Origin of the sequence: Nocardiopsis mangrovi (genome assembly GCF_042653925.1) — a bacterium.
GTDB classification, from domain to species: domain Bacteria; phylum Actinomycetota; class Actinomycetes; order Streptosporangiales; family Streptosporangiaceae; genus Nocardiopsis_B; species Nocardiopsis_B mangrovi.
This window is the reverse complement of record NZ_JBHSFQ010000014.1, coordinates 112,959-160,547: the sequence shown is the minus strand read 5'-3', so window position 1 is coordinate 160,547 and position 47,589 is coordinate 112,959. Positions and strand designations below refer to the sequence as shown.

41 protein-coding genes and 1 riboswitch are annotated in these 47,589 nt (G+C 74.5%); of the genes, 13 read left to right on the top strand and 28 right to left on the bottom strand.

Annotated features, from left to right (window positions below; all coding sequences use genetic code 11):
- Window positions 1–265: 265 nt before the first annotated feature.
- From ACFO4E_RS16015 to ACFO4E_RS15995, 5 genes are all read right to left on the bottom strand, one after another.
- On the bottom strand, window positions 266–853 hold the full coding sequence (locus ACFO4E_RS16015) for a DUF7144 family membrane protein (RefSeq protein ID WP_378575534.1): 588 nt from the start codon (window positions 851–853) through the stop codon (window positions 266–268).
- 187 nt (window positions 854–1,040) lie between these two features.
- Entirely contained in the window at window positions 1,041–1,727 is a 687-nt protein-coding gene (locus tag ACFO4E_RS16010; RefSeq protein WP_378575531.1) for a GAP family protein, read from the bottom strand.
- A 307-nt stretch (window positions 1,728–2,034) separates the two neighbouring features.
- Complete coding sequence (locus tag ACFO4E_RS16005) at window positions 2,035–2,310, bottom strand: DUF397 domain-containing protein (protein ID WP_378575528.1); 276 nt, start codon at window positions 2,308–2,310, stop codon at window positions 2,035–2,037.
- Window positions 2,307–3,191, bottom strand: a complete 885-nt coding sequence (locus tag ACFO4E_RS16000) for a helix-turn-helix domain-containing protein (RefSeq protein WP_378575525.1) — start codon at window positions 3,189–3,191, stop codon at window positions 2,307–2,309. Before ACFO4E_RS16000 ends, ACFO4E_RS16005 begins: the two co-directional genes overlap by 4 nt.
- 182 nt (window positions 3,192–3,373) lie before the next feature.
- Window positions 3,374–4,387 (bottom strand): SMP-30/gluconolactonase/LRE family protein, encoded by a 1,014-nt coding sequence (locus ACFO4E_RS15995; protein ID WP_378575522.1) that lies wholly within the window; start codon window positions 4,385–4,387, stop codon window positions 3,374–3,376.
- A gap of 220 nt (window positions 4,388–4,607) precedes the next feature.
- Here ACFO4E_RS15995 and ACFO4E_RS15990 point away from each other — a divergent pair, with 220 nt between their 5' ends.
- Both ACFO4E_RS15990 and ACFO4E_RS15985 read left to right on the top strand, forming a co-directional pair.
- Window positions 4,608–4,937 carry a hypothetical protein gene (locus ACFO4E_RS15990; protein WP_378575554.1) on the top strand — a complete coding sequence of 110 codons (330 nt, stop codon included), beginning with the start codon at window positions 4,608–4,610 and terminating at the stop codon, window positions 4,935–4,937.
- Window positions 4,938–5,065: 128 nt separating this feature from the next.
- Window positions 5,066–5,278: a helix-turn-helix domain-containing protein gene (locus ACFO4E_RS15985; protein ID WP_378575519.1), complete on the top strand. Its 213-nt coding sequence runs from the start codon at window positions 5,066–5,068 to the stop codon at window positions 5,276–5,278.
- A 60-nt stretch (window positions 5,279–5,338) separates the two neighbouring features.
- On the opposite strand, the gene ACFO4E_RS15980 is transcribed toward ACFO4E_RS15985, so the two are convergent.
- A complete protein-coding gene (locus ACFO4E_RS15980) occupies window positions 5,339–6,667 on the bottom strand; it encodes an MFS transporter (protein WP_378575516.1) in 1,329 nt (442 codons plus the stop codon).
- A 771-nt stretch (window positions 6,668–7,438) separates the two neighbouring features.
- Between ACFO4E_RS15980 and ACFO4E_RS15975 the strand changes: the two genes are divergently transcribed.
- A complete protein-coding gene (locus ACFO4E_RS15975) occupies window positions 7,439–8,038 on the top strand; it encodes a P-loop nucleotide/nucleoside kinase family protein (RefSeq protein ID WP_378575513.1) in 600 nt (199 codons plus the stop codon).
- Between the two features lie 584 nt (window positions 8,039–8,622).
- Here the strand turns inward: ACFO4E_RS15975 and ACFO4E_RS15970 are convergent.
- Both ACFO4E_RS15970 and ACFO4E_RS15965 read right to left on the bottom strand, forming a co-directional pair.
- Window positions 8,623–9,228 carry a hypothetical protein gene (locus ACFO4E_RS15970; protein ID WP_378575551.1) on the bottom strand — a complete coding sequence of 202 codons (606 nt, stop codon included), beginning with the start codon at window positions 9,226–9,228 and terminating at the stop codon, window positions 8,623–8,625.
- A gap of 25 nt (window positions 9,229–9,253) precedes the next feature.
- The gene (locus ACFO4E_RS15965) at window positions 9,254–10,501 is read right to left on the bottom strand and encodes a VLRF1 family aeRF1-type release factor (protein ID WP_378575510.1); all 1,248 of its coding nucleotides are present in this window, start codon (window positions 10,499–10,501) and stop codon (window positions 9,254–9,256) included.
- 181 nt (window positions 10,502–10,682) lie between these two features.
- Here ACFO4E_RS15965 and ACFO4E_RS15960 point away from each other — a divergent pair, with 181 nt between their 5' ends.
- Window positions 10,683–13,082, top strand: a complete 2,400-nt coding sequence (locus ACFO4E_RS15960) for a Tex family protein (RefSeq protein WP_378575507.1) — start codon at window positions 10,683–10,685, stop codon at window positions 13,080–13,082.
- A 168-nt stretch (window positions 13,083–13,250) separates the two neighbouring features.
- On the top strand, window positions 13,251–14,444 hold the full coding sequence (locus tag ACFO4E_RS15955; protein WP_378575504.1) for a DUF2157 domain-containing protein: 1,194 nt from the start codon (window positions 13,251–13,253) through the stop codon (window positions 14,442–14,444).
- Window positions 14,445–14,505: 61 nt separating this feature from the next.
- Here ACFO4E_RS15955 and ACFO4E_RS15950 read toward each other — a convergent pair whose 3' ends face one another.
- From ACFO4E_RS15950 to ACFO4E_RS15900, 11 genes are all read right to left on the bottom strand, one after another.
- Entirely contained in the window at window positions 14,506–15,462 is a 957-nt protein-coding gene (locus tag ACFO4E_RS15950) for a fatty acid desaturase family protein (protein WP_378575548.1), read from the bottom strand.
- 408 nt (window positions 15,463–15,870) lie between these two features.
- Window positions 15,871–16,893, bottom strand: a complete 1,023-nt coding sequence (gene pdxA / locus ACFO4E_RS15945) for a 4-hydroxythreonine-4-phosphate dehydrogenase PdxA (protein ID WP_378575501.1) — start codon at window positions 16,891–16,893, stop codon at window positions 15,871–15,873.
- An 83-nt stretch (window positions 16,894–16,976) separates the two neighbouring features.
- Window positions 16,977–18,332 (bottom strand): four-carbon acid sugar kinase family protein, encoded by a 1,356-nt coding sequence (locus ACFO4E_RS15940; protein ID WP_378575498.1) that lies wholly within the window; start codon window positions 18,330–18,332, stop codon window positions 16,977–16,979.
- 9 nt (window positions 18,333–18,341) lie between these two features.
- Entirely contained in the window at window positions 18,342–19,781 is a 1,440-nt protein-coding gene (locus ACFO4E_RS15935; protein ID WP_378575495.1) for a GntP family permease, read from the bottom strand.
- Window positions 19,772–20,587, bottom strand: a complete 816-nt coding sequence (locus ACFO4E_RS15930; protein WP_378575492.1) for a DeoR/GlpR family DNA-binding transcription regulator — start codon at window positions 20,585–20,587, stop codon at window positions 19,772–19,774. The genes ACFO4E_RS15935 and ACFO4E_RS15930 overlap by 10 nt, the downstream gene beginning before the upstream one ends.
- Before the next feature lie 661 nt (window positions 20,588–21,248).
- The gene (locus tag ACFO4E_RS15925; RefSeq protein ID WP_378575489.1) at window positions 21,249–23,162 is read right to left on the bottom strand and encodes a glycoside hydrolase family 3 protein; all 1,914 of its coding nucleotides are present in this window, start codon (window positions 23,160–23,162) and stop codon (window positions 21,249–21,251) included.
- 122 nt (window positions 23,163–23,284) lie between these two features.
- Window positions 23,285–25,114 (bottom strand): 1-deoxy-D-xylulose-5-phosphate synthase, encoded by a 1,830-nt coding sequence (locus tag ACFO4E_RS15920; RefSeq protein WP_378575486.1) that lies wholly within the window; start codon window positions 25,112–25,114, stop codon window positions 23,285–23,287.
- A 225-nt stretch (window positions 25,115–25,339) separates the two neighbouring features.
- The gene (locus ACFO4E_RS15915) at window positions 25,340–26,380 is read right to left on the bottom strand and encodes a family 2 encapsulin nanocompartment cargo protein polyprenyl transferase (protein WP_378575483.1); all 1,041 of its coding nucleotides are present in this window, start codon (window positions 26,378–26,380) and stop codon (window positions 25,340–25,342) included.
- Between the two features lie 29 nt (window positions 26,381–26,409).
- Window positions 26,410–27,804, bottom strand: a complete 1,395-nt coding sequence (locus tag ACFO4E_RS15910) for a family 2B encapsulin nanocompartment shell protein (RefSeq protein ID WP_378575480.1) — start codon at window positions 27,802–27,804, stop codon at window positions 26,410–26,412.
- A 122-nt stretch (window positions 27,805–27,926) separates the two neighbouring features.
- A complete protein-coding gene (locus ACFO4E_RS15905; protein ID WP_378575476.1) occupies window positions 27,927–29,342 on the bottom strand; it encodes a family 2B encapsulin nanocompartment shell protein in 1,416 nt (471 codons plus the stop codon).
- 536 nt (window positions 29,343–29,878) lie between these two features.
- Complete coding sequence (locus tag ACFO4E_RS15900; RefSeq protein ID WP_378575473.1) at window positions 29,879–31,774, bottom strand: ABC transporter ATP-binding protein; 1,896 nt, start codon at window positions 31,772–31,774, stop codon at window positions 29,879–29,881.
- A gap of 165 nt (window positions 31,775–31,939) precedes the next feature.
- Here ACFO4E_RS15900 and ACFO4E_RS15895 point away from each other — a divergent pair, with 165 nt between their 5' ends.
- Both ACFO4E_RS15895 and ACFO4E_RS15890 read left to right on the top strand, forming a co-directional pair.
- Entirely contained in the window at window positions 31,940–32,116 is a 177-nt protein-coding gene (locus ACFO4E_RS15895) for a hypothetical protein (protein WP_378575470.1), read from the top strand.
- The gene (locus tag ACFO4E_RS15890) at window positions 32,100–32,231 is read left to right on the top strand and encodes a hypothetical protein (RefSeq protein ID WP_378575467.1); all 132 of its coding nucleotides are present in this window, start codon (window positions 32,100–32,102) and stop codon (window positions 32,229–32,231) included. Before ACFO4E_RS15895 ends, ACFO4E_RS15890 begins: the two co-directional genes overlap by 17 nt.
- Before the next feature lie 46 nt (window positions 32,232–32,277).
- On the opposite strand, the gene ACFO4E_RS15885 is transcribed toward ACFO4E_RS15890, so the two are convergent.
- The 5 genes from ACFO4E_RS15885 to ACFO4E_RS15865 all read right to left on the bottom strand — a co-directional run bounded on the left by ACFO4E_RS15885 (window position 32,278) and on the right by ACFO4E_RS15865 (window position 35,178).
- Window positions 32,278–32,535, bottom strand: a complete 258-nt coding sequence (locus tag ACFO4E_RS15885) for a hypothetical protein (RefSeq protein ID WP_378575464.1) — start codon at window positions 32,533–32,535, stop codon at window positions 32,278–32,280.
- Between the two features lie 153 nt (window positions 32,536–32,688).
- Entirely contained in the window at window positions 32,689–33,438 is a 750-nt protein-coding gene (locus tag ACFO4E_RS15880; protein WP_378575462.1) for a class I SAM-dependent methyltransferase, read from the bottom strand.
- 157 nt (window positions 33,439–33,595) lie between these two features.
- On the bottom strand, window positions 33,596–33,991 hold the full coding sequence (locus ACFO4E_RS15875) for an ANTAR domain-containing protein (RefSeq protein ID WP_378575459.1): 396 nt from the start codon (window positions 33,989–33,991) through the stop codon (window positions 33,596–33,598).
- Between the two features lie 254 nt (window positions 33,992–34,245).
- Window positions 34,246–34,527, bottom strand: coding sequence for a DUF2277 domain-containing protein (locus ACFO4E_RS15870; protein ID WP_378575456.1), 282 nt, complete (start codon window positions 34,525–34,527; stop codon window positions 34,246–34,248).
- Window positions 34,528–34,605: 78 nt separating this feature from the next.
- The gene (locus ACFO4E_RS15865) at window positions 34,606–35,178 is read right to left on the bottom strand and encodes a MarR family winged helix-turn-helix transcriptional regulator (protein ID WP_378575453.1); all 573 of its coding nucleotides are present in this window, start codon (window positions 35,176–35,178) and stop codon (window positions 34,606–34,608) included.
- Window positions 35,179–35,264: 86 nt separating this feature from the next.
- Here ACFO4E_RS15865 and ACFO4E_RS15860 point away from each other — a divergent pair, with 86 nt between their 5' ends.
- Entirely contained in the window at window positions 35,265–36,866 is a 1,602-nt protein-coding gene (locus tag ACFO4E_RS15860; protein WP_378575450.1) for an LLM class flavin-dependent oxidoreductase, read from the top strand.
- A gap of 181 nt (window positions 36,867–37,047) precedes the next feature.
- Entirely contained in the window at window positions 37,048–39,486 is a 2,439-nt protein-coding gene (locus ACFO4E_RS15855) for a glycoside hydrolase family 3 protein (RefSeq protein WP_378575447.1), read from the top strand.
- A gap of 118 nt (window positions 39,487–39,604) precedes the next feature.
- Here the strand turns inward: ACFO4E_RS15855 and ACFO4E_RS15850 are convergent, their stop codons facing one another.
- The 3 genes from ACFO4E_RS15850 to ACFO4E_RS15840 form a co-directional block, all read right to left on the bottom strand.
- The gene (locus tag ACFO4E_RS15850) at window positions 39,605–40,471 is read right to left on the bottom strand and encodes an NAD(P)H-binding protein (RefSeq protein WP_378575444.1); all 867 of its coding nucleotides are present in this window, start codon (window positions 40,469–40,471) and stop codon (window positions 39,605–39,607) included.
- Between the two features lie 396 nt (window positions 40,472–40,867).
- A complete protein-coding gene (locus ACFO4E_RS15845) occupies window positions 40,868–41,815 on the bottom strand; it encodes an alpha/beta fold hydrolase (protein ID WP_378575441.1) in 948 nt (315 codons plus the stop codon).
- A 219-nt stretch (window positions 41,816–42,034) separates the two neighbouring features.
- Window positions 42,035–42,541 carry a hypothetical protein gene (locus tag ACFO4E_RS15840; protein ID WP_378575438.1) on the bottom strand — a complete coding sequence of 169 codons (507 nt, stop codon included), beginning with the start codon at window positions 42,539–42,541 and terminating at the stop codon, window positions 42,035–42,037.
- Window positions 42,542–42,640: 99 nt separating this feature from the next.
- Between ACFO4E_RS15840 and ACFO4E_RS15835 the strand changes: the two genes are divergently transcribed.
- The 4 genes from ACFO4E_RS15835 (at window position 42,641) to ACFO4E_RS15820 (ending at window position 46,397) form a co-directional block, all read left to right on the top strand.
- Entirely contained in the window at window positions 42,641–43,132 is a 492-nt protein-coding gene (locus ACFO4E_RS15835; RefSeq protein ID WP_378575436.1) for an NUDIX domain-containing protein, read from the top strand.
- Between the two features lie 102 nt (window positions 43,133–43,234).
- A riboswitch (cobalamin riboswitch) is annotated at window positions 43,235–43,416 on the top strand.
- A gap of 68 nt (window positions 43,417–43,484) precedes the next feature.
- Complete coding sequence (locus ACFO4E_RS15830) at window positions 43,485–44,525, top strand: ABC transporter substrate-binding protein (RefSeq protein WP_378575433.1); 1,041 nt, start codon at window positions 43,485–43,487, stop codon at window positions 44,523–44,525.
- Window positions 44,526–44,533: 8 nt separating this feature from the next.
- Window positions 44,534–45,577 (top strand): FecCD family ABC transporter permease, encoded by a 1,044-nt coding sequence (locus tag ACFO4E_RS15825; RefSeq protein ID WP_378575430.1) that lies wholly within the window; start codon window positions 44,534–44,536, stop codon window positions 45,575–45,577.
- Between the two features lie 22 nt (window positions 45,578–45,599).
- Window positions 45,600–46,397 carry an ABC transporter ATP-binding protein gene (locus ACFO4E_RS15820; RefSeq protein WP_378575427.1) on the top strand — a complete coding sequence of 266 codons (798 nt, stop codon included), beginning with the start codon at window positions 45,600–45,602 and terminating at the stop codon, window positions 46,395–46,397.
- Here the strand turns inward: ACFO4E_RS15820 and ACFO4E_RS15815 are convergent.
- Complete coding sequence (locus tag ACFO4E_RS15815; RefSeq protein WP_378575423.1) at window positions 46,385–47,491, bottom strand: glycoside hydrolase family 43 protein; 1,107 nt, start codon at window positions 47,489–47,491, stop codon at window positions 46,385–46,387. The genes ACFO4E_RS15820 and ACFO4E_RS15815 overlap by 13 nt on opposite strands.
- Between the last annotated feature and the right edge of the window lie 98 nt (window positions 47,492–47,589).

Below are 47,589 nucleotides of genomic sequence, written 5' to 3'. Positions count from 1 at the left end.
GGGATCAACCGGTTGAAGCGCAACCGGGCGGTCGCGACCCGCTACGACAAGCTCGCCTCAAGCTACGAGGCCACCGTCCTGATCGCGGTCATCAACGAATGGCTCTGACTTCCCAGACACGGCCTAGCCCGGTCCGCCGCCGCGAGGGGCGGGGCGGCACGAGGGGGCGGCCGTCGCCGGCCGCCCCCCGTTGCGCGCCGTCGGCGAGCCTGCCGGGACACGCGGTGTCCCGGTCCGGCGGCCGCCGCGCGTCCGTGTTCCGGGCTCAGCTCGCGGGCCCCTCGTGGCGGCCGCGCCCCTCCGAGGACTCCGGCGGCCGCTCGCCCGACGTGGGACCGGCGTAGGCCGACTCCCCGCCGGCCCGGCCGGAGCCGCCGCTCTCGGGCGACCCGCTGCCGGACGGCACCTCGCCCCCGCGACCCGCCGGGGTCCGGGCCGCGTCGGTGCGGCCGGCGTCGTAGGCCCCCATCTGGGCGCGGTGGTGCTGCCAACCCACGGTCATGCCGTAGATGATCACGATGTCAAGGGCGATCGCCACGACCGACCACACCGGGTGCAGCGCGAGGAACGCCAGTTGCAGGACGGCGTTGATCGCCGCGATCACAACGGCGAAGACGCGCGCCCACATCTGGCCGGACAGCAGGGCGAAGCCGGCGATGGCGAGGATGATGCCCCAGATCACCAGGAGCGCTCCCCACAGCGGGAAGTTCATGGTCATCATCTGGCCGTTGGGCGCGACGAAGAATTCGGGCCGGAACATCGCGACGATGCCCTGCACGATGTTGATGGCACCGACGATGAAGAGAATCGTGGCGCCGAAGATTCCCCAGGGGTTCGCCTTCGAGCTTTTCATTGCGCATTCCTCTCGGGACGACCGAGACCGTCCCTTTCCGTCGGTTCCGTCTGCGGTCCGATTCGACCGCACCTCATTGCCACGAAATCCGTTGAGGCCGACGAAAGAAACAAGAACCCGGCAAAGTCCCGTAAAATCCCGCGGATCCCGCGGCCGCCCGGGATCCGCACGCGGCGGCGGGGACGCCTCAGAACAGCGCGGCCAGCGCCAGGGACAGGAACACGCCGCCGAAAACGAACACGGCGGTCAGGACGATCACGTCGTTGTGCGCGACCAGCCACGCGCGGGCGCTCTGGAGCCGGCTTTCGGCCTTTTCCTCGGGGGCGGCCACGGCCATCGCCAACGGAACCACGAGGCCGATGGAGCCGAGCAGCCCGAGGATGACGGCGTGCCCGATGACCGAGCCGAACGCGGGCCCGAAGGCGCCGATGGCCGTGCCGCCGCCGATGGCCATCGCGAGGTTCTTGGGGTTCGCGGCCGTCAGCAGGGCGCCCAACGAGGCGGCCCGGGAGACCGCGGTGTCCTCGATTTCGGCGAGCCAGTCCGGGGGCGCCGGGTCGGAGGCGTCCCCCGCGGCCAACCGCCGGCCCAGCATCCGTACGGCCAGCACGATCAGCGCCACGCCGATGATGAGCTGGATGACGCCGACCCACCCCGGCGACGTCCCGACCTCGTAGCGGCCCACGCCGATCGACGACACCATGGCCACCACCAGCGCGATGACCACCACGGTGACGAACCAGGTGCCCACGAACGCCGCGGCCTTGACCTGGCCGCCGGCGGACACCAGCAGCCGGCTGACCGCGACGATCGGCAATGGGGACGCGATCAGGCCGAAGACGAACGGCAGCATCATGGCTATGGCATTGGACACGGCGACTCCTCGATCGGGAAACCCGGCGTCGATCCACCGGGCCCGTCCGGCATTTCGCGACTATGGGACATCATCACCGCATTTCTTTCTGAAACGCGGTCCGATGACCGGGAATTGGCGTCCCGAAGCGTATTCTTTGCGCACCGGTGACGATCCGGCGCTCCGGAAGGGAATCGCGCCCGTCGGCGCGGCCGGGCGGACCGGAGTCCCGAGGACGGCCGTGGCGGGGCGGCGGGGCCGGGCGGGAGCGGGTCGGGGACGGGGTGGCCGGGAGCGGGGCGGGCGGCTCCGGCTGACGGGCCCGCTCTCAGCCGCCGCTCCGGGGCCCGCCGGCGGGCCCCGGAGCGTGGACGAGTTCGACCAGGAACGCCCGCCATTCCGCATCAGGGAAGGCGAGGTCGCCGAGATCCGGGTGTTCGGAGTCACGGATCACCGCGCCGGCCACGGCCGCGTCGCAGGTGGGTCCGCACCCCCCGGGTCTCGCGCGGCCGGGTGCCGCGGCGGCCCGGATCCGGGCGACCTCCACGCAGTTGATCCCCTGCCCGCTGTGGCTGCTCTTGCGGAACTCCGTGCGCAGTGTCACCGCAGGCGCCCCACCGCGTACAGCGCGCCCTCGATGAGCGCGTCCGACCTCGCCTCGTCGGCCGCCGCGCGCTCGACGACGTCGAACGTCGCGGTGTAGGGGCGGACGTCCTCTTCGGAGTCCAGGTAGAGCGCTTCGTTCAGGGTCTCCACGCACACGATCGTCGGGTCGGCCGGATGCGGGAAGCCCAGGATCATGAACGGGGCCGTCAGTGCCGCGTGCGCTCCCACGTCGTAGGTCAGCACCCGCACCTCCACGTTGGGGGTGCGCGCCATGTTCAGCAGGTGGGTGAGCTGGGCGGCCATCACCCGCGGCCCGCCTACGTGGCGGTGCAGCACCGACTCGTCGATGACGGCCTTCAGCCGCACCGGCGTGAAGCGGGTGAGGATCTCGCGGCGCGCCATCCGCGCCTCCACCCGGCGGCGGATGCGGTGGGGGTCGGTCTGGAGCCCGCCGAGGAAGATCGCCTCGGCGTAGGCGGGGGTCTGCAGCAGGCCGGGCACGACCTGCGACTCGAACGACCGCAGCTCCGCGGCCTCGGCTTCGAGGTCGGGCAGGACCTCGTTCTTGAAGACGTCGCGGTACTTCGCCCACCAGCCGCGTTCCCGGGCGTCGCGGGCGAGCGCGTGCAGGGCCTCGCGGGTCGCGGGGTCGCCGATCCCGTAGAGGTCGAAGAGGCCGTCGAGGTCGTCGGGTTTGATCCGCTTGGACTCGGTGGTCTCCATCTTGCTGACCTTGCCCACGCTCCACCGCATGGCGGCGGCGACCTGGGGGGTGGTGAGGCCGGCCGCCGCGCGCGCACGGCGCAGGTGGCAGGCGAGCCTGCGCAGCCGGAGCGACGGGCTGTGGGCGGCCGAAATGACGGCGCTGTCGTGGATCATCCGGTCGTCTTCTCGCGAGCGCGGTGCACGCGTGCTTCTGGGGGGATGCACCGCCGACAACCGCGTGGTCACTGGGGTTTCGAGTGATCACGCTACTTCGCGCGCGCTGTCCTGTCCTCTGAACTGCGATTTTCCCGGCCCGCCGGAAGAGGCGCGCACACGCCCCCCGGCGGGCCGTGTGGTCACCCGGCGGCGTCCGGGAGGTCGACCCGCGCGATCGCGCCCGCGACGAGGCTGCCGAGGTAGAGGCCGCCGTCGTGCTCGCGGACACCGGTGACCATGCGGTACGTGTCGCCGGGCCGCTGGAGGTCGGCGACGGTGTCGCCCGCGGCGTCGACCGCCATGACCCACGCGGTGGACCCCATCTTGGGTCGCACCGATTCGGGCAGGCTCCACACGAGCTTGCGCAGCACCGGCGCGCGCGGCAGCGCCCACTCCAGGTAGCGGTTGCGCGGGGCGGGCAGCGCGATCCAGATCCGGCCGCCGGTGCCCGTGCTCAGGTTGTCGGGCATACCGGGCAGGTTCTCGGCGAGGAGGTCGGACTCGCCCGCGCGCGGACCGGTCAGCCAGTAGCGGCGCAGCCGGTAGGCGGTGGTCTCGGCGACCGCCACGAACGATCCGTCGGGCGCCAGGGCGACCCCGTTGGCGAAGTGCAGGCCGTCCAGGAGCACGGTCACCTCGCCGTCGGGTGTGCGGCGCAGCAGGCGGCCGGTGCCCGAGCCCTCGTACACGTCGCCCATGAAGTGGCTGAGGGGGAAGCGGCGCGAGGAGTCGCTGAAGTAGACGGTGCCGTCGCGGGCGATGGCGGAGTTGTTGCACAGCGCCAGCGTCGTACCGTCGGCGGCCACCAGCACCTCGGTCTCGGCACCGTCGGGGGTGATCCGCAGCAGCCCGCGTTCGGCGTCGCAGACCACCAGCCGGCCGTCATCGGCGACCTCGACGCCCAGCGGGCGTCCGCCGGTCGTGGTCACGGTCTCGGGCGGGGCGCCGTCGGGGCGCAGCCGCAGGATGCGCCCGTCCCCCACCCCGGTGAGGACCGATCCGTCGGCTTCCACGGCGATGTCCTCGGGGCCGGCCGCGCCGGCCAGGTCCACCAGTGATACCGGGGGCAGCGGCGGGTCGCTCTGGGGCCGCCACGCCCGTGCGGGAGCGGGCGGCGGGGTCCAGACGACGGGGTCGATGGGCGGGCGGGGCATGGGGGTCCTCCCGTGCGCTTCGGTACGTCCCTGACCGGGGGAGCGGCAGCCCGTCCCCCGGGGCGCCGCGGCGCGTCCGGGCTTCGGATCGCCGGCGGGTCCGCGGTTCGGTGTACCCGGTCCGGCCGAAAAATCCGCGCGGAATCACGGCCCGGGGCGGCTCGGAGCCACGGATGTGGGCCACAATGAGAACGACCGGCAATGGAGGGCGGTGCATGACATGGACCCGGTGAGCCTGGTTCTCGGGGCTGCCGTCGCGCTCGGCGGCGTGCTGATCGGCCGGATGCTGCCCAAGCGCGGTCCCAAGCCGCCCCCGCGCCCGCCGTCGATCCCCTCCTCGCCCCGGACCCCCCAGCCCATCTGCGGCTGCGGCCACCACCTGGTCTTCCACGACCAGCAGTCCAAGCTGTGCCAGGCACAGGTGGTCATCCCGGGCCGCTGGACCGGGCAGACCGCCGGGAGCTATCGCCAGTGCATGTGCCAGGGCTATCGCGGCCCGGTCCCGGTCGACGAGTACTACGCCCCCGACCTGCTCAACGGCGATAACTGAGACGCACCGCGCGACGGCGCCGGATCCCCGGGGATCCGGCGTTGCCCGCGTGAGTCCGCCGGAGCGCTCAGGCGGGCGTGTGCGCCAGGCCATGGCCCGAGCCACGCCGATCTATCGATCATCGATACATGGATCGATCCTTCGCCTTCGCCCTCCGCGCCGCCGCCATGGCGATCCTCAAGAACGGCCGCGCCAAGGCCGTGCGGTTCACCACCCTCGACGCGATCTACCGCACGCTGGACTGCCGGCCCGGCGACGTCCTGCGCCGGGTGCCCGACGACGAGGAGGACGCCGCCCCGGAGGCCGCGGGCCGGCCCCCGCGCGGCGGCCCCCCGACCTGATAGGGAGCCCTCGGCGCACGCCCCCTCCGGGGGCCGGGAACGTGATCCCCGCGATGCGCATCAGGCGGGCGGCTCTGCGTGCCCCATACCCGGACGGTCCCCGACGAGGCGGACGGCCGCGCCGATCGTCCGCCAGCACACGGCCACCGTGAGAGCGAACACCAGCCCGCTCACGGCGAAGGGCAGGGCCAGGTCGATCCGCCCGAGCATGCCGCCGGCGAGCGCCCCCAGAGGGCTCAGCCCCCATCCGACCATCCGCCGGACCCCCGATGCCCGGCCCCGGAGCTCATCGGGCACGATCACCTGGAGCACACCGGCGAACAGGACGTTCATGACGGCGAGGGCCGTTCCGAGCAGGCCCCACACCAATGCGCCGGTGAGGGGGCCGGGGGCGAGGGCGAGCCCGAAGGCCAGGGCGGCCATCACGACGAGGGACGTCCGCAGCACCCGGGCACGCCCGAACCTCGCGGCGGCCCGGGCGGCCACCGCGGAGCCCAGCAGGGCTCCCACCGCCGACGACACCATGAACGCGCCGTACAGAGCGGGCGGCACCCCGAGCCGCTCCACGACGAACAGCACGAGCACCGCGGCGCCCATCTGGAGGCCCATCATGGTGCCCGTGTGGAGGAGCACCATGCGGCGCATGATCGGCACCCCGAAGACGTAGCGGAACCCCTCCACGACGTCCCGCCCGATGCTCCCGCCCGAACCGCCGCCGACCGGGCCGCCGCCGGCGGGATCTCCGCCGGCCGGGCCGCCGGGCCTCCGGGGCCGCCGGGCCGTCACGGGGATGGCGACCAGCAGCAGGGCGGCGAGCGCGTAGGTCCCCGCCGCCGATGCGACGGGCAGGACCGCGGCGACCGCGAACAGCAGCCCGGCCATCGGTGCCCCGGCGAAGTCCTCGGCCGCGACCCGGCCGCCCTCCAGGCGGCCGTTCGCGCGGTCCAGGTGCGAGCGGCCGACCAGCGCGGGCAGCATGGCGCGGGAGGCGGTGTCGACAACGGTCTCGCACGTCATCACGGTGAACATGACGACATAGAGCGTCCAGATGCTCGCCTGGCCGCCGGCGATCAGCACCGCGAGCAGCGCCAGCACAGCGGAGCGCACCAGGTTCGCGGTGATCATCGCGCGGGCGCGGTCGATCCGGTCCACGACCGCCCCGGACACGGCGCCGAACAGCAGCCACGGCAGGAACCGCGCGGCCGTCAGGCCGGAGACGGCCAGCGGATCGGTGGTCAGCAGGGCGGCGATGAGCGGAATCGCCGTGCCCAGCATGCCATCGGTGAGACCAACGGTGACGTCGGACCCCCAGTAACGGTGGAACGCCGCACCGAGCCGCGCGGGGGGCCGCATGGCGGACCGCGCGACGGGGCCCATGGCGGACCGCACGGAGAACCGCCTAGAGGGCCGCGCACCGGGATCCGGCCGGTCCGTCGAATCCGGCGGCTCCGTCGGCTCAGCGGCTCTCACTCGGGGATGTGCCGCGGCCGGCCGACGGCCCGACGGGTCGCGCCGAGGGGCCCGCCGCCGGAGCGGGCGCAGGTGCGGGGAATACCGGGGCGGCCCCCGGTGTCGGTCACCATACCGCGACCCTAAGTCGCGGCCTCCGGCCGGGCAACCGGATTTCCCCTCCCCGAACACCGCCGCGCCGCCCCGCGCACGGCACCGGTTCCAGGCCCACCGCGCTGCCCCCTGCCCCCGCACGTCGGCGTGCGGAGGCGGGCCGATGATCTTCCCCCTCCCCGGTGAGAGCCCGCCAAGGGGCGGAACCCGGACTCCTGATCTCCCGGGGCGGCTCCGGCCATCACGCCGTTGCGGGGATCGCCGGCTCCTTTCCGGCACCGCTCCACACCAGCGAGCCGACCGTTCCGAGCGTCCGTCCCGGCGGCGCCGCCCCGTGAGTCGTGTCCGACCGCTCGATGTCCCTCCCTGAGATCGAGGCACCCGCTGCCGCGGGCGGGATCCGTCGCCTGCGGGGGGATCCGGGCGCCGGAGGCGGACGAGTGGCGCCCGTGGCCGCGCCCGGGCTTCGCCGGCCCCGCAGCGGGGTCATTGGCCGCGGTCGCGACGGGTGCGGCATGGTGGGGTCGTCACGTCGGGAGGTCGGGGGCACGCCGCCCCCTGGCCGCAGCCCGGGATTCTCATGCGAGGAGCCGTCGGATGAACGAGATCCCCCGTCCGCCGGACGGCCGGGTACGGGTGGTCGCCGGGGCGCCCGGATCAGGGAAGTCGACGGTCGCCGCGCTGCTGCTGGGACGGCTGCGCCCGGTGCCCGCTCTACTGGACAAGGACACCCTCTACAGCGGCTTCGTCGCGGAAGTCCTCGCCGCGCACGGGCGCGACTACGGCGAGCGCGAGGGCCCGTGGTACGACGACCACGTCAAGGTGCACGAATACGGCGGGATGACGGCCGCGGCCCGCCAGATCCGCGCCCCCGGGTGCCCGGTCATGCTGGTCGCCCCGTTCACCGGGCAGATCCGCGACCCCGCCCGCTGGCGTTCCTGGGTGGCGGAACTGGGCGGGGAGCCGGTCGAGCTGGTGTGGGTGCGCAGCGACGCCGACACGCTCAGGGCCCGGATCGGTGCCCGCGGGCGCGGGCGCGACGCCGGAAAGCTCGCCGGGTTCGACGCGTTCGTCGACCGCGTCCGGGCCGATGAGCCGCCGCCGGTCCGGCACGCCGAGATCGACAACCGGCTCGGCGCGCCCCCGCTCGCCGACCAGGTGGCGGCGCTGGCCGAGATCCCGCCCGGTGCGATGTGACTCCGCGGGCCGCGCGGGTAGTCGCACGGCATGGGACTCGGACTGACGGGCATCCTCATCGTCATCCTTCTGGCGGTGGGGATCCCGGCCATCTTCTGGGTGGTCGCCGTGCTGATGCGCCGCGCCTACCGGCGCTCCTACCGGCGCTGACCGCCCACGGCCCCGCCGAAGGGGCACCGCCGCGCGGTGTCCCCTGTACGCCTGTGCCCCGGCGACGCTCGGCCGGCGTGCGGCCGACGAACACCGATGGCCGCGCTGTCGGTCGGGGCCGGCCCCGGGCCCATGAGAGCGTCCGGCCGCGCGTCGCCGGCGCTCGGCCGGGCCACGCCCGAACCGGCGCACGGCGCACGGCGCACGGCGCACGGGAACCGTGATCGCACTCCCGGTCAGGCCGCAGGAACCGAAGCGGACCAGAACCGCCCGAACCGGCCTCGGACGCACGCACGGAAGCGGTCGAGCACGGCCCGGAAACGGGCCTCAGGCGTGCGGAAGGGCGCCCCCCGATCGGCGTCGCGTCCGGCCGGGACGGCCCGCGGACCCGCCCCGGCGGAGTCGGGCCCGTGCGGGCGGGACGAGCGGGTCGGTCAAGGGGTGTCGGACGGGGTGACCTGCTGGAGCAGGCCCCAGGTGAAGTCGGCGATGTGGCGGCGGGGCGGCCCGTCGGGAGCGCCCTCGGGGGCGTCGAAGGCCAGCCGCCAGCGCGAGGGCGCGGTCCCCTCCAGCGGGCGGGCCGGCGCGAAGGCCCGCGCTACGTCGTCGACGACGTACGACCACGGCACCAGTTCGGCCGCTGTGCGCGGGCGCGGAGCGGCCGCGTCGCCGCCTCCGCCCGCGCCGGTGCCGCCGACGGCGCCGTCGCGGACGAGCCATTCCTGCACGACGGCTCCCCCGGGGACGGTGACCACCTCGAAGCTCAGGCCCGGCCACAGGTCCACGGGCCAGCGGTGCGACCGGCAGACGAGGTCGCCGACCGCACGGTCGCCCACCGACGCGGCCGGGCCGAGGACGGCCGTGTGGCGCCGCGCCCCGCGCGGGGCGCGCGCGGCGTGGGCCATGGCCTGCCAGCGGCGGTTGGCCTCGCGCATCTCGGTCCGCGAGGAGCCGAGCGCGCGAACGGCGTCCTCGACCATCCCGGGCTGGAAGTCCGCCATCCGGCGGAGCAGCACGAGCTGGAACTCGCGCGGCCCCATCCCCTCCACCGGACCTCCTCCGCTGTCACCAGCGCAGCATCGCCGCCACGCCGCCGTCCTCGATGAGCGTGTCCGCCGGACCGGGCGGCAGCACGGTGACGTCGGCCCCGCTGTTGAGGCCGAGTTCGATCATCCGTTCGCCGAGATCGTGTTCGGGGACCATCTGCGCCGCCTCGGTGCCCGGCGGCGTCTCCCCCTGAGGGTAGTAGGCGCCGTCGGGTCCGCGGTGCCCGCTGAGATGCCGCTCACCGTCGAGGAAGAGATGGGACACCCGGCCCTCGCGGAAAGCCCCGAGGGTGTCGCTGAGGCCGACGGTGCCGTTCCCACCGGCGAGGGCGGTGGAGCGCACCTCGTCGGCGACGGCCTCGCACCGCTCCAGCCGCCGGGCGTGCAGCTCGGGCTGGACGATGGCGGCGATCTCCGGCACGGACTTGTGTTCCACCACGTGGTCGAGCATGACGATGTCGCGGTGGCCGCCGGCCGACTCCAAGCCCTTGCGGACGACGCTGAGCAGCCGCGCCTCACCGGTGATCGCGATGGTCTCCCAGCCCTCCCTGTCGGCGATGGCGCGGATGCGCGGCCGGACGGAGCCGAAGAACCGGAGCAGGTGCTCGTCGATACTGCGCCCGAAGCGGTCCTCCCCGCTGTAGGCGCGGGCGGCGGACGCCGGGCCCGACCCGCCCGCGGCCATCGACCGGCGGGAAGGGCGCCAGTCCTCGTTCTCCATCTCGAACCCGAAACGGGTGAGCTCGTGGGACACCCCGAAGCGCAGGTCGATCACGCGGACGCCGTCGCGCGAGACGGCGATGACGCCCGCGGGTCCGTCGGTGGTCAGTGCCGCGGCCAGCGGCCGCAGGTAGGGCCGGCTCTCCAGGTGCGCGCAGTCCTCCAGCGGCATCTGGACGGCGAGCGTGCGCACGTCGTCGCCGTTGACGGGGGCGAACAGGGCGCGGCCCAGCCCTGACGTGGCGACGTCGAGCATGCTGTCGATTTCGGGGCCGAGCCGGTCCAGGCGGTGCAGAACGGCGTTCTTGCGCTCCCTGTCGCCGTCCTCGGCGGCCTGGTCGCGCAGCGCGTCGATGGCTTGGGCGACCTGGAGGCGCCAGGCCGGGGAGGCCGACGTGTCCCGCGGGTCGGCGGTCGCGTAGACCGATAGGACGCCCATGTCGTCCGTCATGCCCGCGAGGTCCCGCAGCGACGTGTGATCGAGGATCATGATCATCCCGCCCATCGTCGAGTGCTTCTCCCGGGGGACCGGGAGGTGTTCTCTCATTCCTCTCTAACAGCACACCAGGAACAGGATCAATGGCCGGGCGGCATCGGACCACGGCCGGACCAAGAAGCGGGATCCGGCGGATCAGGAGCGCCGATGGCGGGGGTCCGCGGTGTGACAAGCGCGCCCGGCATCAGGACAATGCTTCGATGACCCGGACGCAGAAGGTGGAGCAGCGACAGTGACGATCTCTATCGACCAGCGGATCGCCGAGGAACTCGGGGTGCGCGAGCAGCAGGTGGCCGCGGCCGTCGGGCTGCTCGACGAGGGGGCGACGGTGCCGTTCATCGCCCGCTACCGCAAGGAGGTGACCGGTACCCTCGACGACGCCCAGCTGCGGACGCTGGAGGAGCGCCTGCGCTACCTGCGCGAACTGGAGGAGCGCCGTACGGCGGTCCTGGAGTCGATCCGCTCGCAGGGCAAGCTCGACGACGCCCTCGAAGCGCGGATCAACGCGGCCGATTCCAAGGCCCGGCTGGAGGACATCTACCTGCCCTTCAAGCCCAAGCGCCGGACCAAGGCGCAGATCGCGCGGGAGGCCGGCCTCGAACCGCTGGCCGACCTGCTGCTGTCGGACCCGGCGCAGGACCCGCAGGCGAGCGCCGCGGCCTACGCCGACCCCGAGAAGGGCGTGGCCGACGCCGCCGCGGCCCTGGAGGGCGCCCGCTCGATCCTGGTCGAGCGCTTCACCGAGGACGCCGACCTGGTCGGCGGGTTGCGGGAGCGCATGTGGGGCCAGGGCCGGCTGGTGTCGCACGTCCGCGAGGGGCGCGAGGAGGCGGGCGCGAAGTTCGCCGATTACTTCGACTTCACCGAGCCCTTCACCCGGCTCCCCTCCCACCGCGTCCTCGCGCTGTTCCGCGGTGAGAAGGAGGAGGCGCTGTCGCTCACGCTGGAGCCCGAGGAGCCCGCCGAACCCGGCACCGAACCCGCCGGCCCCACCGCCTATGAGCGCGACATCGCCCGGCACTTCGGCATCGCCGACCGGGGCCGCCCGGCCGACCGCTGGCTGCTCGACACCGTGCGGTGGGCCTGGCGCACGCGGGTCTCGGTCCGCCTCGACATCGATCTGCGCATGCGGCTGTGGCAGCAGGCGGAGGACGACGGCGTGGGGGTGTTCGCCGCGAACCTGCGCGACCTGCTCCTCGCCGCGCCCGCCGGCGCCCGCCCGACGCTCGGCCTGGACCCGGGGCTGCGCACCGGCGTGAAGGTGGCCGTGGTCGACGGAACCGGCAAGGTGGTGGCCACCGAGACCGTGTACCCGCACGCGCCCGCGCGGCGCTGGGACCAGGCGCTGGCCACGCTGGGCCGGCTGGCGCGCGAGCACGCCGTCGAGCTCATCGCGATCGGCAACGGCACCGCCTCCCGCGAGACCGACAAGCTCGCCGGCGAGCTGGTGCGCCGGCACCCCGACCTGAAGCTGACCAAGGTCATGGTGTCCGAGGCGGGTGCGTCGGTGTACTCGGCGTCGGCCTACGCCTCGCAGGAGTTCCCGGATCTGGACGTGTCCCTGCGGGGGGCGGTGTCCATCGCGCGCCGGCTCCAGGACCCCTTGGCCGAGCTGGTGAAGATCGACCCGAAGTCGATCGGGGTCGGCCAGTACCAGCACGACATCTCCGAGACCAAGCTGTCGCGGTCGCTGGACACCGTGGTCGAGGACTGTGTGAACGCGGTGGGGGTCGACCTCAACACCGCCTCGGTCCCGCTGCTGACCCGGGTCTCGGGGATCAGCTCCGGGCTGGCCGAGAACATCGTCGGGCACCGGGACTCCAACGGCCCGTTCCGCTCCCGCCGCGCGCTCAAGGAGGTGCCGCGGCTGGGGCCCAAGGCGTTCGAGCAGTGCGCCGGGTTCCTGCGCATCCCCAACGGCGACGACCCGCTCGACGCGTCCAGCGTGCACCCGGAGTCCTACCCGGTGGTGCGGCGCATCCTCGGCACCGTCGGGACCGACGTCGGATCGGCGATCGGCAACGGCGCCGTGCTGCGGGGGCTGCGGCCGACCGACTTCGTCGACGACACCGTGGGCCTGCCCACCATCACCGACATCCTCGCCGAGCTGGAGAAGCCGGGCCGCGACCCGCGCCCGGCCTTCACCACCGCCTCGTTCAAGGAGGGCGTGGAGACGCTCAACGACCTGGAGACGGGGATGCTGCTGGAGGGCGTGATCACCAACGTCGCGGCCTTCGGCGCCTTCGTGGACGTGGGCGTGCACCAAGACGGCCTGGTGCACGTCTCGGCGATGTCCAAGAACTTCGTGAAGGACCCCCGGGACGTGGTCAAGCCCGGGGACATCGTGCGGGTGAAGGTGATGGACGTCGACACCGCCCGCAAGCGCATCTCGCTGAGCATGCGCCTGGACGACGAGCCCGAGCCCGGGCGCGGCGGCCAGGACGACGGCGCGCAGCAGGGCGCCCGGCGCAACGAACGGGGCGACCGGGGCGACCGGGGCGACCGCGGGGGACGCGGCGGCCGGGACCGGCGCGGGCGGGGTGACGACCGCAACGGGCGCGGCGCCGCGCCCGCCGGAGGCGCGATGGCCGACGCCCTGCGCCGCGCCGGGCTGGACAAGGGCCCCCGCTGAGCGGTCCCCGTGCGGCCGGCCGCCCTCCCGCGCGGGAGGGCGGCCGCGGCCCCGGCCTCGGGGCCGGGACCGGGGCCGCGGGTGAGTACGCGTACTCAGGCGGGGCCGGATTCTCCGCGGTCCAATAGGGGTAGCGGATCCCCGATCGGCAGGAAGAGGCGATGACCGATGGAGGAGCGGAGTGGAGCGCGTGACGGCGCGCTGCGCGGGCTGGTGGAGCAGGGGGTGCTGTCGGCCGAACAGGCGGCGGCGGTGCGCGAGGCGCTGATCGCCGCCGAGCCCCGCCCGATCGGCGTCCGCTGGGCCGAGATCGTGGGCTACCTCGGCGGCGGGCTGGTCCTGGCCGGGGTGTTCGCCCTGGTCGCCACGGCCTGGACGGACCTGGACCGGCCGGCCCAGGTGCTGCTGCTGTCGCTGATCGCGCTGGTGGCGGCCGCCGTCGGCGTGCTGATGGCGGGCGGCCCGCGGGCCCTGCTAGGGCGGATCGGCCCTCCCGTTCCGCGGGAGCGGAAGCCGGACGACACCGGTGGCGGGCCGCCGCGTTCCCCGGCCGCGCCCGGCGCCCCGGCCGGCCCGCAACCGCACCCCCGCCCCGGCTCGGGAGCCCCCGCTCAGCCGGTGAGCGGGCCGGACGACGCCGGCCCGGCCCCGCGCGGCCCTCTCCGGGGCACGCGGGTCCGCCGGGTCGCCACGGTGCGGCGGCGGATCGCCGGGATGCTGTTCTCACTGGCCGCCGCCGCCACGGCGCTGGCCGTGGGCGTGGGGATCGAGCCCGACTCCCCGATGCTGCCCGGGGTGGCCGGGCTGGCCGTGGCGGCGGCCGGTTACGCGCTGCTTCCCTCGGCCGTGGGCCTGGTGGCGGCGTGGGTGCTGAGCTGGATCGCGGTGGGCGGCTTCGTGTCCGATGTCCTGTCCCCCACCGACTCCGACACCGGGGTGGTGCTGGGGCTGGGCCTGATCGCCCTGGGTGTGGTGTGGGCCGTTCTGGCCGCGGCCGGCGTGCTCGACCATCGGCGGCTGGGGCTGGGCCTGGCGGCCGGGGTGGCCTTGGCCGGCGCGCAGTTCCCCTTGTCGTGGGGCGGGCAGCCGCAGTGGGCCTATGGGCTGACCCTGCTGCTGGCCGCCGCCTGCCTGGTCTGCTACCGGTGGGAGCGGGCGGGGGTGCTGCTGGTCTTCGGCGTCGTCGGGGTCACGATCGCGGTGCCGGAGATGGTGTGGGACCTCACCAACGGCGCCATCGCGGTGTCCGCGGTGCTGCTGCTGGCGGGGACGGTCCTGCTGGCGGCGAGCTGGGTCGGGATCCGGCTGCACCGCGCCCCGGGCACGGACGCCGCCGCGGTCCCCGGGGCCGATCCGCTCTGACCGCGGGTGCCCCGCCGGGCGGGGCGCCCGCCCGGCGGCGGCACGGGCCCCGTCCCCGGGGTCAGGCCGCCGCCCGGTGTCCCGCCCGCAGCGGCGCGCCGACGCGGTGCATGTGGGTCAGCGCCTCGACGTGGGAGCGGACGAACCCGGTCTCGTGGTAGGGCACTCCGATCTCGGCGCAGTAGTCGCGCACGATCGGCTGGGCCCGGCGCAGGTGGACCGAGGGCATGTTGGGGAAGAGGTGGTGCTCGATCTGGTAGTTCAGGCCGCCCAGAGCGACGTCCATGAAGGCCCCGCCCTTCACGTTGCGGGAGGTCAGCACCTGCTTGCGGAGGAAGTCGAGGTCGTCCTCGGCCGTGACGGTCGGCATCCCCTTGTGGTTGGGGGCGAAGATGTTGCCCAGGTAGACCCCGAAGAGGGCCTGGTGCACGACGAGGAACGCCACCGCCTTGCCGGGGGACAGCACCAGGAACAGCACGGCGAGGTAGGCCGCGAAGTGGGTGAAGAGCAGTACCCCTTCGAGCACGCGGTGCTTCATCCACGGCTTGAACAGTGCCAGGACGCTCTGCACGTGCAGGTTCATGCCTTCGAGGGTGAGCAGCGGGTAGAAGAGGAACGCCTGCCAGCGGCCCAGCACGGTGGCGATGCCCTTGGCGTTGTGCGCCTGGTCCTCCGACCACACCAGCAGGTCGGGGGCGACGTCGGGGTCGAGTTCCTCGTGGTTGGGGTTGGCGTGGTGGCGGGTGTGCTTGTCCTGCCACCAGCCGTAGCCCATGCCGATCCCGAGGTTGCCGACGAGCCGTCCGATGGTCTCGCTGGGGCGGCGGGTGCGGAAGATCTGGCGGTGGGCGAGGTCGTGGGCGATGAGGGCGACCTGGCCGAAGAGGACCGCGAGGAAGACCGCAACGCCCATCTGCCACCAGGAGTCGCCGATGAGGGCGAACGCGGTCCAGCCGCCCGCGAAGAGCAGGCCGAGCAGGCTCAGCCGCACGGTGTAGTAGCCGGGGCGGCGCCGCATCAGGCCCGCCTCGCTGATCCGCTGCGCGAGCCGCGAGAAGTCGCTGCCCCGTCGCGCCCCGGCCGGGCGCCCGGCGCGGGCGCCCGTGGCCGCCCGGCCCCCTCTTTCGGTTCCGGTGGCGTCCCCACTGGAATTCACGCTGGTCGCGGCCATGCCCCGCCCTCCCGATCACACCGCCCGCCGGGGCCATCCCGGCGGGACCATGCGGGACCGGATCGGCCGGCCGTCGTCCACACTACACGCAGTAATCACCCTAAAAGGTAATATTTCGGACACCGTCCGCGACTACCGCCGCGGCCCGCCAGCACAAGGTAGGACGGGTTCCGCGGCGGAGCCATAGCGCGGACCCTCCCGCACACGGTGGTGCGGACACCCCCGTAAGGGGTGTAGGGGGCGCGACCCGCGAGGTCAGCCGCCGTACTCGGCGCGGATGCGGTCGGCGAAGCGGGCGAACTCCGCTCCGTGCAGGAACGCCGACGTCATCGTGCCCGGATCGGCGACGCCCTGGCCCGCGATGTCGAACGCCGTGCCGTGGTCGACCGAGGTGCGCAGGATCGGCAGCCCCACGGTCACCGAGATCGTACCGTCGAAGTCGAAGGTCTTCGCCGCGATGTGCCCCTGGTCGTGGTACTGCGACAGCACGCCGTCGTAGCGGTCCTGGAGGAGCTGGTGGAACACCGAGTCGGCGGGCACCGGCCCGGTGACGTCGGCGCCGGTCGCGCGCGCCCGCTCGACCGCGGGCGCCAGGTGCTCGATCTCCTCGTCGCCGAAGGCGCCGTTCTCACCGCCGTGGGGGTTGATGGCGGCGACCGCCAGGCGGGGGCTGTCGTGGCCGAACACGCGCAGGGCGGTCAGCGCCTCCTCGATGCAGGCCACCTGCTGGTCGGCGCTCACCTGGTCCAGGGCGCGGCGCAGCGACACGTGCCGGGTCGCGAAGAAGATCTTCTTGCCGCGCACCACGAACATGGTGTTCTGCCGGGTGACCCCGGTCAGCGCGCCCAGCATCTCGGTGTGGCCCAGGTGCTCGCTGCCCGCCGCCCAGATGGCCTCCTTGTTGATGGGGCCGGTGACGATCCCGGCCACGTGCCGGTCCATCGCCGCGCGCGTGGCGACCTCGATGGCGCGGACCGCTGCCGCCCCCGCTCGGGCGTCGACCCTCCCCCACGGCAGTTCGGCCTCGCCCAGTTCCCGGATGTCGAAGCAGTCGATCACGCCGTCCTGCTCGGCCGGCAGGTCCCAGCCGTCCACGGCGCGGACGCGCACGTCCAGGCCGCACACCCCGGCGGCGCGGCGCAGCACGGCGGGGTCGGCGACGACCACCCCGCGCGCGGGCGCCCCGGCGCCCACCTCGGCGAGGGTGCGCACGGTGATCTCGGGGCCGATGCCGACCGGGTCACCCACGGTGACGGCCAGGGTCGGGCGTTCAGTCATGGCGGTGTTCCTCCATAGGGTCGGGGCGGCGGCGGGCCCGGCCGTGTGCCGGGGACCGGCCGCCGCCTGGAGCGGGCCGCGCGTCAGGGGCGGGCCCGCGTACTCGTGGCGGGGACGTGCTCGGAGACCTCGGCCGACAGCGTCCGGGTGCGCGCGTGCACCGCGCGCCGGAGCTTGCCGAGGCAGTCCAGGAGGGTGGTGTCGTCGCCGATCAGCCCGCCCTTGGTCACGACGGGAATGCCGTCGAGCGGGCCGCCGACGAGCCGGCCGTGCACGGCGAGCGGGACCACTTCGCCGCCCACCTCGAACGCCCGGGCTCCCAGGGCGTCGAGCACCGCGGAGGTGACGTCGCCGCCGCTGGTGTAGAGGCCGCTGGGCGGCGCCACGCCTGCGCTCTGAGCGCCGTGCACGACGCCGGCGACCAGGTCGGCCAGCAGACCGGGCAGCCGCCTGCGGTCGGCGTCGGGCAGCTGCACGACGTCGCGGGCGGAGGTGGCGGTGCGCACGACGACGACCTCGGGGAAGACCGCCGTGTCCAGGTGCCGGGCGAGGTCGTCCGCCAGCCCCGCGAGGTGGCCGGGATCACCGGCGGCGAAGCGGGCGGCGTCGACGTCGACGAAGCGGACCGGTCCGGTGCGGGCCACCGCGTCGAGCTGGCGCCGGGTGAGTTCGGTGGCGCTGCCCACGACGGCCAGCAGGGGTCCGGCCGCCTCCGCGCGGCCGCGCAGGCGCAGCGCGTCGGCGAGCAGCGCCCCGGCCGGGCCCGGGTCGACGGCGACCCAGACGGTGCCGTCGCGGCGGTGGACCTCGGCGGCGGCCGCCGCGATGTCGGACAGGTGCTGCTCGGTGAGCGCGTCGCAGAGCACGACCGGCTCGTCGCCGGCGGCCAGGGCGTCGGCGAGCATGTCCTGGGTGACCCGCCGGATCGGCACGTGCCGGACCGCCAGGTCGCTCTGGCGGGCGACGATGTCGGCGACGACGCTGGTGACCATCGGGCGCAGCGGGTCGACCGCCGCCTCGGTGCGCTCCAGCGGGACGCCGTCGAGGAGCTGCACACCGTCGACCGTGACGCGCCCCGAGGCGGGGAACGCCGGCGCGAACAGCGCCCGCACCCGGACGGCGGGGTCGGTGCGCTCGCGCACCGACCGCCACGCGGCCTCCAGCTCCGCCCCGATGTTGCCGCGCAGCGTGGTGTCGGTGCGCTTGACCACCAGGCCCACGGGCCAGGCCGCCTCGATGACGTCGGCGACGAGGTCGGCGGCCTGGCCGGCCGGCAGGTGGCGGCTGTCCAGGTTGGCGACGACGACGTCGTAGTCCCGGGACGCCGGGTGGACGTGCTCGGGCGCCACTGTGGCGACCCGCATCCCCGAGCGCGCGAACCGGGCGCCGGTGGCGTTGGCGCCGGTGAGGTCGTCGGCGACGACGAGTACCTGGGCCACGGTGGCCTCCTATCCCAGGATCAGTGCGGCCACACCCAGCAGCGGCAGGCTGGACAGCCAGAGCAGGGTGGTCATGCCGCTCCACATCTTCATCGCCGCGCCGCCGGACAGGCCGGTGAACCGCGTGACGACCCAGAAGTAGGAGTCGCTGACGTAGGAGAAGACGATCGATCCGGAGCACGCCGAGAGCACGGCCAGGACGGGGTCGACGCCGGCGGCCGCCATGACGGGGGCGCTCAGCGTGGCCGAGGTGATGATCGCGACCGTCCCCGACCCCTGGGCGACGCGGACGAAGCTGGCGATCACGAACGGCATGAGGAACATCGGCACCGGCCAGCCGGCCACCGCGTCGGCGAGCGCGTCACCCACGCCGGACTGGCGCAGCACCTCGCCGAACGCGCCGCCGGCGCCGGTGATGAACACGATCGACCCGGCGGAGGCGGCGGCCGCCGACAGCCAGCCCAGCACGGTCGTGCGGGGGGTGTTGCGCGGCGGCAGCAGGTAGACCGCGACCGCGAGGCCGATCAGCAGGGCGATCGCCGGGTTGCCGACGAACGCGAAGACCTCGGCCGCGCGGGTGCCCGCGAGGGCTGCACCTGTGGCGGTGTTGCCGATGATCAGGACGAGCGGGATGAGCAGGGGGATGCTCGCCCGAAGGGCGCCGATGGGCGGGGTCGCGGGCTCCTCGGAGATGTCGCGGCCGTCCTTGGTCCGGCGCAGCGCGGTGCCGGTCCCGGTGGAGCCGGTGGGAGCGGAGCCGGCCTCGCCGCGGTCGGCCCCGCCGGCGGGCTCGCCCTCGGCGGGCAGGGCGTCACCGGTGGGAGCGGACTCCAGGTGGGGGTCCAGGCGGGGGCCGATGAAGCGCGCGTAGGCCACCACGACCGGGATCAGCGGGATGCTGAACAGCGCGCCGGCGAGGATCACCGCGCCGAGGTCGGCGCCGAACTCCTGGGCGGCGGCCAGCGGTCCGGGGGTGGGCGGGATCATGTGGTGGGTGACCGCCAAGCCCCCGGCGAGTGCCAGGCTGAGCGTGACGAGCGACCTGCCGTAGCGCCGGGCGAGCGAACGGGCCAGCGGGTGCAGGATGACGAACCCGGAGTCGCAGAACACCGGCACCGACACCACGGCACCGGTCATGCTCATGGCGACGTCCTCGCGCCCCTTCCCCGCCAGGCGGACGAACAGCTTGGCCAGCGCGTCGGCGGCGCCGCTCTCCTCCAGGACCTTGCCGATCATCACGCCCAGGGCGATGACGATGCCGATCCCGGCCAGCGTGTTACCGAAGCCGGTGGTGATGTGGCCGATGAGCTCGGCGACGGGCACCCCGGCGATCGCGCCGGTCACCAGCGCGCCGGCGAGCAGGCCGACGAACGCGTCCAGCCGCGTCCAGAGGATGATCGCGACGACCGCCGCGACGCCGAGGACCAGCGCCAACAGCATCAATTCCATGGTGTGCCCCTTTCCTGGGGTCGGTCCGCCGCCCCGGCGGCACCGGGGGACCCGGTGGCGGGGACGACATGGGGGATGCACCCCGGGTCGGCGTCGAGGGCGCCGCGGGCGTCCTCGGGGAGGCCGTCGTCGGTGACCAGCTCGTGCGGGCCGGGGACGACGGCCCAGTGCGCGAACTCCGTGCGGCCGACCTTGGAGGAGTCGGCGACCACGACGGTGCGCCGGGCGCTGCGCATCTGCAGCTCCTTGACCGCGGCGAGTTCGGGGCCGGGGCAGTTGACGCCGCGCCCGGGGACGTAGCCGTCGGCGCCGATGAAGGCGATGTCGGCCGTGATCCGGTCCAGGACGCCGCGTGCGTAGTCGCCCACCATGGAGCCGCGGCGCCGGCGCACCCGGCCGCCGACGACGATCAGCTCGATCCCCTCGGCGTCGTGCAGCGCCGTCATGGGGCCCAGACCGGTGGTGACCACGGTGGGTCCGGAGCGGCCGGCGAGCCGCTCGGCGATGAAGGTGGTGGTGCTCCCGGCGTCGAGGAGCACGACGTCGTCGTCGCGGACGAGTCCGGCGGCGAACGCCGCGATCTGCCGCTTCGGCTGGGCGTTGCGCAGGCTCTTCTGCGTCCAGGACAGCTCGGTCCCGGTGATCGCCGGGACGGCGCCGCCGTGGGTGCGCACCACCTTGCCGGCCTGTTCGAGTTCGGTCAGGCCGCGGCGGACGGTGGAGGGGCTGATGCCGAGCGCCTGGGCGAGGTCTTCGACCCGCTGCACGCCGTCGGTCACGGCGTCCAGCAGCTGCTGGTGGCGCACCTGACCACCCCTTTGCTCATTTCGGGCAGGTAAACGACTTCACCATGACTGAAATGAGCATATTTGGCAAGCAGGAGACGAAAACGTGACCAAAACACGCAAGGAAAGGGTTGATGTGCAGCGCGTCACAGGCACGCGAGAACCGCCGCCGTCCCCCCGCGTGCGTCGCGGCGTGCGCTACGGCGGGCGGCCGGGGGCGGCCCGCACGCGCGACGACCGGGAAGGCGGGCGTAGACGCATCCGCGGCTCGGCCTCAGGACCGTGGGAAGGCACCGCCCTGCCGCGTCGCGGCTCGCGAAGGACCGCAGGCACGGGAACGACGCGGGCCGACGGCATCGGTGCGAACGGGCGCCGGACGCGCCTTCCCGGTGATAGGGCGGTGGTCGCGGTGAACCGGCCGTACGCGCACCGGGTGCGGCCGCGGCGACGCGCGAAGGCGCGGCCCGGCCGTGGGCCACCGCCGGGCCGGTGCCGGCCGGCGGCACGCGGCACGCGGCCGGTGGCACGCCGCTCCGCCCCTATCCGGGGTTCAGGGCCGTCCCGCACCGCCGGCGGGGATACGCACCCCCGGCCGTGGACGGGTACCGCCTACCGCCCGGGAACCCCCCGGGCACGGGGGGATGCGAGCCCGCCCCCGAGCCGGTCGGCGTGCCGCCCTCGGTCACCGCTGCGCCGGCAGCGGGGACGGGACCTCTCCCGCCTCCTCCGTGGCCGGCCGCTCCGCGCCGTCGTAGGACAGCCCGGCCCCATAGGGGTACAGCCCCTCCTGGCCGTCGCCCTCGTTGATGGGCTGCTGGTCGGAGGTCCGCATCCAGGTGACCGGCAGCCGGCCGGTGGGCGCGCTGCGGCCGAAGAGGACGTCGGCGACCCCCGCGCCCTCGGATCCCGGCAGCCACGCCGCGACCAGCCCGTTCCAGTCGCCGACCTCGTCGGCGATCTCCAGGGGCCGGCCCGACACCATCACCACGACCACGGGCACGCCCGAATCGGCGAGGCGGGTCAGCGTGGCGCGGTCCTCGTCGTCCAGGACGAGGCCGTCGGGGCGGTCGCCCTCGTACTCCGCGTAGGGCGTCTCCCCCACCACGGCGATGGCTGCCCGGAAGGAGTCGTCGATCCCCCGGCCCTCGCGGTCGTGGACGATCTCCGTCCCCTGCGCCACCTCGCGGATGCCGTCGAGAATGGTGGTCCCGTCGGTGGTCTCGCCGCTGCTCCCCTGCCAGGAGATCGTCCACCCGCCGCTCTGGTTGCCGATGTCGTCGGCGTTCTTGCCCGCGACCATGACCTTGCCGCCCTCGGGGGCGAGCGGGAGGACGCCGTCGTTCTCCAGCAGCACCTGCGACGCGCGCACCGCCTCGCGCGCGAGCTCGCGGTGGGCGTCGCCGCCGACCTGCGCCAGCAGGTCGCGGTCGGCATAGGGCGCCTCGAACAGGCCCAGTTCGAACTTCTTGGTCAGGATGCGCCGCACCGCGTCGTCCACGCGCTCCCGGGGGACCCGGCCCGCCTCCACCTCCACGCGCAGATCGGAGATGAACCGCGCGTGGTTCTTGGACAGCATGATCATGTCGATGCCGGCGTTGACCCCGGTGCGGACCTCCTCCGGGGTGAAATCGCGGTTGCCGGAGATGCGCCCCACTCCGTCGTAGTCGGAGACCACGATGCCGGTGAAGCCCAGTTCCTCCTTCAGCACATCGGTGATCAGGTACCGGTCGGCGTGCGCCTTCGTGCCGTTCCAGCTGCTGTAGGAGATCATGACCGAGCCGACGCCGCGCTCGACCGCCGCGCGGAAGGGCGGCAGGTGGACCGCGCGCAGCTCCTCCTCGTCGACCACGGCGTCGCCGCGGTCGCGGCCCTCCTCGGTGGCGCCGTCGCCGAGGTAGTGCTTCGCCGTGGCAAGGACCGAGGTGGGCGAATCGCCGAGGGTCTCCCCCTGGAACCCGGTGACGGCGCTGGTCAGCTGCGAGGGCAGGTCCGGTGTCTCACCGAAGGACTCATAGGTCCGCCCCCAGCGGTCGTCGCGGGCCACGCACACGCACGGGGCGAAGGTCCAGTCGATCCCGGTCGCGGCGATCTCCACGCCCGTGGCCTCCGCGACCCGCCGGACCAGCTCGGGGTCGCCCGCCGCGCCAAGGCCGATGTTGTGGGGGAAGATCGTGGCGCCGCGGACGTTGTTGTGCCCGTGCACCGCGTCGACCCCGTAGAGGATGGGGATGCCCAGCGGCGTCTCCACCGCCGCCCGCTGGTACCCGTCGTACATGTCCGCCCACGCCTCGGGCGAGTTGGTATCGGGGGTCGATCCGCCCGCGCTGAGGACGGCGCCGAGTCTGTGGTCGCCCACCGCGCCGGCGTCGGCGGCGCCCCGCTCGATCTGCACCATCTGGCCGATCTTGTCATTCAGGCTCATGCGCGACATGAGGTCGTCGACCCGCTCGTCGACCGCGCGCAGGGAGTCGCGGTAGATCGGGGCGGCCTCCTCGGCGTGGACGGGGGTGGACCCGAGCACCAGGAGGGCGGCGGCGCCGGCCGCGGCCATCGGGGTGGTGCGGCGATAGCGCAGGACACTCGACGACGGCGGCATCGGTTCTCCTCAAATGGGACGGGGTCAGGGTTCCCAACCCACCCCACGATGGGCGAACGCCGGGCCCGAGGCAAGGACGCCACGCTGCCGCGCCGAGGATCCACGAATCGTATTATCACTGCTCATCCACGGTGGAGACGGGCCAAGCGGTGCAGGACGGCCGCGGCGATGCCCTCGGCGTCGAGCCCGTAGCCGCTCAGCAACCGGTCGCGCGCGCCCTGCGGGAGGAACCGCGGCGGCAGGCCCAGGGCGGCCACCCTCGTGTGCGCGCCCTCGTCGGCCAGGGCCTGGGAGAGGCGCGCGCCCAGGGCGCCGGTCGACGTGGTGTCCTCCACCGCCAGGACCAGCCGGTGCGCGCGGGCCAGGGCGAGCAGCGCGGGGTCCAGCGGCGCGATCCACCGCGGGTCCGCGACCGTGGCCGGGACGCCGGCGGCGGCGAGTTCGTCGGCGGCGCCCAGGCACGCGCCGGCCATCGGGCCGACGGCCACCAGCAGCACCCGGGCCCCGGTCTCCTCGCGCAGCAGGTCGCACCGGCCCGTCCGGCGCAGGGCGGGGATGTCGAGGGCGGCCCCCGCCTTCGGGTAGCGCAGCGCGGTCGGGCCGTCGACGACCGCCACCGCCTCGCGCAGCAGTTCGCGCAGGCGGGCGCGGTCGCGAGGGGCGGCCAGCCGCAGACCGGGCACCACGGGCAGGATCGAGGCGTCCCACACGCCGTGGTGGCTGGGGCCGTCGGGCCCGGTGATCCCCGCGCGGTCCAGGACGAAGGTGACGGGCAGCCGGTGCAGCGCGACGTCCATGAGCACCTGGTCGAGCGCCCGGTTGAGGAAGGTCGCGTAGATCGCCACCACGGGGTGCAGGCCGCCCAGTGCCAGGCCGGCCGCGGAGCCGACCGCGTGCTGCTCGGCGATGCCGACGTCGAACACCCGTCCGGGGAAGCGCCGGGCGAACGGGCCGAGCCCCGCGGGACCGGTCATGGCCGCGCCCAGGCACACGATGTCGTCGCGCTCGGCGCCGATCGCGGCGATCTCCTCGGCGAACACCGAGGTCCAGGTCGGTTCCGCGGACCCGGCGGGTCCGGCGGGGGCCGCCGGGCGGCCGGCGGCGGAGCCGGCCCGGACGGTGTGCATGTGGTCGTCGAGGTCGAGTTCGGCGGGCGGGTGGCCGTTGCCCTTCCGGGTGACGCAGTGGACGACCACCGGGCGCGCCAGCTCCAGCGCCGCGTGCAGGGCCTCCTCCGTCGCCGCGATGTCGTGGCCGTCGACGGGCCCGATGTAGGCCAGCCCGAAGTCGGTGAACACGTTCGCCCTGGCGGCGCCCGGCCCGCTCGGGCGGCGCGCCCGCAGGTCGGCGAGGTGCCGGGCGATGCCGCCGACGGTGGGCGCGTAGGAGCGCCCATTGTCGTTGAGCACGACGACCACCGGGCGCTCCGGCGCCGCTCCGATGTTGTTGACCGCCTCCCAGCTCATCCCGCCGGTGAGGGCGCCGTCGCCGACGACCGCCACGACGCGGCCGCCGTGGTCCCGCAGTGCGGCGGCCTTGGCCAGGCCGTCGGCGTAGGACAGGGCGGTGGAGGCGTGGGAGTTCTCCATGAGGTCGTGCGGCGACTCCGAACGGCTGGGGTACCCGGACAGCCCGCCGCTCCGCCGCAGGGTGGCGAACCCCTCGCGGCGACCGGTGAGGAGCTTGTGCACATAGGTCTGGTGTCCGGTGTCGAAGACCAGGGTGTCGGCGGGCGAGTCGACGGCGCGGTGCAGGGCGATGGTCAGCTCGACGACACCGAGGTTGGGGCCGAGGTGCCCGCCGGTGCGGGAGACCGTGTCGACGAGGAAGCCGCGGATCTCGTCGGCGAGCAGGCCGAGTTCCGGCGGCGACATGGCCCGCAGGTCGGCGGGGCCGGCGATGCCGTCGAGCAGCCGGGTGGCGGGGGCCGCCCCTTCGGAGGTCGCGGTCATGCCGGTCTCACCGATCTGGCGGCGGGGGCGCGGCGGACGGTTCCGCGGGCGGTCCCGCGCCCGGCCGCCGCGTCCGGGCGGGCGGCGCCGGGGCGGGTCGCCGGAGGTCCGGGCGCGGGGGCGGGCGGCGGGATATCGATCGGCTCGGTGTCGATCATGGGTGGGGGTCTCCGGGGGTCGTTCCGGTCCGCGGCCGTCTCAGGCGGCGGCGCGGTGGTCGCGTTGTCAGTGGTCGCGGCGGGTCGCCAGCCGGGCCAGCTCCGCCAGTTCGGCCTCGGTCCGGCGCGGCGGGCCGGCCGCCCGCAGCTCCTCCAGCGCCGTCGCGAGCAGCGTGTCGGCCTGGGTTTCGGCCCAGTCCCGGCCGCCGGCCGCCTCGACCAGGTCGGCGGCGCGCGCGACCTCGTCCTCGGTGGGTTCGGGGCCGCCGTGGTAGAGGCGGGCCAGCTCCTCGGCGGCGGGCGTGCCCGCGGCGAGCGCCGCCACGACCGGCAGGGACTTCTTGCGGTTGCGCAGGTCGGAATGGACCGGCTTGCCGGTCGTCTCGGGGTCGCCCCAGATGCCCAGCAGGTCGTCCACGATCTGGAAGGCCAGCCCCATGCTCTTGCCGAACGCCCCCAGGTGCGCGACCTGCACCGAGTCGCCGCCGCCGAAGGAGGCGCCGAGCGCGCACGCGCACTCCAGCAGCGCCCCGGTCTTGGCCTCGGCCATGTCGCGCCACTCGGCCATGCCCACCTGGGGCCGGGCCTCGAAGGACATGTCGGCGCTCTGCCCCTCGACCAGCCGCTGCACGGCGGCGCTGAGCCGCCGGGCGCCGTCCTGGGCGGCCGGGTGGCCGCTGGCGGCGATGACGTCGAAGGCCAGCGCCAGCAGGGCGTCGCCGGTCAGGATGGCGCCGCCCACGCCGAACACGCTCCACGCGGTGCGCCGGTGGCGCCGGGTGGCGTCGCCGTCCATGACGTCGTCGTGCAGCAGGGAGAAGTTGTGCACGAGCTCCACGGCGACGGCGGCCGGCATGGCGCGTTCGACGCGTCCTCCCGCGGCCTCGGCCGCCAGCAGGACCAGGGCCGGCCGGATCGCCTTGCCGCTGCCGGCGTCGGTGGGCACACCGTTCTCGTCGCGCCAGCCGAAATGGTAGGCGGCGATGCGCCGCGACGGCTCCGGGAGCGTGTCGACGGCCGCGCGCAGCGCGGGACCGACCGCGCGCCGGGTTCCGGCGAGTACCTCGGCCGCCGACCGGCCTCCGGTCGCCTCCTCGATCGTCTCCATGCGGTCGATCCCCTCTCGTTGGTCCGGTCTCAGCGGCCGATCTCGACGTTCTCCAGGACCCCCAGCGCGTCCGGCACCAGCACCGCCGCGGAGTAGTAGGTACTGACGAGGTAGGAAATGACCGCTTTCTCATTGATGCCCAGGAAGCGCACGGACAGCCCCGGGCGGTACTCATCGGGGATGCCGGTCTGGTGCAGGCCGACCACGCCCGCGTCGTCCTCACCGGTGCGCATGGCGATGATCGAGGTGGTCCCGGCCCTGCTGATCGGGATCTTGTCGCAGGGGAGGACGGGGATCCCGCGCCAGGCGGTGACCGCCGCGCCCTCGACGGTGGCGAGGCCGGGCTCGATCCCGCGCGCGGTGCACGCGCGGCCGAACGCCGCCACCGCGCGGGGGTGGGCGAGGACGTAGCGGGTCTTGCGCCGGCGGGAGATCAGTTCGTCGAGGTCGTCGGGGGTGGGCGGGCCGGTCCGGGTCGAGATCCGCTGGTTCGGGTCCGCGTTGTGCAACAACCCGAAATCACGGTTGTTCACCAACTCGCTCTCCTGGCGCTCCCGCAGCGCCTCGATCGTCAGCCGCAACTGCTGCTCGACCTGGTCCATCGGCTGGTCGTACAGATCCGCCACCCGCGAATGCACCCGCAGCACCGTCTGCGCCGCACTCAGCTCATACTCACGCGGCGCCACCTCATAATCCACGAACGTCCCCGGCAGCACCTCCTCACCCTCATGCCCCGCCGACAACGCGATATCGGCCTCACCGTGCTTGTTGGCGGGCGGCGCGGGGCGCGCGGCGGCCCGGTCGATGTGCTCGCGCAGCAGCGGCGTGTCCGCGACGGCCCGGTCGAACGCGGCGCGCGGGAGAACGAGGACCGTGCAGGCGGTGGCCGCCCGCACCGTGGCCGCCCAGCGGGAGTCGCCTCCCGCCAGCGCCTCGGAGCCGACGTGGTCGCCGCCGGTGAGCGTCCCCAGGACGACGGGGTCGCCGAACTCGCCGGTCCCGAGCCGGCGGGCCTTGCCGTGGACGACGAGGACGACCCGGTCGACGGGCGCTCCCTCGGCGGCGATGACGTCTCCGGGCACGTACTCGTGCTGCTCGAACCGCCCCGACAGGTCCTCCAGCACGGGGGACGGTGCGAGCCCGCGCAGGGGCGGGAGTTCGGCGAGTGTCGGCGGGACGACGCGGATGCCCTGCCCGGCGCGCATGAACGCCACCCGGCCACCGCCGGGGGCATAGGTCAGGCGCCGGTTGACCCGGTAGGTGCCGGCCTGCATCCGCACCCAGGGCAGCGCCCGGATCAGCCACCGCGGGCTGATCCCCCGCATCTGCGGCGGGGTCTTGGTCGTGCTCGAAAGGTTGCGCGCGGCGGCCGTGCTCAGGCTCAGCGTCGTTGCCGCGGCGCCTTCGGCACCCGGGTCCGTCACGTGTACACCACCTGTCGTGGAAGGGAGGGAGGCGAGCGGGAGGGCCGGCGGAACCCGGCCGGGGCGGCCGGGGCGAGCGGGGCGCCCGGCGGCCGCCGGCCGGGTGGCCGGTGGGGGCGGGGCTAGTCCTCGCGCCCGATCTCGACGTTCTCCAGGATCCCCAGGGCGTCGGGCACCAGCACGGCGGCCGAGTAGTACGCGCTGACGAGGTAGGAGATGATCGCCTGGTCGTTGATGCCCATGAAGCGGACCGACAGGCCGGGCTGGTACTCGTCGGGCAGGCCGGTCTGGTGCAGTCCCACCACGCCCTGGCGCTCCTGGCCGGTGCGCATGAGCAGGATGGAGGAGCTGCGGGCGCGGGTGACGGGGATCTTGTTGCACGGCAGCATCGGCACCCCGCGCCAGGACGGGACGGCGTGCCCGTTGAGGTCGGTGCTCACCGGGTAGATGCCGCGGCGGCTGCACTCGCGGCCGAACGCGGCGATGGTCCGCGGGTGGGCGAGGAAGAAGGAGGGCTCCTTCCACACGGTGGCCAGGAGTTCGTCGAGGTCGTCGGGGGTGGGCGGGCCGGTCCGGGTCGAGATCCGCTGCTTCAGGTCCGCGTTGTGCAACAACCCGAAATCACGGTTGTTCACCAACTCGCTCTCCTGACGCTCCCGCAGCGCCTCGATCGTCAGCCGCAACTGCTGCTCGACCTGGTCCATCGGCTGGTTGTACAGATCCGCCACCCGCGAATGCACCCGCAGCACCGTCTGCGCCGCACTCAGCTCATACTCACGCGGCGCCACCTCATAATCCACGAACGTCCCCGGCAGCACCTCCTCACCCTCATGCCCCGCCGACAACGCGATATCGGCCTCACCATAGGGGTTGCTCGACCGGCCGGCGTCGGCGCGCACGGCGCGGATGTGCTCGCGCAGGGCCTCGGAGCCGTCGACGATCTCGTTGAACGCCGTGCGCGGCAGGGACAGCACCGTGCACGCGGTCACGGCCTTGAGGGTGTCCTCCCACGTGTCCTGCGCGTCGATGAGGGCGCCGTCGCCGATGTGGTCGCCGTCGACCACGGTGCCGACCACGGTCTGGTCGCCGAACTCGCCGGTTCCGAGCCGGTGGGCCTTGCCGTGGACGATGAGGATGACGCGGTCGGCCGGCGCGTCCTCGGTGGCGATCACGTCTCCGGGCGCGTACTCCTGCTGCTCGAACCGCCCGGCGAGCGCCTCCAGGACGGATTCGTCGTCGAATCCGCGCAGCAGGGGGAGCTCGCCGAGTTCGCGCGGGACCACCTGCACCTGGGCTCCGGTGGTGACGAAGCTGACGCGCCCGTCGCCGACGGTGTAGCTGAGCCGCCGGTTGACCCGGTAGGTACCGCCGGACGCCTCGACCCACGGCAGCAGCCGGAGCAGCCACCGCGAAGTGATGCCCTGCATCTGCGGGACGGTCTTGGTCGTCGTGGCCAGGTTGCGCGCTGCGGTTGTGGCGAGGCTCGACTGCTGGGGACCGCCCTCGACACCGGACTCCGTCACGATGCACACCACCAATCCATGGAAAAACGGGTTCGGAAACGAATCACCGATCGATGCGCGGACGATATCCCGGAAACCCCGTCGAAAGTTGATGAATGAATCAGGCGGAAAGCAGAACGGATGTGAATCCCTTTTCGCCAAACGGATCCGGAACACCGCACACGTGGTGCGATCGGTTCGGAACCGCACCCGCGCGCACGCCGGCCCGGACGCCATGAGGAGCGGCGCACCGGCGGAAACCGTGGCGGCGCGGCCGTCGATCGGTCCGCGGACCGGTCGGCGATTCGCGGATTCCACCCGAGTTCGATCACCCGCGAGCCACATCGGATCCGCTTCGACGGAATTCGACCGGCCCTCGCGGAACATGCGTGTGCGGGCCGCCCGGAAAACCGAACGGCCCGCCATCGATTCTCCGCGGATGTTCATCCAGGAAAATCATGCAATACACGAATAATGCCGGAGAAACCGGAATGATGACCCCTCGCCGGGGATATCCGGCGGATCGGGTGCTACGGGCCGCCGGCCGGCCCGCACCGGGACGGGGCCGTCCCTCAGTGCGTCGGCTGCGGGTCGGGCCGGTGGTCCGCCGCCTCGCTGAACTGGGTGCGGTACAGCTCGGCATAGCGGCCGGCGGCCGCCAGCAGGCCGGTGTGGGTGCCGCGTTCCACGATCCGGCCGTCCTCGACGACCAGGATCAGGTCGGCGGCGCGGATGGTCGACAAGCGGTGCGCGATGACCACCGCCGTCCGCCCCTCCAGGGCCTCCCCCAGGGCTTCCTGCACCGCCGCTTCGGAGGTGGAGTCCAGGTGCGCGGTCGCCTCGTCCAGGATCACCACCCGGGGGCGCGCCAGCAGCAGGCGGGCGATGGTCAGCCGCTGCCGCTCCCCGCCGGAGAGCCGGTAGCCGCGCTCGCCGACGATGGTGTCGAGCCCTTCGGGCAGTCCGGCGATGAGGTCGTCGAGGCGGGCGCGGCGCAGCACCTCCCACAGCTCCTCCTCGGCCGCACCGGGGCGGGCGAGGAGGAGGTTGGCGCGGATGGACTCGTGGAACAGGTGGCCGTCCTGGGTCACCATCCCCAGCGTGTCGCGGATGGAGCGCGCGGTGAGGTCGCGGACGTCGACCCCGGCCAACCGCACAGCGCCGCTGTCGGCGTCGTAGAGCCGGGGCAGGAGCTGGGCGATCGTCGACTTCCCCGCTCCCGAGGACCCGACCAGCGCGACCATCTGGCCGGGCTCGGCCCGGAAGGAGACGTCGTGCAGGACCTCCACGCCGCCGCGGGCATCGAGGGTGGCGACCTCTTCCAGCGAGGCCAGCGACACCTTGTCGGCCGAGGGGTAGCCGAAGCGGACCGCGTCGAACTCCACCGATACCGGCCCGTCGGGCACCGGCCGGGCGTCGGCCTTCTCCTCCACCAGGGGGCGCAGGTCGAGGATCTCGAAGACGCGCTCGAAGCTGACCAGCGCGCTCATCACCTCCACCCGGGCGCTGGCCAGGGCGGTCAGCGGGGCGTAGAGGCGGGTGAGGAGCATGGCCAGCGCCACCACGGCGCCGGCGTCCATGCCGCCGCGCAGCGCGTAGAAGCCGCCGAGCCCGTAGACCAGGGCCAGGGCCAGCGCGGAGGCGAGGGTGAGGGCCGTGATGAAGACCGTCTGCACCATGGCGGTGCGCACGCCGATGTCGCGGACCCGCCGGGCGCGCGCCGCGAATTCGGCCGACTCGTGCGCGGGGTGGCCGAAGAGCTTGATGAGCGTGGCGCCGGGCGCCGAGAACCGCTCGGTCATCTGGGTGCCCATCACGGCGTTGTGGTTGGCGGCCTCGCGCTCCAGCCGTGCCAGCCGGGTGCCCATGCGGCGTGCGGGCCAGACGAACAGCGGCAGCATTGCCAGCGCGATCAGGGTGATCTGCCAGGAGATGCCGACCATCACCACCAGCGTGAGCACGAGCGTCACCAGGTTGCCGACGACGCCGGAGAGGGTGTTGCTGAAGGCGTGCTGCGCGCCGATCACGTCGTTGTTGAGCCGGCTGACGAGCGCCCCGGTGCGGGTGCGGGTGAAGAACGCCACGGGCATGCGCTGGACGTGGTCGAAGACGGCCGTGCGCAGTTGCAGGATCAGCCCTTCGCCGAGGGTCGCCGACAGCCAGCGGGTCAGCAGGCCGAGCCCGGCCTCCGCCAGGGCGATGACGGCGATCACCACGGCGAGCCCGACCACCCGCGACAAGGGCTCGGCCTCGATGATCGCGTTCATGACCTCGCCGGCGAGCAGGGGCGTCGCCACGGCGAGGGCGGCGCCGACGACGCTGACCAGGATGAACGCCGTCAGCCGCCGCGTGTGGGGCCGGGCGAAGCCGCCGATGCGGCGCAGCGTCGCCCGGGAGAACGGCCGCCGGTCCTGTTGGGCGTGCATCGCGTTGTACAGCGAATTCCACGCGGTGACTTCCATGGACATCGCACACCACCGGAGTCTGGGGAGCAGGGGTCGCGACCGCCGCCCCGCGGTGGTGCGGGGACGGGGAACGGCCGCTCATCGAGCACCCTAGAACCTCGACTTAACTTGAAGTCAATTTCCGCGTTCTCGGGGGTCGGGTCGGGCATCGTGGCGCACAATCGACGGATGGACGTAGAGACCTTCACCGAACCTGAGGAGCTGTCGATGGCCCGCGCCCGCGACCGGCTCTCGCAGCTCGTCGATCGCGTGGCAACCGGCCGGGAGATCATCTACATCACCAGGGGGGAGGGGCCGGGAGCGCGCTGCGGCGATCGTGCCGGCCGCAATGGTGGAGGACTATGAACGCCTGCGTGGCGCCGAGGAACTGCGCGAGGCGGAGCGGCTCCCGGCCGATATCCGCGCCGACCGCATACGAACGCTGAGCGCCGAAGAGGCCGCACAGGAGCTCGACCTGTGACCTGCGATGAGACGCGCAGGGCGGCCCCGGATCCTGCGGCGCCCCGCTAGGGTTCGAGGTGTTCGGCCGCCTCGTTGAGGCGCTCGGCCATGGCGGCGATGGCGTCGTCGGACGGTGTGCCGCCGTGGTCGGAGCCGAGGTCCCTGAGGCCGACGAGGCGCACCGCGCTGGCGTAGCGGGGGTCGTCGAGCGCCGCCTCGGCGACGACGTCGGCGCGGCCGTCGATGAGGATCAGCACGGCGTCGTTGGCGCCGTCGGCGTCGCGGAAGAGGCGGGCGACGTGCTCGGGGCGGACGATCTCCACAGCGGCCTCCCGTATGCGCTCGATCGCCGGCGGCTCCGCCGCCGGTCGCCCGGGGGCGGCTACCCGCGAATCCCCTGCGCACACACGACCGGGCGCCCTTCGGCGTACGCCCGCCGACGCGCGCCCCCGGCCGGGGCACCGCTCGCGCCGCGGTCAGGCGGGGTCCACCGCCACGAGCGTGAGGTAGGCGAAGGAGAGGATCCCGCGATAGCCGCGCAGCCAGGCGTTGCGGTGCGCGTCGGCGCGCTCGCGCAGCCGGTCGGCTTCGGGGCCGTCGCCGAGGGCGAGCGCCCGGTACTCGAAGTCGGCGAGGTAGGCCGACTCGAACGCGTCCCATTCCGCGTCGGTGACCGGATCGACGGCCACCGGGCGCAGCCCCGCGCCGATGGCGAGGTCGACGAGCCCGCCCAGGTCGGGGTGGTCGTCGGCGGAGGCGTCGGGCCACATGGCGGCGAGCTCCCCGGCCGACGGGCGGCGCCCCCAGAACGCCTCGCCGAGGAGCACGGTCCCACCCGCGGGGACCCGGTCGCGCAGGAACCGCAGCGCCTGCCCCGTCCCTCCCCATGCGTGGCTCGCTCCCACGCAGACGGCGAGGTCGGCGGGGCCGGTGACGGTGTCGGCCGGCGCCGCCACGAACGCGGCGCGGTCGGCGAGGCCGCGCTTGCGCGCCTCCTCGCGCCCCCGCTCCAGCAGACCGGCGTCGGTGTCGACGCCGGTGCCCGTTGTGGCGGGGGCCGCCTCCAGGACGCGCAGCAGGAGTTCGCCCCATCCGCACCCGTAGTCGGTCACGGTGGCGGGGGCCACGGCGGCGACGCGCTCCACGAGGCTCCGGGCGCGCTCCGGGGACATCGGCGCGTTGAAGTCGAGCCGGGAGTAGGTGTTCTTCACGGGGGTCTCGGTCATGACGGCGCACCGTAGCGCCCCCGCGAGGGCGGCGCCACCGGTTTTCCGCGGCCGCCGGCCCGCCGACGACGGAACCCCCTCGGCGCCCACGGCACTTTCGGACGGTGCCGCGCCCCGATCCCCGGGTGGCATGGGGTTCCTGCCCCGGGCCGGCCGCTCAGGCCGGGCCCGGGGTACCTCCGGTGCCGCCGGACGCGCGGCCGAGGCGGCGCAGTGCGTCGGCCAGGTCGCGTGTGGGCAGGGGCGCGCCGCCGGTGCCCGCACCGGTCAGCGCACGGCAGATGTCGCGCACCTTGAGGTTGGTGTCGTTGGAGACCGCGACGAGCCGCGTCCACGCCTCGGCCGCGTCGCAGCGCGCCCCGGCCATGATCATGCCGACCGCCCGATCGATGTCGGCGCGGCTTTCCAGCGCCGCGTTCAGCGTGGTGATCTGACGGCGCAGGCGCCGGTTCTCCTGTTCCAGCTCGACCTGGCGGTCGCACTGCCGAGGGCCGCGGATCGGTGCCGTATCGGGCCGCACCGGCTCCTCAGGCGCGTGGTCGATCAGCTGCATACACCCGTGTCCCTCCTCCATCGGCCGCGGATCGCAGAAGCGCTCGGCGGGGTTCGGCGGGTACCCGATCGGCCGGAGAGACTCCGACATCACCGGCGTTTCAGCTCACGGCAGTCGACGGCGGACGATCCATCACATCCACGACCGGACAGGAAACCACAGTACGCACGCGCACCCCTGCGACCTGCAAAGACACACCGTGATGACCTCATCATCGCGCCGGTCCCGGCCCGCGGGCCGCCGGGCGGCGGAGCTCACTCCGCGGCGGAGGTCCCGAACCGTTCGCGCGACCGCGCCCGCGCCCGGGCGGCGTCCTCCTCGCGCGAGCGCGGCGGAGCGGAGGTCACCACTGAATCGACCAGTTCGGCGGTCGCCGCGGACACGGCGGCGACGGCACGGTCGAACGCCTCGCGGTTGGCCGCGGAGGGGTGGGTCGACCCGCTGATCTTGCGCACGTACTGCACGGCGGCGTCGTGGATCTCGGTGGTGGTCGCCGGAGGCGCGTAGTTGGACAGCCTGCGGATGTTCCTGCACATACCGCCACGCTACCCGGCGGCGACGACAGCGGCCGGCGCGCGGCCGAGAGCCGCCCGCCGGGGGGCGGCGGGGCCGGCTCAGCCGCGCGCGGAGGGGGGTCCGGGCATGGCCGCCGACTCGGCCTCCTCGATGTCGCTGACGGCCTGGCAGGCATCGGCCACGGGATCTGCGGAGCCGATGTAGACCGCGAGCCGCCTCAGCAGCGCGCGGAGGGCGGCGCGGTCGGCGGCGTCCAGCCCGGCAAGCAGGTGCTCCTCGGCGGTGCGCAGCCGCCGGTCGACCCCCGCCAGCGCGCGGCGCCCGGCGTCGGTGGCGACCACCTGCCGGTTGCGCCGGTCGGCGGGATCGGGCCGGCGCTCGACCAGCCCGGCGGTGGCGAGGTCGTCGATGAGGTAGGTCATCGCGGTGCGGTCGACCCCCAGCCGCCGGGCCAGCGCGCGCTGGGTGCCGGGGACGTCGTGCGCGGCGGCGGCCAGCACTTGGCGCCCGCGGTGACTCCCGGGGACGGCGGCCGCGGCGTCGGCCGCCATCTTCACGTAGGCGCGGTAGGCGACGCCCAGGGCCCAGCCGAGGTCGGCGCCGAGGGCGTCGCCCCCGGCGGCGCCGGAGTCGGTCGCGGAGGCGTGGTCGTGCTGTGACGCGGACGGCATGCCCCCAGGATACGAGCAGACCTGCTGACGGGAATACAGTAGGTTCTACAGATCTTCTAAAAATCAGACGATCTCAACAGCACACGATGAGCGATGAAGGAGCCGTCATGCCCGACTACGGCCACGACCTGCGGTTCGGCACGTTCCTGCCGCCGGTCGCCGAACACGCCGACGCCGTGGTGGCCCTGGCCCGGCTCGCCGAACGGCTCGGCCTGGACTCCGTCAGCGTGCAGGACCACCCCTACCAGCCGGCGTTCCTGGACACCTGGACGCTGCTGTCGGTGCTCGCCGCCCGGACCTCCCGCATCCGGCTCTTCCCCAACGTCGCCAACCTGCCGCTGCGCCCGCCGGCGGTCCTCGCCCGCAGCGCCGCCAGCCTCGACATCCTCAGCGGGGGCCGGGTGGAGCTGGGGCTCGGCGCGGGTTCCTTCTGGGACGCGATCGCGGCCAACGGCGGCCCCCGCCGCGCCCCCGCTGAAGCGGTGGACGCCCTGGAGGAGGCCATCGCCGTGATCCGCGCCCTGTGGACCCCGGGCCGCGCGGCACGCGTCGCGGGCGAGCACCACCGCCTCGACGGCGCCAAGCCGGGGCCCTTCCCGGCGCACGACATGGGCATCTGGCTGGGCGCCTACAAGAAGCGCATGCTCCGGCTCACCGGCCGGGCCGCCGACGGCTGGCTGCCCAGCTCGCCCTACGCCCCGCCCGAGCGGCTGGCGGAGATGAACGCGGTCATCGACGACGCCGCGCGCGAGGCGGGGCGCGACCCGGCCGCCATCCGCCGCATCTACAACATCACCGGCTCGTTCTCCGGAACAGGGGCGGAATTCCTCCAAGGCCCGCCGCGGGTCTGGGTCGAGCAGCTCGCCGAGCTCGCCCTGACTGAGGGAATCGGCGAGTTCGTCCTCATGGCCGACGCCGGTGACGACACCGGGCTGCGGCGGTTCGCCGACGAGGTCGCGCCCGGGGTGCGCGAGCAGGTCGGCGCCGAGCACGGCGCGGCCACCGACCCGGTGCCCACCCGGCCGCCGCCCCCGCCCGCCCCGGCGCGGCCGGCGGCCGGCCTCGGGCCCGCCGCCGGATCCCCGGCGGGCGTGCGGCCCACCCCGCCGCCCGAGACGCGGCTCAGCGGCGAGGCGGTGTGGGACGAGTCCACCCGGCCGAGCGGACCGATCGCCGGCGGCGGCCCTCTGCCCGCCACCGCCAACCCGAGCGGGCGGCACCTCATCGACGTCCACGACCACCTGCGCGGGGAATTGGCACAGCTGCGCGACCTGATCCGCCAGGTCGCCGAGGGCGGCGTGGACGTCGCCGCGGCCCGCGACATGATCGCCACGATGACGATGCGGCAGAACAGCTGGACGCTGGGCACGTACTGCGAGAGCTACTGCCGCGTCGTCACCACCCACCACACGCTGGAGGACCGTTCGGTCTTCCCGTGGCTGCGCAAGGCCGACCCCCGGCTGGCGCCCGTCATCGACCGGCTGGCCGAGGAGCACGAGGCCATCGCCGGGGTCCTGGAGAGGGTCGACCGCGCCCTGGTCGCCATGGTCGCCGACCCCGCGCGTATCGGCGACGTGCAGGACGCGGTCGACCTGCTCACCGACACGCTGCTGTCCCACCTCTCCTACGAGGAGCGCGAACTCGTCGAACCGCTGGGCCGGCACGGTTTCTCCGACGCCATCCGCTGACCCGCGCCGCCGCGGCCGGCCGGGAGGGCGGGCGTCCGGCGATCCGGCGGCGACACATGAAGGAGCCGGTTCACGGGTAGGCCGCCCCCGTGAACGCGCGGGTCCGCGCCGGCCCGCCCTCCGGCAGCCGGAGCCCCCGCCGAGGCCGGACGCGGCGGCCCTACCAGGAAGGCGCGGGAGCATGAGCGGATTCGACCCGGCGGGCGCCGCCGACCCCGAACGCGAGGAGCGCATCGAGGCCGCCGTCACCCGGTTGGACCTCGACGCCAAGGTCCGGCTGCTGACGGGCGCCGCGATGTTCGGCCTGGCGCCGGAACCGCTCATCGGCCTGGCGGAGACGCGCCTCTCCGACGGGCCCACCGGCGTGCGCGGGCCTGAGTTCATCGGCGGCCCCGCGTCGGCCCTGCTGCCCAACGCCACCCTGATCGCCCAGCACTGGAGCCGCGACACCGCCCACGACGTCGGCGCGCTGCTGGCCGAGGAGGCGTCGGCACAGGGCGTGCACGTACTCCTGGGGCCGACCGTCAACCTGCACCGCACCCCGCTGGGCGGGCGGCTGTTCGAGGCGTTCAGCGAGGACCCGCTGCTCACCGGGGACCTGGCCGTGGGCTATGTCCGCGGGGTGCAGCAGGGCGGGGTCGCGGCGACCCCCAAGCACTTCCTGGCCAACGAGTCGGAGACCGACCGCACCACCATGGACTCCGTCGTCGACGAACGCACCCTGCGCGAGGTGTACCTGCTGCCGTTCGAGATGCTCGTGGCCGAGGCCGGGCCGTGGGCGGTGATGGCCTCCTACAACCGGGTCAACGGCACCCCGGCGACCGAGCACCGCCGGCTCATCGAAGGTGTGCTCAAGGGCGAATGGCGCTACGACGGCCTGGTCATGTCCGACTGGTTCGCCACGACGTCGACCGCCGCCAGCGCCAACGGCGGCCTGGACCTGGTGATGCCCGGTCCCGGCGGGCCGTGGGGCGGGCGGCTGGTGGAGGAGGTGCGGTCGGGCTCGGTCCCCGAGCCGGTCGTCGACGAGCACCTGCGCCGGCTGCTGCGCCTGGCCGACCGGGTCGGCACGCTCGGCCCGGAGCCGCGGCGGCCCGTCCCCGCACCGGCGCCGGACTCCCCCGCGCGCCGCGACGCGCTGCGCCGGCTGGCGGCCGGGGGGATGACGGTGCTGGTCAACCGCCGCGGGACCCTGCCGCTGACGGTCCCCTCCGGAGCGGTCGCGCTCATCGGCCGGCACGCCACCGAGACCGTCGCGCAGGGCGGCGGCTCGGCCATGGTCCGGCCGCCCCACGTGGTGGGCATCGCCGAGGGCCTGACCGCCGCGCTGGGCACCGAGCACGTGCGCGTGGTCGACGGCGTGGAGGTGCGCGAACGCCCGGTCGCCACCGAAGGGCTGCTGCGCGACCCCGTCGACGGGAGCCCGGGGATCCGGGTCGTCGCCCGCGATGCCGACGGCGGCGTGGTGGAGTCCCGCCACATCGACGGCGCCGACGTCCTCGCCGGACACGGGGACGGGTGGCTCGCCGGCGCCGCGACCGTCGAACTCTCCGCGGAACTGGTCCTCGACCAGGCCGCCCGGGTGCAGATCGGGGTGCGCGGGTCGGGGTCGTGGACCGTCCGGGCGCCCGGGATCTCGGAGACCACCACCCTCGCCTCCACCGACGGGCCGGGCGCCGACATGCTCAGCCCGCCCGTGTGGACGGCCGAGTCCGTGGCCGAGCCCGGTGCCCCGATCACCGCGACCGCAACGGCCGGGGACTGGGTCCGGCTGCTGGGCCTCGTGGCCCGACGCGCGCCCCGGCCGCCTCAGGACGCGATCGCCGAGGCGGCCGAGGCCGCCCGGGAGAGCGCGGTGGCGGTGGTGGTCGTCGGCCTCACCCAGGAGCAGGAGAACGAGGGCGGCGACAAGGCGACCCTCGCGCTGCCCGGCGAGCAGGACGCCCTGGTCGAGGCGGTCGCCGGCGCCGCCGAGCGAACCGTGGTGGTGGTCAACGCCGCCACCCCGGTCCTGATGCCGTGGCTGGACCGCGTGGACGCCGTCCTGTGGGCGGGTCTGCCGGGCCAGGAGGCCGGCGCGGCGGTGGCCGACGCCCTGCTGGGCGAGGTGGAGCCGGCGGGACGGCTCGTCACGACGTTCCCCGCCCACGACGGCCGGGGCCCGGCGTGGTCGCCCGTCCCCGTCGACGGCGTCGTCCGCTACACGGAGGGGCCCGCAGTGGGCTACCGGGGCTGGGACGCCTCGGGCGAGGAGCCGTTGTTCTGGTTCGGACACGGCCTGGGCTACGCCACGTGGGAGTACGGGGCGGTGGAGGCCGACACCGACGGCGGCGTGGTGCGCACGGTCGTGGTGTGGCTCGCCAACACCGCGACGCACCCGGGCCGCGAGGTCGTCCAGGTGTACCTGCGGCCGGCCGGCGACGAACCGGTGCGGCTGATCGGCTGGGAGGCGGTGACGGTCGCCGCCCAGGAGGAGACCCGCGTCCGCGTCGACTGCGACCCCCGTGTCCAGCGCGTATGGGACCCGGAGGAGTCCGGCTGGACCCCGTTGGCCGGCGGCGAGATCCTCGTCGCCCGCGGCCTCGGCGACGTCCGCGCCCGCATCCCGCTGGAGGGCTGACCCGGCGCGACCCGGCCCGTTCCTTCCTCCCCCGTGCGCCGGCCCCGCCGCGCGCGACCGCGGCCGGGCCGTGTGATCCGGGCGCCCGCGGTCGCCGCGGCGGGCGGTCCGCCCCGGCTCAGCGGAAGTCGGCGGCGTGGTCGCGGGCCCATTGGGCGAAGGTCCGCGCCGGGCGGCCGGTGACCTGCTCCGCGGTCGGCTGCGGGCCCAGCGCCGCCGGGTCGAACGCCGCGACCTCCTCAGGGGTGGTCTCAGCGCCTCCGTAGTCCTCGAACCCGAGGAGGAAATCGGCCGCCTCCCCGGCGAAGCCGCCCATCGCGCGGTACATCTCGCGCGCCTGCTCCGGGGTGACCTCCTCGTGGGCGACCTCCCTGCCGATGGCCGCACCGATGGCCGCGACCTGCTCCCGGTGGCTGAGCAGCTCCGGGCCGTTGAGGGTGTAGGCGGCGCCGGCGTGGCCGCCCTCCAGCAGCGCCGCGCAGGCCACGTCGGCGACATCGGCCTCGTGGACGGGGAACCACGCGGCGTCGGGGAAGGGGTCGCGCACCACGTTCTCCGCTCGGATGGACGGTCCCCAGAGGGCGACCTTGTTCAGCGCGAACTCACCGGGGCGGACATGGGTCCACTCCGGCACGGCCGCCTCCACCGCCCGCTCGACCGGGAGGTGGAAGCCGGCGTCCAGGCCGCCGGTGACCGCGCCGGAGGACAGCACCACGACCCGCCGCACCCCGGCGGCCGCGGCCCGGCCGGCGACCTCGTCCGCGGTCGCCGCCACCGGGAAGAGGAACATCCGGTCCACACCCGCGAGGGCGGGCTCCAGCGTCGCGGGAGCGGCGAGGTCGCCCGCGACGACCCGGACGCCCGCCCCGAACGCGGCCCTCGCGGGCGCACGCGTGAGTGCGCGGACCTCCTCCCCGGCGGCGGTGAGCCGCTCGGCCACGAGCCGGCCGATGTTTCCCGTCGCTCCGGTGACCAGGGTCGTCATGTTCGCTCCTCGAAGTCGTGGTGTCCGCGGCGGCGGTTCCCGGCGGCCTCGGGCCGGCCCGGGGTTCCGGCACGCCGAAGGGGCGTCCCGGGTCGGGCGCGCAGTGGCGGGATGCGGTGGCGGGCCGCACGCGAGGGTTCTCCCCCGGCCCGCGGGCGGCCCATCCTCACGCACCCGCCGACCGGAACGCAAACGCGAATATGCTGTTCATGTTCGCTCTGACCTGCGATGACGCACGCCCCGCACGCGCGCGCCACACGCGTCCGGCACCGTTCTCGCGCCATGGCGACCCGCCCTGACGTGCGGCTTCGCAGGTCCGGAACCCGCGCACGGGATGTCCGTGCTCGCGGTCGCCGGTGTTCGCGCCCCGCAGCCGGTGCGCGGGGCGGCGCCGGATCAGCCGTCGTCCCCGGCGAGGAAATCCAGGACGAGCCGGGCGACATCGGCGGGGCGCTCGGCGAGCACCGCGTGGCCCGCGGCCAGGCGGGCGGCGCGCAGGCGGGGCCGTTCCCGGGCGAGGTCCGCCAGGGCGTCGCCGACCCCGCGCCGGTGCGCGGCCATGAGGTCGGCGAACTCCTCCTGGCCGGGGGTGTCCTCGGTGGCGAGCACGGCGAGTGTGCGGGCCCCGGTCCTCTCATAGGCGGCGAAGAGGTCGAGGCCCTCCATGGCGCGGCGGATCCGCGCCAGCGGTTCCCGCAGGGGGCGCGCGAAGCGGCGGCCGGCGCCGTCGGCCGCCGTCAGGCTCCGGTACACGCTCGCGGCGAACGCGTCCTCGGACGCGCCGAGCCGGCGCGCGGAGGAGCGCGCGGCCTCGGCCAGCGCGCCGGCGTCGGCCGGCCCGAGCGGGCTCGCCCGCTGCTCCTCCATCGCCGAGAACAGCGCACCCAGCCGTTCCCGCTGTTCGGCCGCGCGCTCCGGCGCCATCCCCGGATGGCGCCGGCCCGCGCCGAGGACGGGGTGGCCGTCGAGGTTGGCGACGCCGGGGCACTGGGGGTGGCGCTCACCCCACAGGACGGCGACCATGCCGCCGAGCGACGCGCCCACCACGGCGGGCTCCTCAGCGCCGAATTCCGCGACGACCGCCTCGATGTCGCCCAGGACGGCGCCCCATTCCCAGGGCCCGTCCCCGGAGTGCCCGCTGTTGCGCAGGTCGGTCGCGATGACCCGGTGGCGGGCGGTGAGCCGCGGGGCGACGGCGGCCCAGTCCTCCAGGGTGCCGCCGAGGCCGTGCACGAGCACGACGGGGGTGCCCTCCCCGCCGAAGTCGCGGGCGGCGATGGGCACGCCCGAGGAGTCGATCACCCGGTCGCGCCACGACGGCCGGGGGTGGGTGGTGTCTGCCATGGGGGTATCGGTCCTTGTCGTCGGTGCCGCCGCACGGCGGCGCCGGGAAGCGGCCGCGCGGGCCGGCGCGGTGCCGGCTCGGGGTGGTGGAGGGCGGGCGGGAGGCGGTCGCGACGGTGCCCGGCCGTCGTCGGCGGCCAGGGGCCGCCGCGCCGCGGGGTCGGTCGTCCGCGCACGGGGAACCCGTCGACCGGCCGTGCGGCGGTGTGGGGCCGACCGTCAGGTGTCCGCGCGTGCGGGGTACCCGTTGAGCCGTGCGCGGACGGAGCCGGTGTGGACCCCGCCATCGGGGTGGGCCGCGAGTTTGCCGCGCCGGACGAGGTCGTGGACCCCCTGGCGGGTGATGCCGAGCATCGCCCCGGCGACCGCGTAGGAGACCCGGACGGCGCCGGGGTGCCCGGCTCGGCGGGCGACGGTCCGGCCCAACGGGGTGGCCCACCACTCCGCGGGCGGGTCGAAAGCGGTGTCGCCGGGGTAGAGCGCCGCGATGATCCGGGCCACCGCGTGCACGGCGGCGCGGTCGTCGGCGCCGAGCAGGGCCGCCGCCCATTCCCCGGCCGCCGCGGCGACCCGCGCCCGCACCCGCTCCACGGAGGCGTCGCCGTCGAGCAGGATCTCCAGCGGGTCGAGGAGCCGGGCGGCGGCGACGGCCGCGAGCTGGTCCGCGAGCGCGCCGTGCGCCGGGGACGGGGTCGGGGTTCCGGTGTGCACGTCGCGCCTTCCCATCGATCCGTTCGTTATCTTGACGCCAATCGTCAAGTACTTGCTAACTCGTGTCAAGTATCATGTGCGGCAGGGCCGGAACGACCGACGCTGGAGACGCCGATGATCGTCGCGGACGCGCGGGGCAACATCCTGGTGGCGTTTCACCGGGTCCGGGAGGAGCAGGCGGCCCCCACCGCGGGGACCGTGCCCGTGCCGCTGGCCCTGATGGTGGCGGTGGACGCCGGCCGCGTCCTGCTCGTCTTCGACCGGGCCCGCCGCCAGTGGGAGCTGCCCGGAGGCCGCATCGAACCGGGTGAGGCCGCCGCCGACGCGGCACGCCGTGAACTCGCCGAGGAGTCCGGCGCCCGCGCGGCCGCCACGGAGTTCGCCGGACTCGCCGAGTTCGACCTCGCAGGGCCGTCGCCGGACGCGCCGCGCCGCCGCGAGTTCGCCGCCGTGTTCCGCGGCGGTGTCCGTGCATCGGCCACCCCGTTCGCCCCCACCGGTGAGATCGCGGGCACGACGCTGTGGACCCGCGGTACCCCGCTGGCGGGCGCCTCGCCCATCGACACCCGCATCGCCCGGATCGTCCTGCGGGGGGCGGCCGGGTGACACCGGTCCGTCCACCCGCCCCGCGGCCACCGTCGCCGGCCGGCCCCTTCGCCGCCCGCCCGGGCAAGGCCCGGGGCGCCCCCGAGGACGCCGGATCCGGTGTGATAGGTTGCGCCCGCCAGTCGAACCCGTGCTTTTCGGGTCAGGGAATCCGGTGGGAATCCGGAGCTGACGCGCAGCGGTGAGGGGGACGGGCGGGGCAGCGGCCACTGGACGGACGTCCGGGAAGGCGCCTCACCCGGGGGATCCCGAGTCCGAAGACCTGCTGGCTCCTCCGGGCGCCCCATGGCGCGCGGAGGGGACATACGTTCGCCGGGCTCCGCGACCGAGCCCCCGACGCCGAAGGACCCCTATGACGGCCCCCCGCCGTTCCGCGCCCGCCTTCGCCCTCACCGCCGCCCTGCTCCTCGTCCCCCTCACGGCCTGCGGCCCCGGGACCGGCGCAGGGACCGACGCCGGCACCCGGGACGCGGCGGGCTATCCGCGCACCGTCGACGACTGCGGCCGCGACGTCACCGTCGACAGCCCCCCGCAGCGCGCCGTCTCCCTCAACCAGGGTGCGACCGAGATCCTGCTCTCCCTCGGCCTGGCCGACCGCATGGCGGGCACCGCCACGTGGACCGACCCCGTGGCCGAGGGCCTGGAGGCGGCCAACGCCGATGTGCCCCGCCTGGCCGACAACGCACCGTCCTTCGAACGCGTCCTGGCCGAGGAGCCCGACTTCGTCGCCGCCTCCTTCCAGGGCACGCTGGGAGAGGGCGGCGTCGCCCCCCGCGAGGACTTCGAGCGGCTCGGCGTCCCCGTCTACCTCTCCCCCACCGAGTGCGGCAAGACCGACAGCGGCGAGGACGGCGCGCGCGAGGAGCCGCTGACCATGGACGCCGTCCACACCGAGGTCCGCGACCTCGCGCGCGTGTTCGGCGTCGAAGAGCGCGGCGAGGAGCTGGTGGCCGACCTCCAGGGCCGGATCGAGGCGGCGACCGCCGATGTCGACGCCTCCGGTACCACCCTGCTCTACTGGTTCGCCAACGCCGAGTCCCCGTACATGGCGGGCTGCTGCGGTGCCCCCGGGATCATCACCGAGGCCGTGGGCGCCCGCAACGTCTTCGACGACACACGCGACGAGTGGCCGCAGATCAACTGGGAGACCGTGGCCGAACGCGACCCCGACGTGCTGGTCATCGGCGACCTCACCCGCGACAGCCAGACCGCCGAGTCCGCCGCCGCCAAGATCGGGTTCCTGGAGTCCCACCCCGTCACCCGGCACATGGACGCCGTCGAGAACGAGCGCTACGTACTGCTGAGCGGTGCGGCCCTGAACCCCTCGATCCGAACGGTGGAGGGCGTCGAGCAGGTGGCCGACGCCCTGCGCGGCTTCGGACTGGCCGGCTGAGCGGGCACATGGCCGGACCCGCAGTCCGCACGGCCCCCGGTGTGCGCCGCATGGCCGTCCTGTGGTGCGGCGGCCTCGCGCTGCTGGCCGCGTCGGTCGCCGCCGCCATCACGATCGGCCCCGCGGGCATCGCCGTCGGCGACGTCTGGGCGGTCGTGGCCGCGCGCGCCGGCTGGGGCGAGTCGGGGCTGACGCCGATCCGCGAGGGCATCGTGTGGGAGCTGCGGCTGCCCCGCACGATGCTGGCCGCGGTGTGCGGCGCCGGCCTGGGGGTGTGCGGCGCGATCATGCAGTCGCTGCTGCGCAACCCGCTCGCCGACCCGTTCGTGCTGGGCATCTCCTCCGGCGCCTCCACCGGGGCGGTGCTGGTCGCCGTGCTGGGGGTCGGCGCCGGGGCGGTGTCGCTGTCGGCGGGCGCGTTCGCCGGCGCCGCGGCCTCCTTCGCCCTGGTCCTGGTGCTCGGCTTCGCCGCCGGCGCCACGACCGACCGCGTCGTGCTGTCGGGGGTGGCGGCCATGCAGCTGTTCTCCGCGCTCACCTCGGTCATCGTGATCTCCTCTGCCGACGCCGAGCAGACCCGGGGCGTGCTGTTCTGGCTGCTGGGGTCGCTGAGCGGCGCCGCCTGGTCCGATGTGGGGCTGTGCGCCGGGGTGCTGGCGGCCGTGCTCCTGGTCTGCGCGGCCAACGCCTCGGCGCTCGACGCGTTCGCGTTCGGCCACGACGCAGCGGCGTCGCTGGGGGTTCCGGTCGCCCGGACCCGGCTGCTCCTGCTCACCGCGACCGCGCTGCTGACCGCGACGCTGGTGAGCGCGGCGGGCGCGATCGGGTTCGTGGGGCTGGTGCTGCCGCACGCCGCCCGCGCGATCGTCGGCCCCGGCCACCGCCGGCTGCTGCCGACCACGGCGCTGGCCGGGGCCGTCTTCCTGGTGTGGGTCGACACCGCCGCCCGCACCCTGCTGGACCCGCAGGAGCTGCCGGTGGGCGTGGTGACCTCGCTCATCGGGGTGCCGGCGTTCGTGTTCATCCTCTACCGGAGCCGGAGGTGGCGGTGATCCGCGGGATGGGGAGGCGGATGTGAGCCTGCGCGCCGACGCGGTGTCGTGGCGGGCGGACGGGCGGCTGATCGTCGACGGCATCAGCCTGGAGCCGCCGCCCGGTTCGACGGTGGGCCTGCTGGGCCCCAACGGATCGGGCAAGTCCACGCTGCTGCGGCTGCTGGCGGGGGTGCGCCCCGCGTCGTCGGGGGTCGTCAGCCTGGACGGCGCCCCCATGGAGAAGGTGGGGCGCAGGGCGGCGGCGCGGCGGATCGCGGTGGTGGACCAGCACTCCTCGACCGAGGTGGACATGAGCGTGCGCGACGTGGTCCGGCTGGGCCGCATCCCGCACCGCCGGGCGTGGTCGGCGCCGTCGGCGGCCGACGACGCGGCGGTGCGCGCCGCGCTGGCCCACACCCGACTGGCCGACCGGGCCGACCGGGCCTGGCACACCCTGTCGGGCGGGGAGCGGCAGCGGGTGCAGATCGCCCGCGCGCTGGCCCAGGAGCCGCGCGAGCTGCTGCTGGACGAGCCCACCAACCACCTCGACATCCAGCACCAGCTGGACCTGCTGGCACTGATCGTGCGCACCCCGGTGACCAGTGTGATCGCCCTGCACGACCTGAACCTGGCCGCGATGTTCTGCGACCACGTGGTGGTCCTGCACCAGGGCCGGGTGGTAGCGGCGGGCACGCCGTCGCGGGTGCTCACCGAGGAGCTGATCGCCGGCGTCTACAACGTGCGCGCCGTGGTGACACCGGACGGGCCGGGGGGCCGCCCCTCGGTGCGCTTCCTGCCCGGCGGCCCCGGAGATCCGGGGGCCGGTCAGGGGGCGTAGGCGTCGGTGAGGCGGGCGAGCTCGGCCGCCGTGACCGGCAGGACGGTCCCGTGGCGCGGGCCGGCCGGCAGGTCGGAGGCCGGCGACATGGTCCACCGCCCCGAGGCGAGGTCGGTGGTCTCGAACGGCACATAGCCGCGCCCGCCGAACTCGTCGATGAACAGGTACCACTTCTCCTCGCTGTTGGACTTGAACACGGTGGGCCCTTCGCCCTGGGAGATGCCGGGGCCGGGCCCCGCGCGGCCGATGCACTCGGCGATGAACTCGTATCCGGTCGAGCGGAGGTCCGCCGAGCGCTCGGCGACGATGAACTTGCCGCACGGGGAGGTGGACGAGGTGTCGCGCTCGTCCTTGGTGAACCGGTAGTAGAGGCCGTCGTGCTCGATGACGGTGGAGTCGATCACCGAGTGGCCGGGGTCGATCCACACGCGCGCCTCGCTGAAGGTGCGGAAGTCGGGCGTGGTGGCGTACATCATCCGGTTGTGGGTGGACCCGGTGTGCCCGGGGTCGTCCTCGGCGTAGAGCTTGGAGGCCCAGAAGACCACGTACCGCCCGATGGAGGGGTCGTAGTATGCCTCGGGCGCCCAGGTGTTGCCGGCCCGGTCGGGGGCGACCCGGACCATGCGCTGGTCCGACCAGTTCACCAGGTCGGTGGACTCCCAGACCATGATCGAGCGGCTGCCGTGGCGCTGGGCCTCGTCCCAGCCGTCGCCGCCGTGGATCTTGAGGTCGGTGGCGAGGAGGTAGAAGCGGTCGCCTCCGGGCGCGCGGATGATGAACGGGTCGCGCACGCCCGAGTCGCCCAGGCGCGAGGTGAGCACGGGCTCGGCGCCATTGAGCTCGTCCCAGCGCAGGGGGTCGTCGCCGCGGCTGGCGGCGAAGTGGATCTGCTCGCCGTCGGCCGTTCCCTCTCCGGTGAAGTAGGCGAACATGTAGCCCTCGTAGGGCGCGGCGTGGGCGCCGCCGGCGGTCGTCGTCGTCCGTTCCTGTGCGGCGGCGGGTCCGGCGGCCGCGGGGGCGAGCAGGCAGAGGAGCGCGGCCGCCGAGGCGAGGGCGGTGGCGCGGCGGCGGTGTCCGGAGCGGCGGGCGGTCATGGGCATCCCCTCGGGGGCGGGCGGCGCGACATGAATGTGATCACCGTCACTATTTTTATGTGAGCGCTAACATACGGATCCGCGCGCGGCGCTGTCAA

What these genes read in the sequence shown, in the direction of transcription:
- ACFO4E_RS15835 (WP_378575436.1), top strand. Translation starts at nt 42,641, where the DNA reads ATGATCGTCGCGGACGCGCGGGGCAACATCCTGGTGGCGTTTCACCGG.
- ACFO4E_RS15995 (WP_378575522.1), bottom strand. Translation starts at nt 4,387, where the DNA reads ATGCCCCGCCCGCCCATCGACCCCGTCGTCTGGACCCCGCCGCCCGCT.
- pdxA (WP_378575501.1), bottom strand. Translation starts at nt 16,893, where the DNA reads ATGACTGAACGCCCGACCCTGGCCGTCACCGTGGGTGACCCGGTCGGC.
- ACFO4E_RS15975 (WP_378575513.1), top strand. Translation starts at nt 7,439, where the DNA reads ATGAACGAGATCCCCCGTCCGCCGGACGGCCGGGTACGGGTGGTCGCC.
- ACFO4E_RS15875 (WP_378575459.1), bottom strand. Translation starts at nt 33,991, where the DNA reads ATGCAGCTGATCGACCACGCGCCTGAGGAGCCGGTGCGGCCCGATACG.
- ACFO4E_RS15915 (WP_378575483.1), bottom strand. Translation starts at nt 26,380, where the DNA reads ATGGAGACGATCGAGGAGGCGACCGGAGGCCGGTCGGCGGCCGAGGTA.
- ACFO4E_RS15880 (WP_378575462.1), bottom strand. Translation starts at nt 33,438, where the DNA reads ATGACCGAGACCCCCGTGAAGAACACCTACTCCCGGCTCGACTTCAAC.
- ACFO4E_RS15985 (WP_378575519.1), top strand. Translation starts at nt 5,066, where the DNA reads ATGGATCGATCCTTCGCCTTCGCCCTCCGCGCCGCCGCCATGGCGATC.
- ACFO4E_RS15900 (WP_378575473.1), bottom strand. Translation starts at nt 31,774, where the DNA reads ATGTCCATGGAAGTCACCGCGTGGAATTCGCTGTACAACGCGATGCAC.
- ACFO4E_RS15840 (WP_378575438.1), bottom strand. Translation starts at nt 42,541, where the DNA reads ATGGGAAGGCGCGACGTGCACACCGGAACCCCGACCCCGTCCCCGGCG.
- ACFO4E_RS16000 (WP_378575525.1), bottom strand. Translation starts at nt 3,191, where the DNA reads ATGATCCACGACAGCGCCGTCATTTCGGCCGCCCACAGCCCGTCGCTC.
- ACFO4E_RS15895 (WP_378575470.1), top strand. Translation starts at nt 31,940, where the DNA reads ATGGACGTAGAGACCTTCACCGAACCTGAGGAGCTGTCGATGGCCCGC.
- ACFO4E_RS15850 (WP_378575444.1), bottom strand. Translation starts at nt 40,471, where the DNA reads ATGACGACCCTGGTCACCGGAGCGACGGGAAACATCGGCCGGCTCGTG.
- ACFO4E_RS15830 (WP_378575433.1), top strand. Translation starts at nt 43,485, where the DNA reads ATGACGGCCCCCCGCCGTTCCGCGCCCGCCTTCGCCCTCACCGCCGCC.
- ACFO4E_RS15935 (WP_378575495.1), bottom strand. Translation starts at nt 19,781, where the DNA reads ATGGAATTGATGCTGTTGGCGCTGGTCCTCGGCGTCGCGGCGGTCGTC.
- ACFO4E_RS15950 (WP_378575548.1), bottom strand. Translation starts at nt 15,462, where the DNA reads ATGCGGCGCCGCCCCGGCTACTACACCGTGCGGCTGAGCCTGCTCGGC.
- ACFO4E_RS15970 (WP_378575551.1), bottom strand. Translation starts at nt 9,228, where the DNA reads ATGGGGCCGCGCGAGTTCCAGCTCGTGCTGCTCCGCCGGATGGCGGAC.
- ACFO4E_RS16015 (WP_378575534.1), bottom strand. Translation starts at nt 853, where the DNA reads ATGAAAAGCTCGAAGGCGAACCCCTGGGGAATCTTCGGCGCCACGATT.
- ACFO4E_RS15855 (WP_378575447.1), top strand. Translation starts at nt 37,048, where the DNA reads ATGAGCGGATTCGACCCGGCGGGCGCCGCCGACCCCGAACGCGAGGAG.
- ACFO4E_RS15965 (WP_378575510.1), bottom strand. Translation starts at nt 10,501, where the DNA reads ATGAGAGAACACCTCCCGGTCCCCCGGGAGAAGCACTCGACGATGGGC.
- ACFO4E_RS15865 (WP_378575453.1), bottom strand. Translation starts at nt 35,178, where the DNA reads ATGCCGTCCGCGTCACAGCACGACCACGCCTCCGCGACCGACTCCGGC.
- ACFO4E_RS15825 (WP_378575430.1), top strand. Translation starts at nt 44,534, where the DNA reads ATGGCCGGACCCGCAGTCCGCACGGCCCCCGGTGTGCGCCGCATGGCC.
- ACFO4E_RS15955 (WP_378575504.1), top strand. Translation starts at nt 13,251, where the DNA reads ATGGAGGAGCGGAGTGGAGCGCGTGACGGCGCGCTGCGCGGGCTGGTG.
- ACFO4E_RS15990 (WP_378575554.1), top strand. Translation starts at nt 4,608, where the DNA reads ATGGACCCGGTGAGCCTGGTTCTCGGGGCTGCCGTCGCGCTCGGCGGC.
- ACFO4E_RS15815 (WP_378575423.1), bottom strand. Translation starts at nt 47,491, where the DNA reads ATGACCGCCCGCCGCTCCGGACACCGCCGCCGCGCCACCGCCCTCGCC.
- ACFO4E_RS15890 (WP_378575467.1), top strand. Translation starts at nt 32,100, where the DNA reads ATGGTGGAGGACTATGAACGCCTGCGTGGCGCCGAGGAACTGCGCGAG.
- ACFO4E_RS15925 (WP_378575489.1), bottom strand. Translation starts at nt 23,162, where the DNA reads ATGCCGCCGTCGTCGAGTGTCCTGCGCTATCGCCGCACCACCCCGATG.
- ACFO4E_RS15860 (WP_378575450.1), top strand. Translation starts at nt 35,265, where the DNA reads ATGAGCGATGAAGGAGCCGTCATGCCCGACTACGGCCACGACCTGCGG.
- ACFO4E_RS15870 (WP_378575456.1), bottom strand. Translation starts at nt 34,527, where the DNA reads ATGTGCAGGAACATCCGCAGGCTGTCCAACTACGCGCCTCCGGCGACC.
- ACFO4E_RS15845 (WP_378575441.1), bottom strand. Translation starts at nt 41,815, where the DNA reads ATGGCAGACACCACCCACCCCCGGCCGTCGTGGCGCGACCGGGTGATC.
- ACFO4E_RS15920 (WP_378575486.1), bottom strand. Translation starts at nt 25,114, where the DNA reads ATGACCGCGACCTCCGAAGGGGCGGCCCCCGCCACCCGGCTGCTCGAC.